This is a genomic window from Intrasporangium sp. Soil_C_50 (assembly GCF_057656595.1).
Map to the genome: position 1 here is coordinate 169533 of NZ_JBDGKB010000002.1, position 56079 is coordinate 225611.

Sequence of the window (56079 nt, forward strand, 5' to 3'; positions counted from 1 at the left end):
CGAGGTCGGGGGCGACCGCCGCATCCACGCCGAGTTCGTCAGCATCGTCACGCAGCACAGCCAGTAGACCGGAACGCGAGGGAACTGCATGAGCGGCCACTCCAAATGGGCCACCACCAAGCACCAGAAGGCTGCCAAGGACGCCAAGCGCGGCAAGCTCTTCGCCAAGCTCATCAAGAACATCGAGGTCGCGGCCCGCCAGGGCGGCGCTGACCCCGCGGGCAACCCGACGCTCTACGACGCCATCCAGAAGGCGAAGAAGACCTCGGTGCCCAACGACAACATCGACCGTGCGGTCAAGCGCGCGTCGGGCGCCGAGGCGGGCGCGGCCGACTGGCAGACGATCATGTACGAGGGCTACGCACCCAACGGCGTCGCCGTGCTCATCGAGTGCCTCACCGACAACCGCAACCGCGCGGCCGCGGAGGTGCGCACCGCCCTGACCCGCAACGGCGGCCAGCTGGCCGACCCGGGCTCGGTGTCGTACGTGTTCAACCGCAAGGGCGTCGTGACGGTCCTCAAGGAGGCCGGCTCCGAGGACGACATCCTCGAGGTCGTGCTCGAGGCGGGCGCCGAGGAGGTCAACGACAACGGCGACACGTGGGAGATCATCTCCGAGGCCACCGACTTCGTCGCGGTCCGCACGGCGCTCCAGGACGCCGGCATCGACTACGAGTCGGCCGAGGCGTCGTTCGTCCCGAACCTCCAGGTCCCCCTCGACCTCGACGGCGCGAAGAAGATGATCCGCGTCATCGAGGCCCTCGAGGACAGCGACGACGTGCAGAACGTCTTCGCCAACGGCGACATCCCCGACGACGTGCTCGCGCAGCTCGACGACGAGGAGTGAGGACGCTCCACCTCGGGTGAGGAGGCACGCCGGCGACCGGCGTGCCTCCTGCTTGTTGCGGGGGCGGGCGGTTAGCGTGTTCCCGAACACCTGTTCGGTTCAAGGCCGGTCCCGGTCCCGTCACGTCCATTCACGAGGAGGTTCGGCGTGCGCGTCCTCGCGGTCGACCCCGGCCTGACGCGCTGCGGCGTCGGCGTCGTCGACGGCCTGCCCGGCCGGCGGCTCTCGCTCGTCGAGGTGGGGGTCATCCGCACGCCGGCCGGCGACCCGACGCCGCGCCGGCTCGTCGCCGTCGAGGACGAGATGCGCCTGTGGTTCGAGCGGCACCGGCCCGAGGCGGTCGCCATCGAGCGGGTCTTCGCCGACGCCAACGTCTCCACCGTCATGGGCACCGCCCAGGTCACCGGCATCGTCATGATGCTCGCCGAGCGGCGCGGCCTGCCCGTCGCGCTCCACACACCCACCGAGGTCAAGGCCGCGGTCAGCGGCAACGGCCGCGCCGACAAGGCGCAGGTCACGACGATGGTCACCCGCCTCCTCGGCCTCGACACCCCGCCCAAGCCCGCCGATGCCGCCGACGCGCTCGCCCTCGCCATCTGCCACGTGTGGCGCGGCGGCACCCAGAACCGCCTCGAGCAGGCCCGCGACGAGCTGCTCGCGCGCACCCCCCGCCGGACGCGTCCGGTCCCCTCCGCCGGCACCACCCCACGGCCGGTGTCAGCCACCCCGTACGCCCGCACCCTCCCAGGAGCCCGCCCCCGATGATCGCGTCCCTGTCCGGCACCGTCCTCAAGGTCGGCCTCGACTCCGTCGTCGTCGGCGTCGGCGGGGTCGGCATGCTCGTGCACACCACCCCCGCCACGGCGGCCTCCGTCCGGCACGGCCAGCAGGCCGACCTCGCCACGACGCTCGTCGTCCGCGAGGACTCCCTGACGCTCTACGGCTTCGCCACCGACGACGAGAAGCTCGTCTTCGAGACCGTCCAGACGGTCTCGGGCGTCGGCCCGCGCCTCGCGCTCGCCCTCCTCGCCGTCCACTCGCCCGACGCCGTGCGCGTCGCCCTCGGCACCGGCGACCTCACCGCCCTGACCAAGGTGCCCGGCATCGGCCGCAAGGGCGCCGAGCGGCTCGTCCTCGAGCTCAAGGACAAGATCGGCGCGCTGCCCGGCTCCGGCACGGCCGCCGAGCCGGTCCCGCTCGACACCGGCGAGGCGTGGCGCGAGCAGGTCCGCGAGGCCCTCGTCGGGCTCGGGTGGACCGTCCGCCAGGCCGAGGACGCCCTCGACAAGGTGGCGCCGAAGGCCGCAGAGGGCGCCGGGGTGTCGGCGCTGCTGCGTGCGGCCCTCCAGGAGCTCGGCCGGTGAGCGGCACCCGGCCGGACGCCGGCGCCGCCCCCGACCTGCCCGACCTGCCCGACCTCGAGGTCTGGGAGGACGGCTCGTTCGACGCAACCTCGCGCATCGTCGACGCCCGCGTCCACGAGGACGGCCCCGGCGACGAGCGCCAGGTCGAGGCCGCGCTGCGGCCCCGACGTCTCGACGACTTCCCCGGGCAGGACCGCGTCCGCGAGCAGCTCGGGCTCGTCCTGACGGCTGCCCGCCGGCGCGGCACGCCGCCCGACCACGTCCTGCTGTCCGGTCCGCCGGGCCTCGGCAAGACGACCCTGGCGATGATCGTCGCCAGCGAGCTCGAGCAGCCGATCCGCATCACGTCCGGTCCGGCCATCCAGCACGCCGGCGACCTCGCCTCGGTCCTGTCCTCGCTCGCCGAGGGCGAGGTGCTCTTCCTCGACGAGATCCACCGGATGTCCAGGTCGGCCGAGGAGATGCTCTACCTCGCGATGGAGGACTTCCGCGTCGACGTCATCATCGGCAAGGGCCCCGGCGCGACGGCCATCCCGCTCGAGCTGCCGCCGTTCACCGTCGTCGGGGCCACCACCCGCGCCGGGCTGCTGCCCGCGCCGCTGCGTGACCGGTTCGGCTTCACCGGCCACCTCGACTTCTACGCCGCCACCGACCTCGTGACGATCCTGCACCGGTCGGCCCGGCTGCTCGGGCTCGAGGCCGACGAGGACGGGATCCGCGAGATCTCGCTGCGCTCCCGCGGCACGCCGCGCATCGCCAACCGGCTGCTGCGCCGCGTCCGCGACTGGGCCCAGGTGCACGGCGAGGACCGGGTCACCCACGCCGCGGCCCGGCGCGCCCTCGAGCTGTTCGACGTCGACGAGCGCGGCCTCGACCGCCTCGACCGCGCCGTCCTCGAGGCCCTGTGCCGACGCTTCGCCGGCGGTCCGGTGGGCCTGTCCACCCTCGCCGTGGCCGTCGGGGAGGAGCCCGACACGGTCGAGACCGTCGCCGAGCCGTTCCTCGTGCGGGAGGGGTTCATGGTGCGCACGCCTCGTGGCCGCGCCGCCTCGCGCCTCGCGTGGGACCACCTCGGGCTGACCCCGCCCGCCGAGGCCCACGGCATCTGGACGGCGACTCTGCCGCTCGACGACGCCGGCGGCGGGCGCTTCGAGGGCTGAGCCGGCCCGGCCGAGCCCTGTGCCGCGCCCGGTGCCGACTCCCGCGGCAACCGGTGCCAAAACGTGACCGGGGGCCCGCGTGTGAGTGGTGTGACCGTTCTGACAAACTGCGGGCGCGCACGTAGACTCCTGCGGGCACCATCGCCGCTGCCGCGGCACCATCGGGTGCCTCCGGTCGTTGACGCCACAGCCGACACCACACGAGTGGGCTCGCTGTGCCCGGCGCCGACATCGGACGTAGACACGAAGGATTGAGCTGACATGAACTCCAACGGGTCCTTCTCGTTGCTGATCTTCCTCCTGCCGCTGCTGCTCATCGGCTGGCTGTTCTGGACCCAGAACAAGCGGATGAAGCAGATGCGGCAGTTCAGCTCCGCCCTGTCGGTCGGCGACGAGGTCGTCACGTCCTCGGGCATCTTCGGCACCGTCCGCCGGCTCGACGACTCGACGGCGTGGCTCGAGATCGCCGAGGGCGTCACCATCCGCGTCGACCGTCGCGCCGTCGCCATGAAGCAGGACGCGACCACCGGTACCGCCGGACAGGACTCGATGCCGGGCGACGACGCCACCGGCAGCACCCCGACGGGTCAGTGAGGCGTCCGTGGCTCGTACGTCCATCCGCAAGTCCGCGACCCGCACCCTCGTCGCGCTCGTCGTCATCATCCTCGGCCTCGGCGCACTGACCGCAGGCCTCGCCCAGTGGGGTGGCGGCTCCTGGGCGCCGCGCCTCGGCCTCGACCTCGAGGGCGGCACCGAGCTCGTCCTCAAGCCCGTCACGGTCGGCAACGCGGCCCCGGTCACCCAGGGCCAGATCGACCAGGCCGTCGACATCATCCGCCAGCGCATCGACGCCAACGGCGTCAGCGAGGCCGAGATCTCCACCCAGGGCGGCGACAACATCGTCGTCTCGATCCCGGGCAGCCCCACCAAGGAGCAGCTCGACGCGATCCGCAAGCCCTCGCAGCTGCGGTTCCGGGCCGTCTTCATCCAGAACGCCGACACCAGCGCCGCGCAGGTGAACCCGGGTGCGACGACGGGCTCGACCGGCTCGACGGGCACCCCGACGCCCACCGGCACCGCCACGACGCCGGCCACCACCCCCTCGACGTCGGCCACGGCCCAGAACGGCGCGGTCCCGCAGGCGCTGCGCGCCGCGACGACGGCCCCGACGCCGTCCGCGACGACGCCCGCCGGCGCGGCGACCACCCCGGCCCCCGCGGCCACGACGCCGGCGGCGCCCACCGCCGAGCAGACCGAGGCCGCCGTCAAGGCCCAGGTGAGCCAGGGTCTCGTCGGTATCGGCTGGGACAAGGCCAAGGCCGACACCGCCGCCGCCAAGACGGCCAAGGACTTCGTCGCCCTCAGCTGCGCCAAGCCGGGCGCCGTCGACGCGATCGTCGATGACGCGACGCTGCCGCTCGCGACGTGCAGCGACGACCGCACGTCGAAGTTCGTCCTCGGCCCGGTCGAGATCGACGGCAGCCAGATCTCGGACGCCTCGAGCGGCTACCAGCCCGGCCCGAACGGCCAGCCCACCTCCATCGTCGAGGTCGTCCTCTCGTTCAACTCGGAAGGCGCGAAGAAGTTCGCCGAGGTCACCAAGCGCCTCTACGGCCTGCAGAGCCAGCCGCCGATGGACCAGTTCGCCGTCGTGCTCGACAAGTCGGTCATCACGGCCCCGCAGGCCCGCGCCGTCATCTCCGACGGGCGCGCCTCGATCACCGGCTCGTTCACCATCGACTCGGCCAAGGCCCTGGCGCAGCAGCTGAAGTTCGGTGCGCTCCCGCTGCAGTTCGCGCTGCAGACGAACGACACGATCACGCCCCAGCTGGGTGAGGAGCAGCTGCGCATCGGCCTGCTCGCCGGTCTCGTCGGCCTGATCCTCGTCGTCATCTACTCGCTCATCCAGTACCGGGCGCTCGGCTTCGTCACCGTGGCCTCGCTGCTCGTCGCGTCGGGCATCACCTACCTCGCGGTGACGATCCTCGGCACGACGCACGGCCTGCGTCTGACCATGGCCGGCGTCACCGGCCTCATCGTCGCCATCGGCGTCACGGCCGACTCGTTCATCGTGTACTTCGAACGCATCCGCGACGAGGTCCGCGACGGCCGCCCGCTCGTGGCCGCCGTCGAGACCGGCTGGAAGCGCGCGCGGCGCACGATCATCGCGGCCGACACCGTCAACTTCATCGCGGCCATCGTGCTCTACGTCCTCGCCTCGGCCAACGTGCGCGGGTTCGCCTTCACGCTCGGCCTGACCACGATCATCGACCTGCTCGTCGTCATGGTCTTCACGCACCCGATGGTCCAGCTCCTCGCCCGCACGAACTTCTTCGGCGGTGGCCACAAGTGGTCCGGCCTCGACCCGAAGCGCCTCGGCGCCAAGGAGTCGCCGCGCTACCGCGGCCGCGGCCAGTTCGGACCGTCGCGCCCGGCCGCCCGCGCCGGCGCTCCGGCGGGATCCGGCGCCGCCACCCGCACCGCCGAGGGGAAGGCCTGACCCATGATCAACTTCGCCCAGGTCGGCAACGACCTCTACACGGGTAAGCGCTCGATCGACTTCATCGGTCGCCAGAAGCTCTGGTACGCCTTCTCCGGCGTCCTCATCGCGCTCGCCCTCCTCGGCATCTTCGCCAAGGGCCTCAACTTCGGCATCGAGTTCAGCGGTGGCTCGGAGTTCCGGGTCCAGAGCGTCACGAACACCGAGGGCTACGAGGAGAAGGCCCAGTCGGCCATCGCCGACGCCAAGATCAGCGGCAACGTCGTCACGACCGTCGTCGGGCAGAACACCGTACGGGTGCAGACCGAGGCCGCCGACGACAAGACCGACGCGGCCCGGTCCGAGCTGGCCCAGCAGTTCGGCGTCCAGCCGAGCAACGTCAGCGCCTCGCTCATCGGACCGAGCTGGGGAGAGACGGTGAGCCAGCAGGCGATCCGCGGCCTCATCGTCTTCCTCGTCCTCGTGACCCTCGTCATGGGGCTCTACTTCCGCACGTGGAAGATGGCCGTCTCGGGTCTCGTCGCGCTGCTGCACGACCTCGTCATCACCGTGGGCATCTACGCCCTCTTCGGTTTCGAGATCACGCCCTCCTCGATGATCGGCTTCCTGACGATCCTCGGCTACTCGCTGTACGACACCGTCGTCGTCTTCGACAAGGTGCGCGAGAACACGGCCGAGGCGTTCCGGACCCGTCGGACCACCTACTCCGCGGCCGCCAACCTGGCCGTCAACCAGACCCTCGTGCGCTCGATCAACACGACCGTCGTCGCGCTCCTGCCGATCGCCGCGATCCTCTTCGTCGGCTTCACGATGCTCGGCCCCGGCACGCTGCTCGACCTCGCGCTCGCGCTCTTCATCGGCATCTCGGTCGGCGCGTACTCCTCGATCTTCATCGCGACGCCACTGCTCGTCGACCTGCGCCGGGGCGAGAAGGGTGTCAAGGACCTCGAGCGCTACGTCGCCAAGCACGGCACGAGGTCGCACGACGAGGTCGTCGGGGCCTTCGCCGACGGAGAGCCGGTCGCGGTCGGTGCCGACTCCTCCGGCGGAGCCCACGCAGACGCCCACGGGGACGCGCACGCGTCGGCGCGTCCGGTCCACAAGTACGCCCAGGCCGGCCCGCGCAACCAGCCCAGGCGCGCCCCGAAGTCGCGTCGCTGACGAGTCGGTCGGGCCGCCCTAGGGGGCCTGACCGCCTTCCGACCACCCCGATCGAGCGCCACAGGAGACGACGTGAGCAAGATCAGTGACCTCGTGGCGGCCCGGGTCCGCGACGTGCCCGACTTCCCGAAGCCGGGCATCGTATTCAAGGACATCGCCCCGCTGCTGGCCGACGGGGCCGCCTTCCGAACCCTCGTCGACGACATCACCGGCCGCTACGCCGGCCAGGTCGACGTCGTCGCCGGCATCGAGGCGCGGGGCTTCATCTTCGGGGCTCCGGTCGCCCTCGCCCTGGGCCTCGGCTTCGTGCCGATCCGCAAGGCGGGCAAGCTCCCCGGCGACACGATCGCCTCGGTGTACTCCCTCGAGTACGGCACCGCCGAGGTCGAGGTGCAGGCCGACGCGTTCGCCCCCGGAGCCCGGGTTCTGCTCATCGACGACGTGCTGGCCACGGGTGGCACGGCGGCCGCGGCCTGCGAGCTCATCGAGCGCGCCGGCGCCGAGGTGACCGGCCTCGAGTTCGTCATCGAGCTCGGCTTTCTCGACGGGCGTGATCGTCTCGCGCACCGGCCCGTCAACGCCGTCCTCACGGTGTGATCCCGACGCGGGGACCTAGACTCTCTCCATGAGCGAGGACGTCCGCAGCGAGCTGTCCACCCCGTCGCGGGTGCGCGCCCGCTTCGCGCGGTTCGGGGCCACCCGACCGGCGGGCAACCCGGTGCTCGAGCCGCTCATGACGGTGGTCCGCCAGAACCACCCGAAGGCCGACCTGTCGGTCATCGAGCGTGCCTACGCGGTCGCCGAGCGCGCCCACGAGGGCCAGATGCGCAAGAGCGGCGACGCGTACATCACCCACCCGCTCGCGGTGACGACGATCCTCGCCGAGCTGGGCATGACCCCGCCGACGCTCGCGGCCGCCTTGCTGCACGACACCGTCGAGGACACCGACTACGGCCTCGACGAGCTCCGGGGCGACTTCGGCGACGAGATCGCGATGCTCGTCGACGGCGTCACCAAGCTCGACAAGGTCACCTACGGCGAGGCCGCGCAGGCCGAGACGGTCCGCAAGATGGTCATCGCGATGGCCCGAGACATCCGGGTCCTCGTCATCAAGCTCGCCGACCGGCTGCACAATGCCCGCACGTGGCGCTACGTCAGCCCGGAGTCGGCCAAGCGCAAGGCCAACGAGACCCTCGAGATCTACGCGCCGCTCGCGCACCGCCTCGGCATGAACACCATCAAGTGGGAGCTCGAGGACCTCTCGTTCGCGACGCTCTACCCGAAGGTCTACGACGAGATCGTGCGCCTCGTCGCCGAGCGCGCCCCGGCCCGCGAGGAGTACCTGACGGGCGTCCGGTCCCAGGTCACCGAGGACCTCGCCGCCGCCAAGATCAAGGCCACCGTCACCGGCCGGCCCAAGCACTACTACTCCGTGTACCAGAAGATGATCGTGCGCGGCCGCGACTTCGAGGAGATCTACGACCTCGTCGCGGTGCGCGTCCTCGTCGACACGGTGCGCGACTGCTACGCGGCGCTCGGCGCGCTGCACTCGCGGTGGAACCCGGTGCCCGGCCGGTTCAAGGACTACATCGCGATGCCGAAGTTCAACATGTACCAGTCGCTGCACACGACGGTCATCGGTCCGCAGGGCAAGCCGGTCGAGATCCAGATCCGCACCCACACGATGCACCGCAGGGCCGAGTACGGCGTCGCGGCGCACTGGAAGTACAAGGACCAGTCGGACAAGGGCGGGGGAGCCCGGCCCGGCGAGATCACGCCGCAGAACGACATGGCCTGGCTGCGCCAGCTGCTCGACTGGCAGCGCGAGACCGAGGACCCCGGCGAGTTCCTCGACTCGCTGCGCTTCGAGATGGGCAGCAGCGAGGTCTACGTCTTCACGCCCAAGGGCGCGGTCGTCGCGCTGCCGATGGGCGGCACGCCGGTCGACTTCGCCTACGCGGTGCACACCGAGGTCGGCCACCACTGCATCGGCGCCCGCGTCAACGGGCGCCTGGTGCCGCTCGAGTCGACCCTCGAGAACGGCGACGTCGTCGAGGTGCTGACCAGCAAGGCCGACGGCGCCGGCCCGTCGCGCGACTGGCTCCAGTTCGTCAAGAGCCCGCGGGCCCGCAACAAGATCAAGGCGTGGTTCAGCAAGGAGCGCCGCGAGGAGGCCATCGAGGCGGGCAAGGACGCCATCGCCAAGGCCCTGCGCAAGCAGAACCTGCCGCTGCAGCGGCTCATGAGCCACGAGTCCATGACGGCCGTCGCGACCGACCTGCGCTACCAGGACATCGAGGCGCTCTACGCGGCCGTCGGCGAGGGCCACGTGTCCGCGCAGCACGTCGTCAGCAAGGTCGTCGCGTCGATGGGTGGGGTCGAGGGCGCCACCGAGGACCTCGCCGAGGCCACCGTCCCGACGCGCCAGGCCAAACGGCGTCGCGGGGGAGACCCCGGCGTCGTCGTCGTCGGCACCGCCGACGTGTGGGTCAAGCTCGCCAAGTGCTGCACGCCGGTGCCGGGCGACCCGATCATCGGCTTCGTGACCCGCGGCAACGGCGTCTCGGTGCACCGCGCCGACTGCACCAACGCCTCCCAGCTGACCGCCAACCCCGAACGCCTCATCGACGTCGAGTGGGCCCCGAGCTCGGCCAGCGTCTTCCTCGTGCAGCTGCAGGTCGAGGCGCTCGACCGCAACCGGCTGCTGTCCGACGTCACGCGGGTGCTGTCCGACCAGCACGTCAACATCCTGTCGGCGTCCGTGCAGACCTCCCGCGACCGCGTCGCCATCTCGCGCTTCACGTTCGAGATGGGCGACCCGGCCCACCTCGACCACGTCATCAAGGCGGTCCGACGGATCGACGGCGTCTTCGACGTGTACCGCGTCAACGGCAGCAAGTCCTCGGACGCCGTGCTGCGGGGCAGCCGCGCCTGACCCGTCGGGTTCCCGCCGGGTCCACGACCTCACGACGACGGGCCCCCGACCGTGCGGTCAGGGGCCCGTCGTCGTCGTGGGTGCCGCTGGTCAGCCGCCGAACTCGGCGACGCCGGCGCGGGCCTGGTCGAGCCACGCCTGACGCGCGTCGAGCGCCTCGCGGGCCTTGCGGACCTTCGACTCGTTGCCGGTGCGTTCGGCCTTCTCCAGCTCGTCGCGCAGGTCGGCGACGGCCCGCTCGAGCTGGTCGACCATGCCCTGGGCGCGCGCGGCGACCTCGGGGTTGCTCGAGCGCCACTTGCGGTCCTCGGCGTCGCGGACGGTCTGCTCGACGCGTCGCATGGCCTTCTCGACGCGGTCCATGTCGGACCGCGGCACCTTGCCTGCCGCGTCCCACTTGTCCTGCACGACGCGCAGCTGGGCCTTGGCCTTCTCGAGGTCGGTGACCGGCAGGATCGCCTCGGCCTCGACGAGCAGGGTCTCCTTGACGGCGAGGTTGCCCCGGTACTGCTCCTCCTCGGCGGCGACGACCTCGTCCTTGGCCGCGAAGAACGCGTCCTGGGCGGCCTTGAACCGCGCCCACAGCTTGTCGTCGTCGGTGCGGCTGGCCCGCCCGGCCCGACGCCAGTCGTCCATGAGGCGCTTGAAGGCCCCGGCCGTGGCGGCCCAGTCGTGGCTCGTGGCGAGGCGCTCGGCCTCGCCGACGAGCTGCTCCTTGCGCGACTTGGCGTCGGCGTGCGAGGCGTCGAGCTGGGCGAAGTGGGCGCGTCGGGCCTTGTCGAAGCCGTTGCGCGCGGCGCTGAAGCGCTGCCAGAGGGCCGACTCGGTCTCGCGGTCGAGGCGGGTGGCCGCGCGCTGGTGCGCCTTCCACTCGTCGAGCAGCTCGCGCATCCGGGCGCCGCTGCTCTTCCACTGGATCCGGTTCTCGGGCTGGCCGGCGATCTCCTCGGCCTCGGCGACGATCTTCTCCCGCTCGGTGGTGGCGAGCGCGCGGGCCTCGGCGCGGTGCTGCTGCTCGACGGTGCGCTTGCTCGCGATCCCGGACTGGATCTCGTCGAGCTTGGCGGCCAGGGCGTCGAGGTCGCCGACGACGGTGGCGTCCTTGACCTGGGCGCTCAGCGTCTTGAGGCCCTCGGCGACGTCCTTGGACGGCACCTCCGGCTGGCCGAGCCGCTGCTCGAGCAGGACGGCCGACGCGAAGAGCTCGTCGTACTTGCGGGCGAAGTAGGTCAGGGCCTCCTCGGGCGTGGCGCCCGGGTAGGACCCGACCTCCTGCTCGCCCTCCCGGGTGCGCACGAAGACCGTGCCGTCCTCGGCGACGCGCCCGAAGGCGGCGGACGCCGAGTGGTCGGTCGTGATCGGCGCCGGGGCGGCGGGGGCCGGCGCGTGGGCCGCGACCTTGGCGACCGCGGCCGGCGAGGGGATCACCGACGGCTTCGGCACGGCGCTCGGCTTCGGCGTCGCAGGGACGGGCGCCACCGACGCCTCGGCCTCGGGCTGGGCATCGGCCTCGGTGGCAGCGGGGGCCTCGCCGGTCTCGCCGGTCTCGACGGTCTCGCCGGTCTCGACGGTCTCGCTGGCCTCGGCAGGCGCGGCAGCCTCGACGGCGGCGACCTGCTCGGGCTGCTCCTGCGGGGCGGTGCCGGCCGGCTCGACCGACTCGGGTGCCGTCACCTCGGCAGCCGTGACCGCCTCGGGCTCGACGACGGCAGGCTCCTGGGCCACCGGCTCGGCGGGCGCCTCCTCAGCCGCCTCGGTGGCCTCGGTGGCCTCGGTGACCTTGGTGGCTTCAGCGGCGTCCGTCGGCTCGGTGGTGTCCGTGGCCGCGGCGGCGTCGCTGCCCTCGGTGCTGCGGACGGACTCGAGGGTGTCGGCCATCTCGGCGGCGGGCGTCACGGGTACCTGCTCCTCGGCGGGCGCGTCGGCACCGGCGTCCGCGCCGGTGTCGGTGGACGCGTCGGACCGGACGTCGTTCTGGACCTCCGTGGGGGAATCCGTCCGGGCCGCTGTGGTCTCGGGGGCCTCTGGGGTCTCGGTGGCCTCTGGGGTCTCGGTGGCCTCGGGGGCCTCGTCGGGGCGGGGCTCGTGCACGTCGCTCATGCCTTCTTCTCCGTCACGCTCACACTCAGGATGCTGATCGGGGACACCGGGGTGCCGTCGGCAGGGCTCGGCGGCAGGGCCTTGTTCGCCGCGATCTTCTCGACGATGTCAAGGCCCTTGGTGACCTTCCCGAAGATCGTGTAGCCGCCGCCGTCGGTCGGCAACTTTGTTTCCTTGTACGTGATGAAGAACTGGCCGCCGTTGCTGTTCGGGTCCGAGGTGCGGGCCATCGCGAGGCTGCCGGTCGGGTAGGTGCCGTCCTTCGGGGCGTTCTCGATGCCGAAGGTGTAGCCGGGGCCGCCGGAGCCGGTGCCGGTGGGGTCGCCGCACTGGAGCACGAAGATGCCCTCGGTGGTGACACGGTGGCAGGGGCTCGGGGCCCAGTACCCGGTCTTGGCCAGGTTGAGGAACGAGGCGACCGTCTGGGGTGCCTTCGTTCCGTCGAGCTCGACGACCACGTCGCCGCACGACGTCTTGATGGTGCCGACGAACGTCTTGCCGGCGGCCGTCTTCTTGTCGGGCACCTGGGTCAGCTTCTTCGGGGTCTTCTGCAGCGCGGGTGGCTTGGTGCACCCGGCCGCGAGCTTCTGGCCGGCCAGCAGGCCGTTCGCACCGGTGGTCGGGCTGGACTCGGACGCGCTCGGCGTCGCGGTCGTCGTCGGGGCGGCCGCCGGAGCCGGGGTGTCGGAGCTGCCCACGATCTTGGGCACGACGATGACCGCCGCGATGACGAGGATGACCGCGAGGATCACGCCGAACACCTGCTTGTCCCGCGTCGAGTCGCTGACCGGCGGCTTAGCCTTGCTCAGCTGCTCCTCGTGGCGGCGGCGCGCACGTGCGCGTTCCTGCTCTTTGGTCACGAACCTCTCCTCGGACGGGCCGCTGGGGGTGGTCCCCGGGCGTTCGGTCATTTTATGGAAGTCCATGGGCGCTCACGCAGCGGGACCGGTCACGAGTCCATGACAACTGGCTCCGTTCCGGAGATGTTGCGGTGGAAGAAGCCCGTGACAGACCCCTCGCTAGGCTCGGCGGGTGCTCACCATCGCCTTCCCGGCCCAGGCCTTCGACACGAACTGCTACGTCATCGCGTCGGGCGCGGGGGAGGAGTGCCTCGTGGTCGACCCGGGAGTCGGCGTCGTCGACACGCTGCGCGAGGTCCTGTCCGAGCACCGGCTCCGACCGGCGGCCGTGCTGCTGACCCACGGGCACGTCGACCACGTCTACTCGGTGACGCCGGTGTGCGGCGCCGACACGGCCGCCTACATCCACGCCGACGACCGGTACCGGCTCACCGACCTGCTCGCCCGGAGCAACCCCGGCCTCGTCGCGATGCTCGAGCAGCAGTTCGGCACGGCCGCGACGTGGACCGAGCCGAGCACCGTCGTCGAGATCGGCGACGGCACGCGCCTGACGCTGGCCGGGATCGACGTCGACGTCGTGCACGCGCCGGGGCACACCGAGGGGTCGGTGATGTTCGGCATCGACCGCGTGCCCGACGGCATCCGCGACCAGGTCGACGTCGACCGGACCATGGTGACGGGCGACGTCCTCTTCGCCGGCTCGATCGGGCGCACCGACCTGCCGGGCGGCGACCCGGCGGCGATGCAGCGCAGCCTGCGCGAGAAGGTGCTGCCCCTGCCCGACACGACGCTCGTGCTCCCGGGCCACTACCAGGCGACGACGATGGCCCACGAGCGGGCCACGAACCCGTACCTGAGAGACTTGGGCGCGTGAGCAGCACCCCGAGCACCAAGGTCATGCCGATCAGCGGCTTCCCCGAGTACCTGCCCGCCGAACGCATCGTCGAGCAGCGCTTCCTCGACGTCATCCGCACGACCTTCGAGCTGCACGGCTTCTCCTCGGTCGAGACCCGCTCCATCGAGCCGGTCGACCGCCTCCTCGGCAAGGGCGGCGACGCCGACAAGGAGATCTACGCCGTCTCGCGCCTGGCCGGCGACGACGAGGACGCCCGCTGGGGCCTGCACTTCGACATGACCGTGCCGTTCGCCCGCTACGTCCTGGAGAACGCCGGCAAGCTCGCCTTCCCGTTCCGGCGCTACCAGATCCAGAAGGCGTGGCGTGGGGAGCGACCCCAGGAGGGCCGGTACCGGGAGTTCACCCAGGCCGACATCGACGTCGTCGACACCGGCGAGCTGAGCCCGCACTTCGAGGCCGAGATGCCGCTCGTCATCGCCGACGTCTTCAGCCGGTTCCCGGTGGGCGACTTCGTCATCCAGGTCAACAACCGCAAGATCCCGAACGGCTTCTACCAAGGCATCGGCCTGAAAGACGTCGTCGGCACGCTGCGCATCGTCGACAAGCTCGACAAGGTCGGCCCCGAGAAGGTCCGCGTCATGCTGCTCGAGGCCGGCGCCACCGACGAGCAGGCCGACCAGTGCCTGGCCCTCGCCGACATCCGCACCGACGACCTCTCCTTCGTCGAGCGCGTCCGCGCCCTCGGCGTCGAGCACCCGCTCCTCGACGAGGGCCTCGAGTCGCTCGCCAACGTCATCCGCACCGGCATGGCGCACGCGCCCGGACGCGTCGTCGCCGACCTGCGCGTCGCCCGCGGCCTCGACTACTACACCGGCACCGTCTACGAGACGCAGTTCGTCGGTCACGAGTCGTGGGGTTCCTTCTGCTCCGGCGGCCGGTACGACGCCCTCGCCAGCGACGGCCGGAACACCTATCCGGGTGTCGGCATCTCGATCGGCGTCACCCGCATCCTGGGCCTGCTCGTCGGGCGCGGGCTCGTCACGGCCTCGCGGTCCACGCCGGCGGCGGTCCTCGTCGCCCTCAACGACGACGCCTCGCGTGAGGGTGCGGTCGCGATCGCGACAGCGCTGCGGCGTCGGGGCATCGCCTGCGAGGTCGCACCGAAGGCGGCGAAGTTCGGCAAGCAGATCCGCTACGCCGAGCGCCGGGGCATCCCGTTCGTCTGGTTCCCCTCGGCCGGCGAGGCCGGCGACGAGGTCAAGGACATCCGCTCGGGCGAGCAGGTGCCGGCCGACGCCGCGTCATGGTCACCCCCCGCCGAGGACCTGCACCCGGCGGTGACGCGCGTCGCCGACTGACGCGTCCGGCGACCGAGGCGCTCAGACGCGGGGCGGCCGCAGTCCCTGGTCGCGCAGCTCGAGGGTGGCCAGCTCGCGGATGACGGCGGAGTCCTGACGGCGCCACGCGCCGGCCGGGTCGTCGCTGATCCGGGCCAGGACGCTCATCGGCTGCGTCGCCATGGCCCGCAGCGCGAAGAGGTCGAGGTCGGCACTGGCGTCGATGAACCGCTGGGCGGCCGAGGCGCGACGCACGAAGCCGACCCGCACGTAGAGCCAGAGCGCCACGACGATCGCGATCGGCACGAGGGCGACGACGAGCCCGAGCACGAGGGCGACCCGCTCGACCGTCGTCGCCATCGTCGTGCCGGCCTGGCTCAACGTCGTGCCCGACGACGCGGCCTGCCCGAGCCACTGCTTGAGCTGGTCGCCGACGAGCGGGATCTGCCCGGCCTGGTCGCCCGCACCGGTCAGCGAGCTGTGCACCGAGGTGCCGGCGGAGGTGATCGAGTCGGCGGGCGCCTTGAGGCCCATGACGACGTCGTGGGTCTGCCGACCCAGCCAGACCCACACCCCGACCCACAGGAGGACGAGCACGTCGGACAGCAGCTGACGCGTCCGGCGGACGGGCGTGTCGGCGTAGAGCTTCATCGGGTGGCCTCCATCGTCGGTGCGGGCCAACCTACGCGCCGGACGGGACGCCGTGCGCGCTCAGCCGGCCACCTGCCGAACCGCGAACCACACGGCGACACCGAAGAGGACCCCCAGGTAGAGCAGGACCAGCCGGGTGTCGCCGAGGAGGCACCGGGAACGGAGCAGGCCCGCACGTCGGGCGCGTGCGTAGCCGACGACGCCGAGCCCCGCGAAGAACGCCAGGGCCCAGGGCCCGGCGAGCCACGAGACCAGGGCGACGGTCGCGAAGATGCACAGCCGCAGCGGGTCGGGCAGGGCCACCGCCGCCGGGGCACTCTCGGAGCCGTCGCGCGCTCCGCGCGTGGGCGTCAGGTCGACCGCGCGATCGACTGCGCCACCCGCCCGCCCGCTCGCGTCGGCCACCGGGTCCTCGGCGTTGCCGCCCACGTCAGTGGCCTCCCATGACGACGGCGATGAGCCCGATGCAGGCACCTCCGAGAACGATGGGCATGACGCCGGAAGCGATGAGGAACCCAGCGGCGTACGACTGCAGTCGCTCCGAGGCCAGCGCGACGGTCGCGCCGACGATGGAGGCGACGAGCGTCACGAGGAGCCCGGCGACTGCGTGGTCGCCGCCGAGGGTGAACCAGCCGACGGCGGCCAGCACCCAGAAGGCGATCCCGAGCAGGGCACCGACCAGGCGACCCGGCCGTCGCGGCGGTGGCGGGGGAGACGGCGGAGGGCCGGCCGGGACTCCGGGGCCGCTGGGCGGGGGAGGGAAGACCGGCGGCGGCACGCTCACGCGAGACCCACCGGGCCCGCCAGCGGCAGGAGCGGGCGGCCCGCCGTGGTGGAGAGCCGCTGCCGCGCGAGCGCAGGCCAGGCTTGGACGGCGCAGAACGGCGCGCACTGGTCGGCACCGTCGGCGCCGCGGGTGCCGACGTGCACGCAGCACTGGGTGAGGCGCTCCTCGATCATCGTCGAGACGTCCATGAACGGCTTGACCGTGATGCGCACGACCCGCTCGGCCAGCAGGCGTCGCAACCGCTTGCGCTGCCCGGGCAGGCCGGATGCCGCGAGCGTCGCGAGGCTCCCGACGCCGAGGTCGCACGCATCGCAGATGCCACGCCAGAGGTCTGCGACGTTCGGGTGCGAGAGCGAGGACTGCTCAGAGAGCAGTCCGAGCAACGACTCCTTGACCGCGGCCCGCAGCTCGGCGGGCACGGCCTGGTCGGCGATCCGGTTGGCGAGGACGTCGGGGGCCAGGTCGAGCCACTCGAGCAGCCGGTCGTGGCCGACCGCGCGGGTCAGCGAGGTCCACGAGCCCGAGTCGCCCCGCAGCAGGTAGCCGACGGACGCGCAGTGCGGGTGCGAGCACGGCAGCGCCGTCAGGTCGCGCCACGTGACGACGCCACCGGTCTGCTCCTCGAGGCGGGCGAGGACCCCGGTGTGGGTGAGCCGGTCGAGCGGGTCGATGGCGCCGCTGCGGCCGCTGCCGAACTGCGGCTGGATCGAGACGCCCCCGACGTAGGGCGTCTCGAGAGCGCGCATCACGACGTGACCGATCTCGTCGTCGTTGACCCCGAGCGCTGCGGTCATCGTCAGCGTCGTGAACACCCCGGCGTCGGACAGCCGCTCGAGCGCGAGGTCCTTGTGCCGGCGCAGGTCGGCGCCGCGATGGTGGCGTGACGCGTCGGGAGAGCCGCCGTCGTACTGCAGGTACACCTCGACGCGCTCCCTGTGGCGGCGCAGCAGGTCGAGCAGGGCGTCGTCGCGGGCCAGCGTCAGACCGTTCGTGTTGACGAGGATCCGCACGACCGGTCGGGCCACGAGCTCGTCGAGCAGCTCGGCCAGCTGCGGGTGCAGGGTCGGCTCACCACCGGAGAGCATGAGCACGTCGAGGCGGCCGTCCTCGCGTGCGAGCCGGGCATCGACGTTGGCCAGCACGTCGGCGACCGGCACGACCCCGCCGAGCGCCGGAGCGGAGTCGGTGAAGCACGTCGGGCAGCGCAGGTTGCAGTGCTCGATGACGTCCTCGAGGAGGATGCACGTGTGCTGGGTCTGCATCGCGGGGAGGCCGTACTCGTACGCCTCGGGCACGGGGAGGAAGTTGGCGACCCTGTCGGGCCCGTGCGACTTGGTCGGGGCGGTCCACTGCTCGAGGTAGCGCAGGATCTCGGGCGACTCGTCGTACAGCGTGCGCACGAGCCCGTGCTCGCGGCACCCTCGTTCGAGCCACACCCGGTCGTCGCGCTCGGCGAGCCACCCGCTCAGGCGCGCGACGTCGGCGAGGTCGCGCTCCGGCCGCTCGTCGTGGCACCTCGGGCAGAAGGCGTTGACATAGCGGTGGATGCGGTCACCACGGAGCCCTCGGCCGGGACCGGCGTCGACGGCGGGTGTGGGCGTCACAGGGCCTCCTGGGGGACGCGTACAGGTCGGGGGGCGCGGAGCACGAGGGCCGCCCGCCACAGCGCGAGCGGTGCGAGGGCGAGCAGGACCAGCTGCGGACGGGTCAGGCCGAGCCAGGCGACCTCGTTGGCGCGGACGAACTCGACCGCGAAACGGAACACGGCGTAGGCGGCGACATAGACCGTGAAGAGGCCCGCGGGTTCGGCGAGGCGGTCGCGGTGACGCACGAGCAGGACGAACGCCACTGCGTGGAAGGCGATCTCGTAGAGGTAGGTCGGGTGCAGCGGGACCCCGGCCACCGAGCCGGTGTACCGAGCGGCCTGCGCGTCGAGCACGACGCCCCACCCGTGCCCGGTGGGGCGCCCCGGTGCCTCCGTGAGCAGGCAGCCCACGCGTCCGACGGCCATCCCGGCTGCCACCGCAGGGGCGAAGAGCGCACCGGTGCGGGCACGGTAGCGGGTGACGCGCTTGCCGACGAGCGCACCGGCATAGGCGCCGAGCAGGCCTCCGATGATGCTCCGGTTGCCGTAGAGGACCTGCTCGACGAAGCCGGGGTTGCGGGAGAGGTCGAGGTGCTGCAGCCACGTCCCGAGGTACATGAACACCGCGCCCCACGCCAGGGCGACGGCCACCACGGTCCACAGGCGCGGGTCGGTCGCGCCGCGACGTCGCGCCTCGAGGCGGAAGACGAGCACCGCGACGAGCAGACCGAGGGCCACGAACGTCTCGTGCGTGCCCACGGACAGGCCCCGCACGTCGACGAGCACCGGATGCATGGGCTCACCCTGCCATGACGACGGGTGCCGGCACGGCACTCGTCCCCAGGCCTCTCCGGGTGTCGCACTGGAGGTCGTACTGGAGGCCGAACGGGATGTCGCCAACCCGTCAAGGGGCGTCTCGGCCCGTGGCTAGAGTGATCCTCGCCGGTCAACGTCGACCGGTCCTGCCCCCGGGCACGCTCTCATCGAGAAGGAAGTGCAGCACGATGAAGGTCGGCATCCCTCGCGAGGTCAAGAACCACGAGTACCGCGTGGCCATCACCCCATCCGGGGTCCACGAGCTCACCGACCAGGGGCACGAGGTGCTCGTCGAGAAGGACGCCGGGGTCGGCTCCCTGATCACCGACGACGACTACGTCGCGGCCGGGGCCCGCATCATCGGCTCGGCCGACGACGTCTGGGGCGAGGCCGACATGGTGCTCAAGGTCAAGGAGCCCGTGGCCGAGGAGTACCACCGGATGCGCGAGGGCCTGACCCTCTTCACCTACCTGCACCTCGCCGCCGACAAGCCCCTCACCGAGGAGCTCCTCAAGCGCAAGGTCACCGGCATCGCCTACGAGACGGTCCAGCTGCCCTCCGGAGCCCTGCCCCTGCTCTACCCGATGTCCGAGGTCGCGGGCTGCCTCGCGCCGCAGGTCGGGGCGCACGCGCTGATGCGCGCCCAGGGCGGGCGCGGCGTGCTCCTCGGTGGTGTCGGCGGCGTCGCCAACGCCAAGGTCGTCATCCTCGGCGCGGGCGTGTCCGGCCAGAACGCGGCGAACATCGCGCTCGGCATGGGCGCCGACGTCACGCTGCTCGACACCGACCTCGACAAGCTGCGGATGTCGTTCTGGCGCTACGACAACCAGGTGCACGGCCTCGCCTCCTCGAAGCTGACCGTGCAGGAGCAGGTGATGCAGGCCGACATGGTCATCGGCGCCGTGCTCATCCCGGGCGCGGCCGCCCCGAAGCTCGTCTCGAACGAGCTCGTGTCGCAGATGAAGCCGGGCTCGGTCCTCGTCGACATCGCGATCGACCAGGGCGGGTGCTTCGAGGACAGCCACCCCACGACGCACGCCGACCCCACCTACCGCGTGCACAACTCGGTCTTCTACTGCGTCGCGAACATGCCCGGTGCCGTGCCGAACACCTCGACGTACGCGCTGACCAACTCGACGCTGCCCTACGCCGTCAAGCTGGCCAACCAGGGCTGGCGCGACGCCCTGAGCTCGGACCACGCCCTCGGCCTCGGCCTCAACACCCACGACGGCCACGTCACCTACGGGGGCGTCGCCGAGGCGCACGGCATGACCTCGGTCTCGCTCGACGAGGCACTGTCCTGACCCAGCAGCCCGTCGAACCCGTCGCCGCGCCGGCCGCGGTCGTCACGCGCATCGAGCGTGACGTCCGCGGCTGGCTCGACCACGTCCGCGTCGAGAGGGGTGCGTCGGACAACACGCTCGCCTCCTACCGACGCGACCTGCGGGCCTACACGGCCCACCTCGCCGCGCGCGGGGTCACCGACGCCGGCCGCGTCACCGAGGCCGACGTCACCGACTTCCTCGCCGCGCTGCGAGAGCGGGGCCTGGCCGCGTCGTCGGCCGCACGGACGCTCGTCGCGGTGCGCGGCTTCCACCGCTTCCTCGCGCTCGAGGGGGAGGTGCCCACCGACCCGGCCGCCAACGTCGCGCCGCCGAAGCCGCCGGCGCGGCTGCCCAAGGCGATCTCCGTCGACGCCGTCGAGCGGCTGCTCGCCGCCGCGTCGGTCGGCGACACTCCCGAGTCGCTGCGCGACCGCGCCCTCCTCGAGCTGCTCTACGGCGTCGGCGCCCGGATCAGCGAGGCGGTCGGGCTCGACGTCGACGACCTCGAGCTGCCGACCGGACCGGGGGCACCCGGCGTCTCGGCGGTGCGCCTGCACGGAAAGGGTGGCAAGGAGCGGATCGTGCCCGTCGGGCGCTACGCCGTCGACGCCGTCAGCGCCTACATGGTGCGAGGCCGTCCCGCCCTCGCCGTCAAGGGCAGGGGAGGGCCCGCCCTCTTCCTCAACCAGCGCGGCAACCGGCTCTCCCGGCAGTCGGCCTGGGCGGTCATCCGGCGGGCCGCGGAGCGCGCCGACCTCACCGAGCACGTCTCTCCGCACACCCTGCGCCACTCCTTCGCGACCCACCTGCTCGACGGCGGCGCGGACGTCCGCGTCGTGCAGGAGCTGCTCGGACACGCGTCGGTCACGACGACGCAGATCTACACGATGGTCTCGACACACCGGCTCCGAGAGGTGTATGCGACGGCCCATCCGCGTGCGCGCTGATAGGGTCGCTCGTGATCGGCGAGAGGCCGACCACTGACCTGAGACGAGGTCGACCGAGTGGAACACCAGGTGAACGAGGAGTCACGCGAGACCATGCAGTCCGTGCCGTCCGAGCACCTCGACACGCGACCCGGCGACGCCGGGGCCCGCCCGGGCCCCCCGCCTGAGCGCATCGTCCCGGCCGCCCAGCTGCAGGCCGACAAGCGCAACGGGCTCGGCCCCACCGGTCGCCCGCTGCCCGACTTCCCGGTCCCGCCACCGCTGTCGAGCCACGGCCCGGCCCGCGTCATCGCGATGTGCAACCAGAAGGGCGGCGTCGGCAAGACGACGACGACGATCAACCTCGGCGCGGCCCTGGCCGAGCTGGGCCGCAAGGTGCTCGTCATCGACTTCGACCCACAGGGTGCGCTGTCGGTCGGCCTCGGCGTCAACGCCCTCGAGCTCGACCTGACGATCTACAACCTCCTCGTGGAGCGTGGCCACGAGATCCACGAGGTCATCCAGCACACCCGCACCCCGGGTCTCGACGTCGTGCCCGCCAACATCGACCTGTCCGCCGCCGAGGTCCAGCTCGTCGGCGAGGTCGCCCGCGAGCAGATCCTGGCCCGCGTGCTGCGGCCCGTCGTCGACGAGTACGACGTGATCCTCATCGACTGCCAGCCCTCGCTCGGCCTGCTCACCGTCAACGCCCTGACGGCCGCGCACGGGGTCGTCATCCCGCTCGAGTGCGAGTTCTTCGCCATGCGCGGCGTCGCCCTGCTCGTCGACACGATCGAGAAGATCACCGACCGGCTCAACCCGCGCCTGCAGGTCGACGGCATCCTCGCCACGATGTACGACGCCCGCACGCTGCACAGCCGCGAGGTCGTCAAGTCGGTCGTCGACCACTTCGGTGACCAGGTGTTCCACACGGTGATCAGCCGCACGGTGAAGTTCCCCGACGCGACGCTCGCCGCCGAGCCGATCACGACGTACTCCTCCGAGCACTCCGGGGCCAACGCCTACCGGCAGCTCGCGCGCGAGCTCATCTCGCGCGGCGACGCCGCCTGATCCCGGCTGACGCGATGACCGAGCAGGACATCGTCGACCGCGAGCCGGTCGACGCGCAGAGCCCCGCGCCCGACGCGGGTGGGTTCGGCGACCTCGAGGACCTCGGCGGCCCGACCGCCACGGCAGGTCCGGAGGCAGCCGGTACCGCCGCCGCGCCGGCGATCACCCCCGGCGGCATCCTCACGCGGCGGACCGTGAGCGCGCCGTTCCAGGTGCACCTCGACGTCTTCTCCGGGCCGTTCGAGCTGCTCCTCGGCCTCATCAGCAAGCACAAGCTCGACATCACCGAGGTAGCCCTGGCCCAGGTCACCGACGAGTTCATCGCGCACATCCGCACCGCCCAGGCGGCCGACGACGACTGGGACCTCGGGCAGGCCAGCGAGTTCCTCCTCATCGCCGCGACCCTCCTCGACCTCAAGGCCGCCCGGCTCCTGCCGCAGTCCGGTCCGGAGGACGACGAGGACCTCGCCCTCATCGAGGCCCGCGACCTGCTCTTCGCCCGGCTGCTGCAGTACCGCGCGTACAAGGAGATCGCCGGCGCGTTCCGCGAGCGGATGGCCACCGCCGGGCGCATCACGCCCCGCCAGGCGGGCCTGGAGCCGGAGTTCGCGAGCCTGCTGCCCGAGCTCGTCATCGCCCTGACGCCCGAGCAGTTCGCGATGATCGCGGCGCGGGCCATGACCCCCAAGATTCCCCCGACCGTGGGCCTGGACCACCTGCACGCGCCGCAGGTCAGCGTGCGCGAGCAGGCGGCGATCGTCGTCGCGCGGCTGCGCACCCGTGGCCAGGTGTCCTTCCGCAGCCTCGTCTCCGACGCCGACAGCACCCTCGTCATCGTGGCCCGGTTCCTCGCCCTGCTCGAGCTGTTCAAGGAGGCGGCCATCGCCTTCGAGCAGGCCGAGGCCCTCGGCGAGCTCGACATCCGCTGGACCGGCGCCGACGACGGCGACGTGGAGATCACCGACGAGTTCGACGAGGCCGACGGGGCGGACGAGCCGGACAAGACCGCCGACACGCCCGCCGCGGCACCCCAGACCGATGCAGGAGCAGACGATGAGTGACGACGACGCCGAGACCGTCCCGGCGGACGCCGTGGACGAGGTACCGGACACAGAGTCGACGCCCGAGCCGGAGTCCGATCCGGTGGTCGAGGCGGTGGAGGCCGACGAGCAGATCGCCTTCGACATCAACGACTTCCCGGGCGGCGCCCGCTCCGCGCTCGAGGCCGTCCTCATGGTCATCGACGAACCGGTGACCGAGCTCGCCCTCGCCTCGGCGCTCGAGCTGCCGGTGGAGGACGTCCGCGAGCACCTGCACGCCCTCGAGGCCGAGTACACCGAGCAGCTGCGCGGCTTCACCCTGCGTCCCGTCGCGGGCGGCTGGCGCATGTACAGCCGCACCGACTACGCCCCCGTCGTCGAGAAGTTCGTCCTCGACGGCCAGCAGGCCAAGCTGACCCAGGCCTCGCTCGAGACCCTCGCCGTCATCGCCTACCGCCAGCCCGTGTCACGGGCCCGGGTCAGCGCGGTCCGCGGCGTCAACGTCGACGGCGTCGTGCGCACGCTCGTCTCGCGCGGTCTCATCGAGGAGGTCGAGGGCACGGGGGAGAGCGGTGCGGTGCTCTACCGCACGACGCCGTTCTTCCTGCAGCGCATGGGCCTCGGGTCGATCGACGACCTGCCCCCGTTGGCGCCGTACCTGCCGGACGCCGACGTCATCGACGAGCTCATCGAGGAAGGACACGCATGAGCGAGTACTCACGGTCCCCGCGCCAGCCGCGGAAGAAGGGCTCCGGCTCCGGACGCACCGGAGGCACCGGAGGCACCGGGAGCACCGGCGCGGGAGGTGCCGGGCGGGGACGCTCCGGCCAGCCCACGCGTGGCGGCAAGGCCACGGGTTCGGGCGGGCGAGGCCAGCGCTCGGCCCCCCGGTTCGCCGGATCGACCAAGCCGAGCCAGCCCACGCGCCTCCCGGACCGTCGCCAGCAGCCGCAGGTCGACGTGCACGACCCCGACGGCACGCGCCTGCAGAAGCTCATGGCGGCCGCGGGCGTCGGCTCACGCCGCGTCTGCGAGAACCTCATCGCGGAGGGCCGCGTGCAGGTCGACGGCCAGGTCGTCACCGAGCTCGGCGTCCGCGTCGACGCGCGCACCGCGGTGGTCCACGTCGACGGCGTCCGGGTCAACCTCGACGAGGACCGCGTCTACCTCGCCTTCAACAAGCCGAAGGGCGTCGTCACGACGATGAGCGACGACCTCGGCCGCGTCTCGCTCGCCGACTACGTCGGCAACCGCGAGGAGCGGCTCTTCCACGTGGGCCGCCTCGACGCCGACACCGAGGGCCTGCTCCTGCTGACGAACGACGGCGACCTCGCGCACCGGCTCCAGCACCCGGCCTACGGCGTCCTCAAGACCTACCTCGCGACGGTCCGCGGCCCGGTCGCCCGCGACGTCGGCAAGCGGCTGCGCGAGGGCGTCGAGCTCGAGGACGGCCCGGTCACCGTCGACTCCTTCAAGATCGTCGACAGCCAGCCCGGCCGGGCGCTCATCGAGGTCGTCCTGCACGAGGGCCGCAAGCACGTCGTGCGCCGGATGCTCGAGGCGGTCGGTCACCCCGTCCTCGAGCTCGTCCGCACCGAGGTCGGCCCGATCCGTCTCGCCGACCTCAAGTCCGGGCGTCTGCGCCGTCTCAACAAGGCCGAGATCGGGGCCCTCTACAAGGCCGCTGGTCTGTGACACGGGCGACCCCGGCGGCCCACGTCCACGTCGTCGGCACCGGTCTCATCGGCACGAGCCTCGGGATCGCACTGACCAACCAGGGCCACCGCGTCACGCTCGAGGACCCGTCGCCGACGGCAGTGCACCTGGCCCGCGACCTGCGCGCGGGCGAGGCTCTCGATGCCGTGCAGGAGGGGCCCGACCCGGAGGTCGTGGTCGTCGCGGCACCTCCCGACGTCGCTGCCGACGCCGTCGTTGCCGCGCTGACGCGCTGGCCGCACGCCGTCGTCACCGACGTCGCGTCCGTCAAGGAGGCGGTCCTCGAGCGCGTCCTCGCCTCGGGCGCCGACGCGTCCCGCTACGTCGGGTCACACCCCATGGCGGGTCGCGAGCGCTCCGGCGCCGCCGCGGCCCGCGCCGACCTCTTCGACGGGCGCGCCTGGGTCGTCGTGCCGCACGCCGGCTCGAGCGAGGACGCGGTCCGCGCCGTGCGTGCCCTGGCGCTCGACGTCGGCGCTGCGGTGCGCGTCATGCCCGCCCACGAGCACGACGCCGCGGTCGCCGCGGTCTCCCATGTGCCGCAGCTCGCGGCGAGCATCGTCGCCGGGTGCCTGCGCGAGCTGCCCGAGCCCGCGGTCGGCCTCGCCGGCCAGGGGCTGCGCGACGTCACCCGGATCGCGGCGAGCGACCCCCGCCTGTGGACCCAGATCCTCGCCGGCAACGCCTCGGCCGTCCGGGACGTCCTGCGCCAGGTGCGCACCCAGGTCGACGACGTGCTCGTCGCGCTCGACCACCTCGTGGACTCCGACGGCGCGGGCTCGCTCGCGACGCTGAGCCACGTCCTCGAGTCGGGCAACCTCGGCCACGCCCGCATCCCCGGCAAGCACGGCGCTGCACCGGCCGCGTACGAGGTCGTCTCGGTCGTCATTCCCGACGAGCCCGGCGCCCTCGCCCGGCTGCTCACCGACATCGGCGCCGCCGGGATCAACCTCGAGGACCTCCACCTCGAGCACGGCCTCGGCCAGGCTGTGGGCGTCGCCGAGGTGTCGGTGGTCCCGGCGTCCGTCGAGCCGCTGCAGGCCGAGCTGACGCGCCTGGGCTGGCGCGTCCACGACTGAGCGCGCCCGCATCGGCACCCCGCACAGGCACTATCCTCTGGCGCATGTCGCAGACCGCCGATCAGCACGAGCAGCACGACCAGGCCCTCTCTGGGTTCGTCATCGCCATCGACGGCCCCTCGGGCTCGGGCAAGTCGAGCGTCTCCAAGCAGGTCGCGCGCACACTCGGCTACGGCTACCTCGACACCGGCGCCATGTACCGCGCGCTGACCTGGTGGTGCCTGCACGAGGGCGTCGACCTCACCGACGCCGACGCCATCACCCGGGCCGCTGCCGACTTCCCGCTCGCCATCGGCACCGACCCCGACCACCCGACGGTGAGCGTCGACGGCACCGACGTCGGCGCTGCGATCCGCGAGACCCGCATCTCGACGAGCGTCTCGGCCGTCGCCACCGTGATCCCGGTGCGGGAGATCCTGCGCGACCTGCAGCGCCGGCTCGTCTCCGAGGCCGGCGCCGCCTCCGGCGGGGTCGTGGCCGAGGGGCGCGACATCACGACCGTGGTGGCCCCCGACGCCCCGGTCCGGATCCTGCTCACGGCCTCGGAGGAGGCACGCCTGGCCCGCCGCAGCAAGGAGCTGCACGGTGACGCCGAGGAGCACTCGGTCGCCGCCACCCGCTCGCAGATCGTCGACCGCGACAAGGCCGACTCCACGGTGTCACAGTTCACGGTGGCCGCCGACGGGGTCACCACCGTCGACACCTCCCACCTGGACTTCGAGGGGTCGGTCGCGGCCGTCCTCGCCGTCGTCGAGGCGGCCCGGGCATGACGGCGGCCACCGCGCCGCACCCGAACCGGGCCCGCGTCGGCCGGCCCATTGGACGCCTCATCTTCAGCACGCTCTACCGGGGCGTGGCTCGCCACGCCGAGCGGGTGCCACGCACCGGCCCGGTCATCCTCGTGGCCAACCACGCGGCCTTCCTCGACGGCCCGCTCGTCTTCTCGTTGGCGCCGCGCCCGGTCAGCTTCCTCGTCAAGCAGGAGGCCTTCTCCGGCTTCTTCGGCTGGACCATCCGCAACGTCGGACAGATCCCCATCGACCGCACCGTCGGCGATCGGGCGGCCCTCGCAGCCGCCACCGCCGTGCTCGAGGAGGGCGGAGCGGTCGGCATCTTCCCGGAGGGCAACCGGGCCGACGGCGACGTCCAGCAGGTCAACCAGGGCGCGGCGTGGATCGCCCTGCGCACCGATGCCGCCATCGTGCCGGTGGCCGTGGTGGGCACCCGCGTCGAGGGCGGCACGAAGGACTCCTGGCCGGCGCCGCGCTCGCGCCTCCTCGTCGACTTCGGCGAGCCGTTCCACCTCGAGATCGACGCGTCCGCACCCGGCCGCGAACGCCTCCGCCTCGCCAGCGAACAGCTGCGCGACCGCCTCGCGTCACACGTGCGTCTCGCGCGGGTGGAGAATGGTGCCTCCAGAGACGTTCACTGATTCGAGGACACCGTGACTGACGAGACCGCCCGCCCCACCGACGAGGGCGCTCCGATCTCGACCACCACCGCCGACGACGCCAGCGTCGAGCGCGCCCTGCGCGCCGGGCTCACCGACTTCGAGCTGAGCCCGGAGGACGAGGCGCTGCTGTCGGCCGAGGGCCCGCTGGCCGGCGACCAGGCCGAGCAGGGCCCGCTGCCGGTCGTCGCCGTCGTCGGCCGGCCCAACGTCGGCAAGTCGAGCCTCGTCAACCGCATCCTGCGCCGCCGCGAGGCCGTCGTCGAGGACGTCCCGGGCGTCACCCGCGACCGCGTCTCGTACGAGGCCGAGTGGGGCGGGCGACGGTTCACCATCGTCGACACCGGCGGCTGGGAGGCCGACGCGTCGGGCATCCACCTGCGCGTGGCCGAGCAGGCGGAGATCGCCATCGAGCTGGCCGACGTCGTCATGTTCGTCGTCGACGCCACCGTGGGCTCCACCGACGACGACGAGAAGGTCGTGCGCCTGCTGCGCCGCTCGGGCAAGCCCGTCGTGCTCGTGGCCAACAAGGTCGACGACCAGCGCGGCGAGGCCGACGCGGCCGCGCTGTGGAACCTCGGCCTGGGCCAGCCCTGGCCGGTCTCGGCCGTGCACGGGCGGGGCAGCGGCGACGCGCTCGACGCCGTCCTCGACGTGCTGCCCGACGTCTCCGCCCACGGCGCCTACGCCCAGGGCGGTCCTCGACGCGTCGCGCTCATCGGGCGCCCGAACGTCGGCAAGTCGAGCCTGCTCAACAAGCTCGCCGGCTCCGAGCGCGTCGTCGTCGACAACGTCGCCGGCACCACGCGCGACCCGGTCGACGAGCTGATCACGCTCGGCGGCAAGACCTGGCGCTTCGTCGACACCGCCGGCATCCGCCGCCGCGTGCACCAGTCCCGGGGTGCCGACTTCTACGCCTCGCTGCGCACCCAGACCGCGCTCGAGAAGGCCGAGGTGGCCGTGGTGCTCATCGACGCCGAGCAGCCGATCGCCGAGCAGGACATCCGTGTCGTGCAGCAGGTCATCGACAGCGGCCGCGCCCTCGTCATCGCCTACAACAAGTGGGACAACCTCGACGAGGAGCGGCGGTACTACCTCGAGCGCGAGATCGAGAAGGAGCTCGTCCAGGTGCCGTGGGCCCCGCGGGCCAACATCTCGGCGCGCACCGGCCGCCACATGGACCGTCTCGTGCCGGCGATCGAGACCGCCCTCGAGTCGTGGGACACCCGCATCCCCACGGCGCGCCTCAACGCCTTCCTCGGCGAGATCGTGGCCGCGCACCCGCACCCGCTGCGCGGTGGCAAGCAGCCGCGGATCCTCTTCGCGACCCAGGCCTCGACGCGTCCGCCGCGGTTCGTCATCTTCGCCTCGGGCTTCATCGAGGCCGGCTACCGCCGCTTCATCGAGCGCCGCCTGCGTGAGCAGTTCGGCTTCGAGGGCACGCCGATCGAGGTGTCGGTGCGGGTCCGGGAGAAGCGCCGCCGCTGACGGCGCCAGGCCGCGCCAGCAGGGCGCATCCCGGCCCGGCACCCCGATTCGGTTGTGGGGCAGGGGGTGCGCTATGGTTTCGATCGCCCCGAGGGGCAACGGGCTGTGGCGCAGCTTGGTAGCGCACTTGACTGGGGGTCAAGGGGTCGCAGGTTCAAATCCTGTCAGCCCGACCGTGTGAAAGGGCCCGCCGGAACGACGAAGTCGTCCGGCGGGCCCTTTCACGTGTCGGGCGGCCAAGTTGCCGGGAGCCGGAGCGGACCGGCGCGAGGAACGAGCGCCGGGACGCGACGGCGGCTCCTGTCAGCCCGACCCTCCGCGGCCTCGCCGAAGCAGACTCCTGCCCGTGGCCGGTTGCAGCCCGGCGCGACCGCGAGCTCTCTCAGCCGCCGCCCCGTGCGCGTGCCTCAGCCCGGGTCCGGGGTGGGGGAGGGCCGGAGGCCACGAGCTCGAGGTCCGCGGCGGTCGGCGTCGCCCGGCCGCCGGCGTCGTCGTCGCCTCGGGGACCGTCGGCGTCCGGACTGGCCGCACGCACGTCGGCGGCACCGACCGTCAAGGCCGCGATCGCCGTCGTGACCGGCACGGCGAGGACGAGGCCGATGGCCGACGCGAGCGTGCGCACGATCTCCTCGGACAGCGACTCGGTCTGGAGCAGGTCGAGCACGGGCCGTTCGTAGAGGAACAGGAGCATGAGGACGGGCAGAGCGGCACCGGCGTAGGCGAAGACGATGGTGTAGATCGTCGAGGCGATGTGATCGCGGCCGATGCGCATACCGGAGCGGAACAGCTCACGCCGCCCCATCGCGGGTGCAGCCGCGCGCAGCTCCCAGATGGCTGAGGACTGCGTGATCGTCACGTCGTTGAGCACGCCGAGGCCGGCGACGATGATGGCGCACGTCAGCAGCTCCTGCGGGTGCAGCGTCGTGACGAACGAGGACAGCGTCGCACCCTCGTCGTCGGCCACGCCGCTGAGCCGCGCGAGATCGACGGCGAGCAGGCCGAGCCCGGCCGTGATCCCGACGCCGAAGAGGGTGCCGGCGAGGGCCGTGCTCGTGCGGATCGAGAGGCCGTGCGCGAGGTAGAGGACGACGAACATGATCGCCGAGCTGCCGACGACGGCCACGAGCAGCCCCGACTGCCCCTCGAGCAGCGCCGGCAGCATGAAGCGCGCGACGACGAGCCCGCCGAGGCCGAGCCCGACGAGCGCCAGGATCCCGCGCCATCGGGCGACGACCGCGACGACGAGGACGAAGAGCCCGAGCATGAGCGACAGGGGCGCGCCGCGCTGCACCTGCAGGAAGGAGAAGCCCTCGGGCTGTCCCTGGGCCGGTGGCGTGCGCATGAGCTGGACGGTGTCGCCGGCGCGCAGACCGGACTCGGACACGGGGGGCGGTACGGCGACGGTCACCGTGGGGTGCACGTCACCGGAGGACGCGGTCGGCTGCTCGAGCTGCACCCGGATGGCGCCGCACGTCGCACCGGCCTCGGCCACGTCACCGCCCTGTCCCGGTGCGGTCGGGGCCCCGGTCGAGGCGTCCTGTCCCGCGCAGGCCGGCAGCACGTCGAGCACCTCGGCGAGCGGGAAGGTGACACCCGGCGCGGCGAAGTCGGTGGTTCCCACACGCGCGGCCGCTCCGGCGTCCGACGGCCAGAAGCGCACCACGCCGAAGAGCGTCGCCGCTGCGGCGAGGACGACGAAGGCGGTCAGGGCGACGCGGGCGAGCGCACTCACGGACACGGACGCCGCGGCCTCGTGGTCGCCGGGTCGGTGGCTGTGGCTGTGTCCGCCGGACATGGTGCGGAGTGTGTCACAGCGTGTCCGGATCGATGCCGAGCAGCGTGCGCGGGCCCGCAGGGTGCCCGTTAGGCTGACCGCCGTGGGTGAGCAGAAGGACGCGGCGGACCGCGAGCACGTGGTGTCGAACCAGCTCCTGACGATCCCCAACGCCCTGTCGGTGCTGCGGCTGCTCGGCGTGCCCGTCTTCCTCTGGGCGATCCTCGCCGAGCGCGACGGCCTGGCCCTGCTGATCCTCATGCTCTCCGGGGTCACCGACTACCTCGACGGCAAGATCGCACGGGCGTTCGGCATGGAGTCGCGCCTCGGGCAGTTCCTCGACCCGATCGCCGACCGCCTCTACATCCTGACGACGCTGCTCGGCCTCGCCTGGCGCGAGGTCATCCCGTGGTGGGTCGTCGTCGTGCTCCTCGCGCGTGAGGTCGTCATGGGCGTCATGCTGGCCTACCTGCGCCTGCGCGGGCAGCTCGGCCTGCCCGTGCACTACGTCGGCAAGGCAGCAACCTTCAACCTCCTCTACGCCTTCCCGCTCCTGCTGCTGGCCCAGCGCGACGACTGGCTGGGAGACCTCGCCCAACCCATCGGTTGGGGCTTCGCCTGGTGGGGGATCACGCTCTACTGGCTCGCCGCCGTCCTCTACGGCATCCACGCGCGCATCGTCCTGCGGGACCGCGCGGCCCGGGCGGTGGCGTCATGACGAACGACCCGAGCGGGACGGGCGGGACGGGCGGCACAGGCGGGCGCCGGCGCCCCGACGCGTCGATGACGCTCATCACCTCGATGCTCGAGCGCCCGCTCGACCCGGGCTACCAGCAGGCCGCCGACCGGCGCGCGGCGCAGGGCCTGCCGCGCGCGACCTCGTACAGCACGCCTCTGGTCATCGTCCTCGCCGTGCTCACAGGCTTCCTCTTCGCCCTGGCCGCCCTCTCGCTGCGGCCCAAGCCGACGGCCGCCGCGCAGGTCAAGGCCCAGCTCGTCGCCCGCATCGAGGGCTTCCAGAAGCAGGCGAGCGCGCAGGACGCCAAGGTCGGCGCGCTGACCCGGCAGGTCCGCGACTACGAGGCCCTGGCCCTCAAGCAGAGCGGGTCGACCGACCTCAGTGGCCAGATCGCCGGACTCGAGGTCCAGGCCGGCACCGTGGGGCTCACCGGTCCGGGCCTGACCCTCACCATCGACGACGCGGCCTCCACCGAGGCCGGCGGGGGTGCGGGGTCGCGGCCGAGCAGCGGCTTCGAGCCGGGACGGGTCACTTCCGCCGACCTGCAGATCATCGTCAACGGGCTGTGGGGCGCGGGGGCCGAGGCCATCTCGATCAACGGCCACCGCCTCAGCTCCACGGCGGCGATCCGTTTCGCGGGGCAGGCGATCATCGTCGACTTCCGGCCCCTGGCCCGGCCCTACGTCATCACCGCCCTCGGCGACGGCGCCGGCATGCAGCAGCTCTTCGAGCAGGCCTTCGCCGGTGTCTACCTCTCGCAGCTGACCCAGGAGTTCAAGATCCGTTCGGTGCTCAAGACCGCAGACGCCCTCAGCGTGCCGGCCGACTCGGCGTCGCGCCTCGACGTGGCCCGGCCCATCACGCCCGCGGGTTCGGCCCCCTCGACGAGCCCGGGCGCGACCACCCAGCGCAAGGCGGCCCCCGGTACCGCGCCCCCGGGCGGGGCCCCCTCGGGAACCGGTACCGCCGTGGACACCGCCACCGACAGCCCGACCACCGCACCATCGACGACCAGCGCAGGCAACAGTCAGGAGAACCCGTGATCCCCGTCTTCGGACTGCTGGCAGGCCTGGCGATCGGCCTGTTCATGCACCCGTCGGTCCCGGTGTGGCTCCAGCCCTACCTGCCCATCGCCGTCATCGCGGCGCTCGATGCCGTGTTCGGTGCCATCCGCGCCATCCTCGACGGGATCTTCGACGACAAGGTCTTCGTCGTGTCGTTCCTGTCGAACGTCGTCGTCGCCGCCTTCATCGTCTTCCTCGGCGACCAGCTCGGCGTCGGCGCCCAGCTGTCGACGGGCGTCGTCGTCGTCCTCGGCGTGCGGATCTTCTCCAACGTGGCCTCGATCCGGCGGCACCTGTTCAAGGCGTGACGATGACCCGCAAGCAGACACCGCCCGACGAGACGCCCGAACCGGACGTCACCGACGCCGGCACGCCCGAGCCCGGCACGCCCGAGCCCGGCACGCCCGAGCCCGGCACGCCCGAGCCCGGCACGCCCGAGCCCGGCACTCCCCACGCCGACGACGCGCCGGCCACGGACGCGCAGCCACCCGAGCCCGCAGCCCCGATCGAGGACCGATACGGCGTCGAGGACGACTTCACCGAGGCCGAGGCGGCCGCCGAACCCGGGCGACGTCCCGTCGAGGGCGTGGCGGCCTGGCGACGACTCTTCGCGATGTCGCGCCCCCGGGCCACCCGCGCGAACCTCCTCGGCGCGCTGCTGGCCGTCCTGCTCGGGGCCGGCATTGCCGCCCAGGTGCAGCTGACGAACGAGCGCGGCCTGGACCAGCTGAGCCAGACCGACCTCGTCCGGGTCCTCGACGACATCTCGGTCAAGTCCTCGCGCCTCGACGAGCAGGTCCGTGAGCTCGAGGCCACCCGGGACCGGCTCAAGAGCGGCACCGGCACGGCCGCGGAGGCCCTCGCGCAGGCCCAGAAGCGCTTCGACACCCTCGGCATCCTCGCCGGCACGATCGGCGCCAAGGGCCCGGGCATCGTCCTGACGATCTCCGACCCCGACAAGCAGGTGACCGGGCCGGTCGTCCTCGACATCATCCAGGAGCTGCGCGACGCCGGCGCCGAGTCGATCGACGTCGGTGGCGTGCGCGTCGTCGCGTCCTCCTTCGTCGGCGACGCCGGTGGCGACCTCCTCGTCGACGGCAAGGCGATCACCCGTCCCATCGAGATCAAGGCCATCGGCGACGCCAAGACGCTGTCCTCGGCGATGACGATCCCCGGCGGGATCGTCGAGACGGTGCGGCAGAAGGGCGCCAACGCGACGGTCACCGAGTCGCCGTCGATCCAGATCACCTCGGTGCACGAGTCGCGCCCCATGACCCACGCGAAGCCGGCCCAGTGACGGCCCGGCGGAGGACGGACCGACCCCGACATGGCATCCTCTCCCTTGCCGGTGGAGTGACGCCGCCGACCCCGACCACCTCAGCGACGAGCTAGGAGCGACATGAGCGACCTCGAGTACCCCGCCGACCTGCGCTACACCAGCGACCACGAGTGGGTCCGGGTGGGTGACGACGGCGTCGTCCGCGTCGGCATCACCTCCTTCGCGCAGGACGCCCTCGGTGACGTCGTGTACGTGTCCCTCCCGGCGGTCGGCGACACCGTGTCGCCCGGCGACTCCTGCGGCGAGGTCGAGTCCACCAAGTCGGTCAGCGACGTCTTCGCGCCGCTCGACGGCGAGGTCACCGCCGTCAACGACGCTCTCGACGCCTCGCCCGAGCTCATCAACTCCGACCCGTACGGTGAGGGCTGGATGTTCGAGATGCGTCCGGCCGACGCCGCTGCCGTCGACGGACTCATGGACGCCTCGACCTACACCGCATCGCTGTCCTGACCCGGTCGGAGCACCCCTGCAGCACCCGCAGCACCCTGCACTTCCCGCGTCACCCGCACGGTCCCTCACGTGCGGTCCGTCGCGCCCGACCGCACGTGCCACGGCGACCATCGAATGGTCGATCCCGCGGCCGCGTCGGCGGGCGCGACGGGGACGGGCGTCAACTAGAGTGGTGACGCCCGCTTCGCCCCACCGACGGCAGGAGGACGGCATGTCGAACGATCACGACGATCACGACGAGCACGACGCTCCCGACCGGGACGAGCCGAACTCCGACCACCAGAACGAGGAGGACCGCATGTCGAGCGACCAGTTCGACTCCGACGACATGAACGTCGAGCCGCGCACCATGCGGTTCCAGGGCGTCCCGGCCCAGGACACCGAGCACCTGGACCCGCGAGGCCTGACGGCCGAGGACCAGGCCACGATCGAGGCGCTTCGCCCGGGCACGGCGCTGCTCGTCGTGCTGCGGGGACCCAACACCGGCGCCCGGTTCCTGCTCGACGACCAGGAGGTCGCGGCCGGGCGTCACCCCGACTCCGACATCTTCCTCGACGACGTCACCGTCTCGCGCAAGCACGCCCTGTTCGTCAAGCACGGCGACACCGGCTACCTCGTGCGCGACGCCGGCTCGCTGAACGGCACGTACGTCAACCGCGAGCGCATCGACGAGGCGCCGCTGCACACGGGCGACGAGGTCCAGATCGGCAAGTTCCGCCTCGTCTACTACGCCGCCTGACCGACGGATGCCCACGGGGACGACGGGCGAGGGCGTGCTGCCCTCGGGACCACGCCTGACCATCGGCAAGGTCATCGCCGCCCTCACGGAGGACTTCCCCGACGTCACGGCGTCCAAGATCCGTTTCCTCGAGGCCGAGGGGCTCGTGACGCCGCACCGCACGGCGTCGGGCTACCGCACCTACGCGGAGTCCGACGTCGAGCGGCTGCGCTACGTCCTGGCGGCACAGCGGGACCGGTTCTGGCCGCTCAAGGTCATCCGCGAGGCGCTCGACGCCCTCGACCGGGGCCTCACCGACCCCGGCAGCGGGGGAGGGCGCCCCGTGCCGCCCGAGCCGGCCCCCGACCCCGACGTGCCGGATGCCGCCGACCTCGCGCAGCGCACCGGGGTGATGCTGACCGGCCCCGAGCTTCGTCAGGCCACGGGCATCGACCGGCCGACGATGCACGCCCTCGAGACGTTCGGGCTGCTGACCGCCGACGCGTCGGGCCACTACGGCCAGGACCAGGTGGCCGTCGCGGCAGCCGCGCACGCCCTCGCCGCCCACGGACTCGAGCCGCGTCACCTGCGCCCGTTCCGCACGGCCGCCGACCGCGAGATCGGGCTCGTCGACCAGGTGCTGTCGACCCACCGCGACGACGACACCAGGGGCGATCGCGCGGCGCAGATCGCGGCGTCGTGCATTGCGCTGCACGTCGCCCTCGTCAAGGCCGGTCTCGCCCGCTGAGCCCTGCAGGACCCTCCCGACACGCGGCGGGCCCCGGGGTACGGTGGAGTCGTGAGAGAGGTCGATGTCCTGGGTGTCCGGGTCGAGATGCCGACGAACAACCCCATCGTGCTGCTGCGCGAGCGCGACGGTGGTCGGTACCTGCCGATCTGGATCGGTGCCGCCGAGGCGGCCGCCATCACCTACGCCCAGCAGGGCGTCGTACCCCCGCGCCCGCTGACCCACGACCTGCTGCGCGACGTCCTCGCGGTCCTGGGCCACGAGCTGACGGAGGTGCGCATCGTCGCCCTCAAGGACTCCGTCTTCCACGCCGCGCTCGTCGTCGACGGCTCGGTCGAGATCAGCTCGCGCGCGAGCGACGCGATAGCCCTGGCCCTGCGCACCGGGTCCCCGGTGCTCGTCGATCCCGCGATCCTCGACGAGGCGGCGATCGTCGTCAGCTCGGAGGAGGACGACGAGGTGGAGCGCTTCAAGGAGTTCCTCGACCACGTGTCGGCCGAGGACTTCGAGGGTCCCTCCGGCGGTGAGCCCGGGGAACAGGGCGACCCCGGCCGTCCCGGGCAGCCCGGCTCGGGGGAGTGACCGACCCTCACGTTCAGGTCGAAGGTGAAGGTGGGTCGGCACACCGCGACACGCCGACGCCGGGAGCGCCCGGTGATTGACGCCCACCTACCCGCGTCCTACCGTCGGATAACGACGTGTGTGTAGTTATCCCGATGTCGTCTGCGCGTGTCGCGCAGGCCCGCCCTGAGGAGGACGGCATGGCCGCCATGGAGAACGCGCCCGAACCGGGCCGCACGGTGCCCAGCAGCGCCCAGGGTCTGCTCTTCACCGACGACCTGCCCGACCTCGCCGACGACATCGGCTACCGGGGCCCCACCGCGTGCCGCGCTGCCGGCATCACCTACCGCCAGCTCGACTACTGGGCCCGCACCGGGCTCGTCGAGCCGTCAGTCCGCAGCGCCACGGGCTCGGGCACCCAGCGGCTCTACGGCTTCCGCGACATCCTCGTGCTCAAGGTCGTCAAACGGCTGCTCGACACCGGCGTCTCGCTCCAGCAGATCCGCGTCGCCATCAGCCACCTGCGTGAGCGCGGCGTCGAGGACCTCGCCCAGATCACCCTGATGAGTGACGGCGCCTCGGTGTACGAGTGCACGTCGGCCGACGAGGTCATCGACCTCGTCCAGGGCGGGCAGGGCGTCTTCGGCATCGCCGTCGGACGCGTGTGGCGCGAGGTCGAGGGCGAGCTCGCGCAGCTGCCGAGCGAGCGTCCCGACGACGAGGCCCCGGCCGACCACCCCGGCGACGAGCTCACGGCGCGCCGCCAGGCCCGCAAGATGGCCTGAGCCGGCCAGCGACACCCACCAGCGACACCACGAGGGCCCGCCCGGTACGTCCGGGCGGGCCCTGCTGCGTCGACTGGTAGATTTGACGGTGCCGATCACCCCGCGTGGGAGAGTCCTCGAGGTGTCACCACCTGCGAGGCGCCGAAGGGGCAACATCCCCGGAACCTCTCAGGCGCCAGGACCACGCGGGCGAGGCACCTCTGGAGCCGGTGGGTGACAGACGGGGAGCGTGTGTGTCATCCGCTCATCCCGCCAGGAGCCCCGCATGTCGACCGACCAGCTCGCCGCCGAGACCGCGGCGTCCACCACCTCCACCGAGGGCTTCGCCGACTTCGTCGGCCGCCACGTCGGTCCTCGTGAGGACGACGTCGCCCGGATGCTCGAGGTGGTCGGCCAGCCGAGCCTCGACGTCCTCTGCGACCGGGCCATCCCGGGCGCCATCCGCTCCGACGCGCCGCTGGCCCTCGAGGCCGCCGCGAGCGAGAGCGCCGTCATCGACGAGCTGCGTGGGTTCGCCTCTCGCAACACGGTACTCACCTCGCTCATCGGCCTCGGCTACTACGGCACGGTCACGCCGCCCGTCGTCAAGCGCAACGTGCTCGAGAACCCCGCCTGGTACACCGCGTACACGCCGTACCAGCCCGAGATCTCCCAGGGGCGCCTCGAGGCGCTGCTCAACTTCCAGACCGTCGTCACCGACCTCACCGGCCTCGACGTCGCCGGCTCGTCGCTGCTCGACGAGGGCACCGCGGCGGCCGAGGCGATGTCGCTCATGCACCGCGCCACCCGCGCCAAGGCCGAGGCCGTCGTCCTCGTCGACGAGCGCGTGTTCCCGCAGACCATCGCCGTCATGCGCACCCGCGCCGAGGCGATCGGCCTGCCGCTGGTCGTCGCCGACCTGCGCCCGGTCACCGACGCCGACGCCCTGGCCTCGGTCGCCGAGGGTGCGCCGGTCGCCGGTGTCGTGCTCCAGTACCCTGACGCGTCGGGCCAGCTGCACGACTGGGCGACGCTCACCGAGACCGTCCACGCCGCCGGCGGGCTCGTCACGGCGTGCGCCGACCTGCTCGCCCTGACCCTCGTCACGGCGCCGGGGGAGTGGGGCGCCGACATCGCCGTGGGCAGCGCCCAGCGCTTCGGCGTGCCGATGGGCTTCGGTGGCCCGCACGCCGGCTACATGGCCGTGCACCGCGGCCTCGAGCGCCAGCTGCCCGGCCGCCTCGTCGGCGTCTCCGTCGATGCCGACGGCCACCAGGCCTACCGGCTCGCCCTGCAGACCCGCGAGCAGCACATCCGCCGTGAGAAGGCGACCTCGAACATCTGCACCGCCCAGGTGCTCCTCGCCGTCATGGCGAGCATGTACGCCGTGTGGCACGGTCCGGACGGGCTCGTCGGCATCGCCCGGCGCGTCACGGGCCTCACCACGGCCCTGCGCGAGCGGCTGGTCGACGGCGGTGTGGACGTCGAGACGACCGCGTTCTTCGACACGCTGACCGTGGTGGTGCCCGGCCGCGCGGACGACGTCGTCACGACCTTCGCCGACCGCGGCATGAACCTCCGCCGGGTCGACGCCGACCGCGTGTCCCTCAGCCTCGACGAGACCTCCACGGCCGCAACCGTGTCCGCGATCCTCGCGGCCTTCGGCGTCGACGCGTCGGGCACCGACGCGTCCGGGGACGCCGATGCGTCGGGCGTGCCTGCGACGCTCGCGCGCACGTCGGACTTCCTCACCCACCCGGTCTTCCACGCGCACCACTCGGAGACCGCGATGCTGCGCTACCTGCGCCGGCTCGCCGACCGCGACTTCGCCCTCGACCGCGGCATGATCCCGCTCGGCTCGTGCACGATGAAGCTCAACGCGACGACCGAGATGGAGGCCATCACCTGGCCCGAGTTCGCGAACCTGCACCCGTTCGCGCCGGCCGAGCAGTCCGAGGGCTACCGCGCCCTCATCGACGACCTCGCCGCCTGGCTGTGCGAGATCACCGGCTACGACGCCGTGTCCCTGCAGCCGAACGCCGGCTCCCAGGGCGAGTTCGCGGGCCTGCTCGCGATCCACGCCTACCACCAGGCCAACGGTGAGGGGCACCGCCGCGTCTGCCTCATCCCGGCGAGCGCCCACGGCACCAACGCCGCCTCGGCCGTCATGGCGGGACTCAAGGTGGTCGTCGTCAAGACCGCCCCCGACGGCACCGTCGACATGGACGACCTGCGCGCCAAGATCGAGGCCCACCGCGACGACCTCGCCGCGATCATGGTCACCTACCCCTCGACCCACGGCGTCTACGAGGACACCATCACCGAGCTGTGCGAGCTCGTCCACGACGCCGGTGGTCAGGTCTACGTCGACGGCGCCAACCTCAACGCGCTTGTCGGCCTGGCCCAGCCTGGCAAGTTCGGCGCCGACGTCAGCCACCTCAACCTGCACAAGACGTTCTGCATCCCGCACGGTGGCGGCGGCCCCGGCGTCGGTCCGGTGGCCGTGCGCTCCCACCTCGCGCCGCACCTGCCCAACCACCCGCTCGCGCCGGAGGCCGGTCCCGAGACCGGCGTCGGCCCGATCTCCGCGGCGCCGTACGGCTCGGCGAGCATCCTGCCGATCTCGTGGGCGTACGTGCGGCTCATGGGCGGCGACGGCCTGCGCCACGCCACCCAGACCGCCGTCCTCAACGCCAACTACGTGGCCGCCCGGCTGCGCGAGCACTACCCGGTGCTCTACTCCGGCACCGACGACCTCGTCGCGCACGAGTGCATCCTCGACCTGCGCGCCCTGACCGCCCGCACCGGCGTCACGGTCGACGACGTCGCCAAGCGACTCATCGACTACGGCTTCCACGCGCCCACGATGAGCTTCCCGGTCGCCGGCACGCTCATGGTCGAGCCCACCGAGTCGGAGAACCTCTACGAGCTCGACCGGTTCTGCGACGCGATGATCGCGATCCGCGAGGAGATCGAGCAGGTCGGCCGCGGCGAGGTCCCCGTGGCCGACAGCGTGCTGCGGCACGCACCCCACACCTCGATGCGCCTGGCCGGCGAGTGGGACCACCCGTACGACCGCGCCACGGCCGCCTTCCCGGTCGGCGTGTCGGCCCCGGACAAGTACTGGCCCCCGGTGAGCCGCATCGACGGCGCCTACGGCGACCGCAACCTCGTCTGCTCGTGCCCGCCGCCGGAGGCGTTCGAGGGCTGAACACCCCGGCCCGATTGCTCGCGTCGGGCTCCCACATGTGGTTGTCTCGCTTCGTGGGAGCCGACGTCGAGCAGGCCAGGTACACCCGGGAACAGCGACAGCAGTACCGGGAGAAGGTCCGGCGTGACCTCGACGTGTTCGAACGCATGCTCGGCAAGAGCGAGTTCGAGTTCGACCGACCCATGACGGGCCTCGAGATCGAGCTCAACCTCGTGTCGGAGGACCTCGGCCCGAAGCTCGACAACAAGACGGTCCTCGAGCAGATCGCCGACGAGAACTTCCAGACCGAGCTCGCCCGCTACAACATCGAGCTCAACGTCCACCCGCGCCCGCTGCCCGGCGACTCGGCGCTCGAGCTCGAGAAGGACCTGCGCGAGTCGCTCAACCAGGCCTCGGCCCGGGCCGCCGACCTCGGCGTCGGCATCGTGGCCATCGGCATCCTGCCGACGATCATGTCTGAGCACTTCGAGGGCGACTGGATCAGCGAGAACATCCGCTACGCCGCGCTCAACAACGCCGTCCTCGACGCGCGGGGCGAGGACGTGTGGCTCGAGCTCGAGGGGCCGACCGGCGAGCGGATCGCGCGGTACTCCGACAGCCTCGCGCCCGAGTCGGCGTGCACGTCGATCCAGCTGCACGTGCAGGTGCAGCCCGAACGGTTCGCCGACCACTGGAACGCCGCCCAGGTGCTCGCCGGCCCGCAGCTGGCGGTCGGTGCCAACTCCCCGTTCTTCCTCGGGCAGCGCCTCTGGGCCGAGACCCGCATCCCGCTGTTCACCCAGTCGACCGACACGCGCTCGGTCGAGCTGAAGAACCAGGGCGTCCGGCCCCGGGTCTGGTTCGGGGAGCGGTGGATCACCTCGATCTTCGACCTGTTCGAGGAGAACGTGCGCTACTTCCCGGCGCTGCTGCCGGAGATCTCCGAGGAGCAGCCCGAGGACGTCTTCGAGCGCGGCGAGGTGCCCGAGCTCAAGGAGCTGCGGCTGCACAACGGAACCGTGTACCGGTGGAACCGGCCGATCTACGACATCGTCGGCGGCCGCCCGCACCTGCGCGTCGAGAACCGGGTGCTGCCGGCCGGCCCGAGCATCGCCGACGTCCTCGCCAACGCCGCGTTCTACTACGGCACCCTCCGCGTCCTCGCCGAGGAGGACCGCCCGGTCTGGACGCGGATGAGCTTCTCCGCGGCGGAGGCGAACTTCGAGGAGGGCGCGCGGCTCGGCATCGACGCCCGCTCGTACTGGCCCGGCTTCGGTGAGGTGCCGACGACCGAGCTGGTGCTGCGCCGCCTGCTGCCGATGGCGCACGAGGGCCTCGAGCGGTGGGGCGTGTCCTCGGCGGTGCGGGACCGCTACCTGACGATGATCGAGCAACGCTGCCTCACCGGCGTCAACGGCGCCTCGTGGCAGACCGAGTGCGTCGCGCGGCTCGAGGCCCGCGGCCTGACGCGCGACAAGGCGCTGCGCGAGATGCTCGGGCACTACATCGAGGGGATGATGGCCAACGAGCCCGTCCACACGTGGGAGCTGCCGTCGGCGCCATGAGGCGTCCTAAGGGGTACTGACGCGTCGGGACCCTTCGGGTCAGGCGTCCTTGAGCAGGCGCCAGGGCGAGAGGTTGAACGAGCCGATGCACCGTGTGGAGCGGTGGTGCGTCAGCACGCTCATCGACCCGGCGTCGAGGACCAGCTGCTGGCCGAAGCGCGGGTCGACGCCGAGGTAGGTGGCCGTGAGGACGCGCAGCGCGTGCCCGTGCCCGAAGAGGGCGACGTTGCCGTCCTGCAGGGCGGGCCACACCTTCTCGATGACCTGCTGGGCGCGTTCGGCCACCTGCTCGATCGTCTCGCCGGGGGTGACGCCGGGCTTGACGCCGTCGACGAAGACCTCCCACGGGTGGCCGATGTCAGCACTGATCTGCTTCGTCGTGACTCCCTCGTAGGCGCCGTAGTCCCACTCGCGCAGCAGCGGTTCGACCTCGAAGTCGCCGAGGCCGGCGAGCTCGGCCGTGCGCCTGGCCCGCTGGAGCGGCGAGACGAGCACCCGTGCGAAGGTGCGGGGCCGCAGGATGTCGGCCAGCTCGCGCGCCGCCGCCTCGCCCTCGGGCAGGAGCGGGAGGTCGGTGGTGCCGGTGTGCTGGCCGGTGAGCGACCACTCGGTCTCGCCGTGCCGGAACAGGTAGATGTCGCCGGGGACGACGCCGTCGCGCTGGGCCATGGCGCCATCCTCGCACCCGCTCGGGCAGACTCGCCCCATGGACCTGTCCTTCGAGCTGCTCAACGTCTTCGCCGTCGAGGGCGACCCGTTCTCCGGCAACCCGCTGTGCGTGCTCACCGGCGCCGCCGACCTGCCCGATGCGTCCATGCAGCGGTGGGCACGACAGTTCAACCTCAGCGAGACGACATTCGTCACCGGGCACGACGGCGCGGGTGAGGCGTCGGTGCGGATCTTCACGCCCGGGCACGAGATGCCGTTCGCGGGGCACCCGACGCTCGGCACCGCCGAGGTCGTCGCCGGGCTCGTCTCATCCGCGGGTGCCGCGGCTCCTGAGCAGGTCCACCTGACGATGCCCGCGGGACGCATCCCGGTGCACCGTGTGGCGGGTGGCTGGCGCCTCGACGCCCCTTCCGCCCGCGCGCGCCCGGTCGCCGCGAGCGCCGCCGACCTCGCCCGCACCCTGGGGCTGGCCGAGGACGCCGTGGCCGACGCGTCGTGGGTCGATGCGGGCGTCGAGCAGCTCGTCGTGCGCCTGCGCGGACCCGAGGACGTCCGGGCCTGCGTCGCCGACCCTCGCCTCATGGCGCAGCACATGACCTCACCCGGCCGGCCGCCGCACGTCTACGTGTGGGCCTGGACCGGTCCGGCGTCCATCGAGGCCCGCCTCTTCTTCACCCAGGACGCCTCGGTCGTCGAGGACCCGGCCACCGGGTCGGCCTGCGCCAACCTCGGCGGCTGGCTGGCCGAGCAGGGCCATCGCGAGGCCGTCATCGAGGTGCGCCAAGGGGCCGCCGTCGGCCGGCCGTCACGCCTGGTGCTCGAGCTCGACGCCGAGGGCCGGGTGCACGTGGGCGGACGCGTCGAGCGGGTAGGGTCGGGCGTGCTGGCGGGGGAGCGGGGCTGACATGGGCGTCTACATCGGCTTCCTCCGCGCCGTCAACGTCGGCAAGCGGCAGGTGCGCATGGAGCGGCTGCGGAACGTGCTGTCCGACAACGGGTTCCGCGACGTCGAGACCCACATCCAGAGCGGCAACGTCAAGGTCACCTCTTCGATGCGCAGCGCCGCCAAGGTCGAGGTCGAGCTGCGCCGCCTGATCAGCGAGGCCTTCGGCTTCGACGTGCCGGTGGTCGTGCGCACCCCCGCCCAGCTGCGCCGGCTCGCCGACGACGCGGAGGCGCTCACCTCACCCATCGCCTCGGACGCGCGACGCTACGTCACCTTCATGACCGGCGACCTGGCACCCGACGGCGTCGAGGCGCTGCACGCCTGGGACGTGCCCACCGAGGCCGCGCGGGTCGTCGGCGGCGACATCGTGCTGTTCCTGTCCGACGGCGTGCAGGGCTCGAAGCTGACGAACGCCCGCATCGAGAAGCTGACGGGCGCGGTCGGCACGGCGCGCAACATCACCGTCGTGCGCGCCCTCGCCGACAAGTGGTGCGGCTGACGGGTGCCCGCTGTCGGGCGACGGTCAGAGACGCGAGCGCCGGACGAGCTCGAAGCAGACCACGGCGGCCGCCGCCGACACGTTGAGCGACTCGACGCCCGAGGCCATCGGGATCGACACCCACGTGTCGACGAGGCGCGCGACCTCGGGCGAGAGCCCGGCCGTCTCGCTGCCGAGGACGAACGCCACCGGCTCGCGAAGGTGCGCGGCGAACAGGTCGTCGTCGCCCGATGCGTCGAGGCCGACGACGTGGAAGCCGCGCGCCTTGAGGGCGCTGACGGCCTCCTCGGCGGTCGCCGTCTTGAGGATGGGCGCCTTGAACGCGACCCCCGCCGACGCCTTGACGACGAGCGGGTCGAGCGAGGCGACGCCACGCCGCGGGACGACCACGCCGCCGACTCCGGCGGCCGTGGCCGAGCGCAGGATCATGCCGACGTTGGCCGGGGTCGTGATGCCGTCGAGGACGAGAACCGAGCCGAGCGCCGAGTCGTCGGCGTCGTCGGCGTCGAACGCGTCGAGGGCCGCGTCGAGCGGGCGCATCCGGGGCGCCACGACGTCGGCGAGGACGCCCTGGTCCTGTCGGCCGTTGCCGGCGAGCTTCTTGACGCGGTCGGCGCTGGCCCGCTGGACCGGGACGCCGCGGCGCCTGGCGGCCTGCTCGATCTCCCGGATGCCGGCACCCCGGACGCCTTCGGCGACGACGACCTTGTCGACGTGCAGGGTGTCGTCGAGGAGCACCTCGTGCACGGGGTTGCGCCCGTAGACGGTGATGAAGCGGTCCTTCGGCGAGACGGGCTCGGACCCGTGGCCGGGAGTGCTCGGACGATCGGTGCGCGGGCGGGTGATGCGGCGGTCCTGCGGGGTCACCGCGTCAGGATGTCACAGCGAGGTCGAGGAGCCGGACGTGCTCGGGGCGCAGCCGCAGACGAGCATCGTCGAGCGTCAGCAGCTCGGCCCGCAGCACCTCGCTGCCGTCGGGCACCGGTACGGCGTCGTCGGGCAGCACGCCCGCGAGCACGACCTCGATGCGCGGTCCGCGCCGGGCGCCGGGCACGGGGCGCACCCGCAGGACCCGAACCTCCTCGAGGCGCAGTCCGGTCTCCTCCCGGACCTCGCGGGCCAGACCCTGCTCCCACGTCTCGCCGACCTCGGCCCAGCCGGACGGCAGCCCCCACGGGTTGCCCATCCAGTACCGGTGCTCCTGCACGAGGACCCGGCCGTCGCGTGTCGTCACGGCGCCGGTGAGCCCGACGAGGAAGGTGTCGTGGCGCCAGCGCAGCAGCCGCCACTGCCACCGGCCCCCGATCCGGCGCCACACCGTGCGGGCAAGGGCGTGGACCGGCGACATGGCCCCAGCCTTTCACGCCGGGAATGGGTCAAGGGGTCCCTGCGTTAGAGTGGTTGAATTCTCAACAATCAAGGAGTGGGAGCCATGCAGTTCGGGATCTTCACCGTCGGCGACGTCACGACCGACCCGACGACGGGTCGCACGCCGACCGAGCACGAGCGGATCAAGGCCACCGTCGCCATCGCGAAGAAGGCCGAGGAGGTCGGTCTCGACGTCTTCGCCACCGGACAGCACCACAACCCGCCGTTCGTGGCGCCGGGCAACCCGCCGGTGCTGCTCGCGAGCATCGCGGCGCAGACCGAGCGGATCATCCTGTCGACCTCGACGACCCTCATCACGACGACCGACCCGGTGCGCATCGCCGAGGACTACGCGATGCTCCAGCACCTGTCCGACGGCCGGGTGGACCTCATGATGGGCCGGGGCAACACCGGCCCGGTGTACCCGTGGTTCGGCAAGGACATCCGCGAGGGCATCGAGCTCGCCATCGAGAGCTACGCCCTGCTGCACCGGCTGTGGCGCGAGGACGTCGTCGACTGGCAGGGCAAGCACCGGACGCCGCTGCAGGGCTTCACCTCGACGCCCCGCCCGCTCGACGGCGTCGCACCGTTCGTGTGGCACGGCTCGATCCGCAGCCCCGAGATCGCCGAGCAGGCCGCGTACTACGGCGACGGCTTCTTCTCCAACCACATCTTCTGGCCGGCCAGCCACACGGCCCAGATGGTGCAGCTGTACCGCCGCCGCTTCGAGCACTACGGCCACGGCAGCGCCGACCAGGCCATCGTCGGCCTCGGCGGCCAGGTGTTCATGCGCAAGAACAGCCAGGACGCGGTCCGCGAGTTCCGCCCGTACTTCGACAACGCGCCGGTGTACGGCCACGGCCCCTCGCTCGAGGACTTCACGACCCAGACGCCGCTGACCGTCGGCAGCCCGCAGGAGGTCATCGAGCGCACCCTCGGGTTCCGTGACTACGTCGGCGACTACCAGCGCCAGCTGTGGCTCATGGACCACGCCGGCCTGCCGCTCAAGACGGTCCTCGAGCAGCTCGACATCCTCGGCGAGGAGGTCGTGCCCGTGCTGCGCAAGGAGTTTGCCGCCCTCAAGCCGGCGCACGTGCCCGACGCCCCGACGCACCCCAGCCTCGTCGCCGCCGCCGGGGGCGCCCACGACGCGACGGTGTACGCGGCCGCCGACGACGTCACCGGGGCCTCGCCCGAGGCCGGCACCCGCACCACCCGGACCGCCCAGGACACCGCGGAGGTGACCCGATGACCGCGAACCTGCACCAGCCGCTCCACCTCGCCGTCGTCACGGCCGGCCTGACCCAGCCGTCCTCGACGCGCCTGCTCGCCGACCGCCTCACCGACGCCCTCGTGGCGGCCCTCGCGCCCCGCGACGTCGTCGTCGAGGTCGTCGAGGTCCGTGACGTCGCGCACGAGCTGACCGACAACGTCCTCACCGGCTTCGCCGCCCCCGAGCTGCAGTCCCGGCTCGACGCGATCGCCGGGGCCGACGCCGTCATCGTGGCGACACCGGTCTACGCGGCCTCGTACAGCGGCCTGTTCAAGATGCTCGTCGACGTGCTGCCCAAGGACGCCCTGCGCGACACCCCGGTGCTGCTCGGCGCCACGGGTGGCACGGCCCGGCACTCGCTGGCCATCGACCACGCGCTGCGACCGCTCTTCGCCCACCTCGGCGCGCTCGTCGCCCCGGTCGCCGTCTTCGCGGCGTCCGAGGACTGGGGCAGCGTCGAGGCCGGGCGGCTCGGTGAGCGCATCACGCGCGCGGGGTCGGCGTTCGCCGGCCTCCTCACCGGAGCGCCGCGCCGCGAGCGCGTCGACCCGTTCGAGGACGTGACGCCGTTCGCCGCGCTCCTCGACGGCCTCAGCGCCTGAGACACCCAACGCCCACCCGCAAGCCCGATCAGGTGCTGCGGGTGGGCGAACGGGCAGACTCGGGCCCGTGACCACCACCCCCACCGGTTCGGACGCCCCCGCCCTCGCCCGGCGCCTCACCACCTCCGACGCGACGCTCATCGGCGTCGGCTCGATGGTCGGCGCGGGCCTGTTCACGGCGTTCTCGCCGGCCGCCGCGTCGGCCGGCTCGTGGCTGCTGCTCGCCCTCCTGGTCGCCGCCGTCGTCGCGTTCTGCAACGCGGCGTCCTCGGCGCAGCTCGCCGCCCAGTACCCGAGATCGGGCGGCACCTACGTCTACGGCCGCGAGCGTCTCGGTCCGTGGTGGGGTTTCGTCGCGGGCTGGGGCTTCGTCATCGGCAAGACGGCCAGCTGCGCTGCCATGGCGCTCGCGGTGGCCGTCCACCTGGTCCCCGAACCCTGGCAGCGGCCGGTGGCAGCGGGCGTCGTGGCGGCGATCGTGGCCGTCAACTGCCGGGGCATCACGCGGACTGCCGCTCTGACGCGTGCTCTGGTCACGCTCGTCCTGACGTTGCTCGCCGTCGTCCTGGTCGCCTGCACCGTGCTGCTGTGGGGGAAGGCGCCCCTCGACGGCGGGGTCGTGACACCGGGCTCGGGAGGTGTCGGGGGAGTCCTGCAAGGTGCGGCCCTGCTCTTCTTCGCCTTCGCGGGCTACGCACGAGTGGCGACGATGGGGGAGGAGGTGGTGGACCCGGGCCGGACGATCCCGCGTGCGATCATGCTCAGCTTCGCCATCGTGGTGCCGCTCTACGCGGTCACCGGCGCCCTCCTGCTGCACGGCCTGGGCCCCTCCGGCACGACCGCGTCCCAGGCACCGTTGCGGGCGCTCGCCCGTGTGGCGCAGGGCCAGGGACCAGACGGCTGGCTGCAGTGGGTCGTGTCGGCGGCAGCGGTCGTCGCGGCACTCGGGGCACTGCTCGCGCTCGTCGCCGGCGTCGGGCGCACGACCCTGGCGATGGCGCGTGAGGGCGACCTGCCGCGGGCGCTCGCGGCCATCCACCCCCGCTACGCCGTCCCGCACGTCGCCGAGGTCGCTCTCGGCGTCGTCGTCGTGGCGCTCGTGCTGCTCACCGACCTGCGCGGCGTCATCGGGTTCTCCTCCTTCGGCGTCCTGACCTACTACGCCGTGGCCAACGCCTCGGCCCTGACCCAGGCACCCGAGCGCCGGCGGTACCCGCGGACGATCGCCGTGGTGGGGCTCGTCGGGTGCCTCGTGCTCGCTTGGGCCGTACCGCTCGCGTCGCTCGTCGGCGGGGCCGCCGTGCTCGCGGTCGGCCTGCTCGGCCGGCTCGTCGTCGTCCGAGTCCGGCGCTCGCGACACGCCTGACGCCGTGCACCGGGGACCTCTCCCCATGGACTGCGGGCCCGGCGCGCCCTAGCGTGGCCGCACCGTCGTCAGGAGGTGTGCCGTGCTCTACCGCAAGGGTGCCGACCCCGTCGTGCTCGACCGCGTCGCCGGCGAGCTCGCCCGCTGTGCGCGCGATGTCGACACCGTGCGGGCCGACGCCTCCCGGGCCGTCACCGCGATCGGGCAGGCGTGGGGCGGCCCCGACGCCGACCGTGCCGCCGACGACTGGCGCCGGGCGTCCGCGCACCTCACGGTCCTCGGGACGCGCCTCGACGACCTTGCCTCCCGCCTCCGTGAGAACGCGCGAGCCCAACGCGGTGCGAGCGACGCCGCCGGTGCCGGAAGGGCGCCCGTGCTGTCATGGCCCTTGGGTGGCGGTGGCGTCCCGAGCTTCCCCTTCGCGCCCAGCCCGGGCGGGAGCGAACCCTACAAGCCACTGGCCGACCAGACCCGTGGCACCGAGCCGCAGCCGATCGACCTCGAGCTGGCACACCTCGCGCAGGGCGTCTACGACGGCGAGGGGACCGACCGCTTCACGCCCGTCGCCGGCGACGACCTGCGGGCGCTGGGCGTCGACCCGTCGCGGCTCACCGGCCCGGGCGGCTTCCAGGCCCAGGTGTACCGCGACGCCGACGGCGGCTACGTCCTCGCCTTCGCCGGCACCGACCCGACGAGCGTCAGCGACTGGGCCACCAACGTCCAGCAGGGCACCGGGCAGCTGAGCGCGCAGCACCTGCAGGCGATCCGCCTCGCCCAGGACCTCGGGACGGCGGTCGGCCCCGACCACCTCGTCCTCACCGGACACTCGCTCGGCGGCGGACTGGCCAGCACCGCGGCTGCCGCCACCGGTGACCCTGCCGTCACCTTCAACGCGGCCGGCGTCCACCCCAACACCCTGCTCACGGCAGCAGCGCTCGGCGGCAACCACCTCGGCGTCGCCGACGACCAGGTCCGCAACTACCACGTGCGCGGCGAGCTGCTGACGACGCTCCAGAACCCGCTCGGGTCCTTCGTCGACCACGTCCCCTTCGGCATCGGCGACAACGCCCTCGCGCCCGATGCCCTCGGCACCCAGATCGCCCTGAACCCCGCCGAGGGGCCGCACGTGTCGGTGTCGGGCTGGGCGGCGCTCAGCCCCGTGGTCGGTGCCATCGACGTCGCGACCGACCTCGGCGGCTGGTCGGTGCACGAGCACCAGGCACCCTCGGTCATCGACGCCATGGAGGCGAGCACGTACTTCGGCAAGCAGTGACGCGTCGGCGACCACGGGGTGCGCTGCGGCTCAGGCGAGCTCGAGCCGCTCGACCACGAGGTCGGCGATGGCCAGCGATGCCGTGGCCGCGGGGGAGGGCGCGTTGCGGATGCAGAACACGGCGCCGACGCGGCTGAAGCGGAAGTCCTCGACGAGCGAGCCGTCGCCGTCCATCGCCTGGGCCCGGACACCGGCCGGCGCAGGGAGCACATCGGTCCGGCGCAGCTCGGGCACATAGCGACGGACGCGGCCCACGTACGTGCGCCGGCTCAACGAGCCGGCCACCTCGTGCAGCCCGGTGCGCACGTTGGCCCGGGCGAAGCGGCGGAACCCGGCCGAGGCCACCAGCTCCCGCAGCTGCGACGCGTCGACGTCTCCGCGCCGGTAGCCCTCGCGGGCCGTGGCCAGCACCGCGTTGGGCCCGAGCAGCACCTCGCCGTCGGTTCGTCGGGTCAGGTGCACGCCGAGGAACGGGTAACGCGGGTCGGGCACCGGGTAGACGAGCCCCCGCACCAGGTGGCGCGCCTCGGGCCGCAGCCGCAGGTACTCGCCACGGAACGGCACGATGCGCGGCTCCGGTCCGTCGCCGGCGCGCGCGGCGAGCCGGTCGGCCCCGAGCCCGGCGGCGAGGACGACGACGTCGGCGGTGACCCCGCGTCCGTCGGCCGCGGTGAGCCGCACCGGTCCGGCGTCCCGGCGCCGCACGTCGACGACCTCGAAGCCGGTGAGCACCTGCGCGCCCGCGTCCGACGCGTCGGAGAGGAACGACCGCGCGACGGCGCCGAAGTCGGTGACGGCGGTCGTCGGTGACAGGAGCGCAGCCCGGCCGGTGACGTGCGGCTCGACATCTCGAAGTCCGTCCGGACCGAGTCGCTGCAGGCCGGGCACGCCGTTGGCGCTGGCCCGGCGCTCGAGCTCGCGCAGGCGCGTCTCCTCCTCCGCATCGAGCGCCACCACGACCTTGCCCAGCTCGTCGTAGGGCAGGCCGCGCTCGCGGCAGTACGCCGAGAGCCGCCGCACGCCCTCCCGCGACAGGCGCGCCTTGTCCGAGCCGGGCGCGTAGTAGACGCCGGCGTGGACGACGCCGCTGTTGTGGCCGGTCTGGTGCGTGCCGGGCTCGGCCTCCTTCTCGAGCACCGTCACCTCGGGCACCGTCCCACCCGGGCCGGGCCGGGTGAGGCGACGCGCCACCGCGGCACCGACGATGCCGGCGCCCACGACGACCACGCGGGTGCGTGCCGCCCCGGCGGTCACGCGCCCTGCTCGACGGCGTCGACATCCGCCTGCGTGGCCGGCACGACGTGCTCCGAGTACGGCTCCGCGTGGCGAGCCACCCAGACGCGGATGTACGGGCACAGCGCGACGACGACGCGCCCGGACGCGATCGTCGCGTCGAGGGCGGTGCGGGCCAGGCGGCTCGCCAGCCCGTGGCCCTCGGCCTCCGGGCGCACCTCGGTGTGGAAGAAGACGACCCGGTCGGGGTGGCCGTCGGTGCCGGGCACGACGACGTACTGGGCGATGCCGACGACGCGGTCGGCCTCGCGCACCTCCCAGCGACCGGCGTCCGGTGCGTCGACGACGGTGAACGGGTCGGTGTTCGGGTCCGACTTCGGGTCGGTGGCGCCGTCCTCGGGCCGGCTCGCAGGCTCGCTCATCGCCCCAGCATGGCAGGGTGGCCCCATGGCGAAGTACTTCGACGTCCACCCGGTGGACCCCCAGCCGCGCGCGATCCGCCAGGCCGTGCAGGTGCTGCGCGACGGTGGCCTCGTCGCGTACCCGACCGACTCGTGCTTCGCCCTCGGCTGCACGCTCGACAACCCCGAGGGCAAGGAGCGGATCCTGCGCATCCGTCACCTCGACGACAAGCACCACTTCACGCTCGTGTGCGCCGACTTCGCCCAGCTGGGCCAGTTCGTGCACCTCGACAACGCCGTCTTCAGGGCCGTCAAGGCCGCCACCCCGGGCCCCTACACGTTCATCCTCCCCGCCACCAGGGAGGTGCCGCGCCGCCTCCTGCACCCCAAGAAGAAGACCGTCGGCGTGCGCATCCCGGAGCACCCCGTCGTCCGCGAGCTGCTCCGCGAGCTCGGCGAGCCGATCCTGTCCAGCACCCTGCTGCTGCCCGAGGACGAGGAGCCGATGACCGAGGGCTGGGCCATCAAGGACCGCCTCGACCACGTCGTCGACGCCGTCATCGACTCGGGGGAGTGCGGCCTCGAGCCGACAACGGTCGTCGACTGGTCCGAGGGCTACCCCGAGGTGACGCGCGTCGGCGCCGGGGACCCGTCGCCGTTCGAGTGAGCCGACGCGTGCCGGACGCGCGCCGGACGCGCCGGCGAGTGACCCACTGTCGCAACGCCCTCCGTTGGGGTTCAATCGCCCCATGAGCCACGCGCCGACGAAGGAGTCGATGACGGCACTGCTCGCGGGGCTCGACCCCGCCGAGCGGGAGACGATCCGGCTGCGCCTCGACCGTTTCACCGACGACCTCGTCACGGCGCTCGCGACCCTCTACCCGGAGCACGACGTGTCGGCGCTCGCGCTGCGCCTCATCGACCGCGCTGTCACGGGCTTCCGTGAGCGCGACCCCGAGCTGCGCCGCCTCGACCAGAGGCGCCTCCTGCGCCCCGACTGGCTCCAGCAGCCCGACATGTTCGGGTACGCCTGCTACACCGAGCGGTTCGCCGAGGACCTGCAGGGCGTGACGGGGCACCTGGACTACCTGCGCGACCTCGGCGTCACCTACCTGCACCTCATGCCGCTGCTGCTGCCGCGCGACGGCGACAACGACGGCGGCTACGCCGTGGCCGACTACCGACGCGTCCGGCCCGACCTCGGCGACGTCGAGGACCTGCGGGCCCTGACCCGTGCCCTGCGCACCGAGGGCATCTCGCTCGTGCTCGACCTGGTGCTCAACCACGTGGCCCGCGAGCACAAGTGGGCCCGACGGGCCCGGGCGGGGGAGTCGCGCTACCGCGACTACTTCCACGTCTACCCCGACCGCGTCATGCCCGACGCCTACGAGCGGTCCCTGCCCGAGGTCTTCCCCGACTTTGCGCCCGGCAACTTCACCTGGGACGACGAGCTCGGTGGCTGGGTGTGGACGACGTTCAACGAGTGGCAGTGGGACGTCGACTGGTCCAACCCCGACGTCCTCGTGGAGTACGCCGAGATCGTCCTCCACCTGGCCAACCTCGGCGTCGAGGTGCTGCGGCTCGACGCCATCGCCTTCACGTGGAAGCGGCTCGGCACCAACTGCCAGAACCAGCCCGAGGTGCACGCCGTGGCCCAGGCCCTGCGCGCCGTCGCGCGCATCGCGTGCCCCGCCCTCGCCTTCAAGGCCGAGGCCATCGTCGGCCCGCGCGACCTCGTCCAGTACCTCGGCCTCGGTGCCCACGCCGGACGCGTCAGCGACCTCGCGTACCACAACAGCCTCATGGTGCAGGTGTGGTCGATGCTCGCGACCGGGAGCACGCACCTGGCCCGGGTGGCGCTCTCGTCGCTGCCGCCGACCCCGCCGAGCGGAACGTGGATCTGCTACGTGCGCTGCCACGACGACATCGGCTGGGCCATCGACGACGAGGACGCCGCGCGCGCGGGCCTCGACGGCTTCGCCCACCGCCGCTTCCTGTCCGACTGGTACGCCGGCGAGTTCCCGGGCTCGTGGGCGCGCGGCCTTGTCTTCCAGGCCAATCCCACCACCGGCGACAAGCGGATCTCGGGCACGGCCGCGGCCCTGACGGGGCTGCAGGCCGGTGAGGAGGCCGGCGACCGCGACGGGCGCGACCTCGGCCTCGCACGGCTGTTCCTGGCGCACGCCCTCGTCGCGGGCTGGGGCGGGATCCCGGTCGTGTGGAGCGGTGACGAGCTCGGCCTGCCCAACGACCCGCTGTGGGACCTCGAGCCGGGTCACGAGGACGACAACCGGTGGGCTCACCGTGAGCGCCTCGACTGGGACCTCGCCGCCCGTCGGGCCGACCTGGCCACCGACCCGGGCAAGGCGTTCCAGGGCCTGCGCCACCTCGCGCGCGTGCGCGCCTCCCTGCCCCAGCTGCACGCGTCGGCCCCCGTGCGCGTCGTCGCCGACAGCGACGACGGCGTCCTCGTCGTCGTGCGCTCGCACCCGAGCGGGCCGATGGTCGGCGTCTACAACGTGACCCCGACGTGGCGCACCGTGGCCGTCCGGCACCTGCACGAGGCGGGGATCGCCCAGCCCGTCGATGCTCTCGGCGGTCACCCGGTCTCCGGCGGACCCGATGGCGTGGCGGCCCTCAGCCCGTACGCCGCATGGTGGGTCGTCGACGGCTCGGCCTGAGTCGTCTGCCGGGACCGGGCTGCGGCCCTTGGTAAAGGTTGTGGGATAACCTTTACCAAGGAGGTGGTGCGCATGGCGGTCAGCTGGCCCGCACTCGGTCGCCGCACGGTCCCCTGGCAGCCCGTCGAAGGTCTGCTCGACCTCTCACGTCGGGCCCTGCGTTCGACACCGCGCACCTACGACGCCGCCCTCGTGCCGGCCGTCGTCGACGCGTCGCTCGTGCTGCCCGGCGACCTCGCCGCCGACCTCGACGAGGCCACCCGGCTGCTTGCGGCGTTCGATGCCGGGGGAGCGGGGGAGATCGCGCCGTTCGCGTCTGTCCTGCTGCGTTCGGAGAGCGCGGCCAGCTCGCAGATCGAGAACCTCACGTCGTCGGCCCGGGCGCTCGCCGAGGCCGAGATCGGCGAGGGCAGCCGCGCCAACGCCTCGCTCATCCTCGGCAACGTCCGCACGATGCAGGCGGCCCTCGACCTCGCGGGTCGGCTCGACGAGTCGGCCATCCTCGCGATGCACCGGGCCCTCATGGCCCAGCAGGTGCGGCACGCGGCGGGGGAGTGGCGCACCGAGCAGGTGTGGGTCGGCGGCTCGCCCCTGCACCCGGGTCAGGCCGCGTACGTCCCTCCGGTGGCGGCCGACGTGCCGGGCCTCGTCGCCGACCTCGTCGCCTTCATGGACCGCGACGACCTCCCACCACTGGCCCAGGCGGCGCTCGCGCACGCGCAGTTCGAGACGATCCACCCGTTCACCGACGGCAACGGCCGCACCGGGCGGGCGCTGCTGCACTCGGTGCTCCTGCACACCGGGGCTGTCCACCGGGTCACGGTGCCGATCTCGGCGGGCCTGCTCGCAGTGCGCGACGACTACTTCGCGGCCCTGACCGCCTACCGCGCCGGCGACGCCGAGCCGATCCTGCGTTGCGTGGCGGGCGCCGCCCGCAGCGGGGCGCACATCGGTCAGCGGCTCGTCGGCACCCTCCGAGGCATCCGCGCCGAGTGGGACGAGCGACTCACGGCCCGTGGCGGATCCGCCGCTCGCGCAGCGCTCGACCTGCTCCTCCGACAGCCCGTCGTCACCGCGCGTGTCGTGGCTCGCGAGCTCGGTGTCACCGCCCCCACCGCCCAGACGGCGATCCAGCGACTCGTGGCCGACGGCGTCGTCGTCGAGTCCACCGGCCACCGTCGCAACCGGGTCTACCGGGCGCCCGACGTCCTGCGAGCGCTCGACGAGTACGCCGCCGGCTTGGGGCGTAGAGTTGGCTGATCGAATCCCATTGTAGCGCAATGTGATTCGCCCATAATCGACATTATGCAATGGGTCGCTCCGACGTCGCCGGACCGTGCGCGGCCGATCGTACGGTCCGGTGCCGTCGCGACACTTCCGTCACTGCGTCTTGTCCAGCAGCCGGATCTGGATCGCCTCGAGCCGTAGCGCGCGCCCGGTGGTGCCTGCCGTGGCACCGTTCCTGACCCATGGCATCCACCCGATGCTCTGCACGTGCACCCGGTAGGCGAGGTCGAAGTTCGAGGCCAAGGCACCGGTCAGCCTCAGCTGGACCGCCTCGAGGCGCAGCGACCGACCCGTCGTCCCCACGACGGCGTTGGTGCGGCCGTAGCCCGTCCACCCGATTCTCTGGACGTGGGCGTTGCCCCGGATCCCGCCGGTCAGGGTGGTGTTCGACAGCTGGAAGCGCAACGCCTCCATCCGTCGGGCCTGCCCGACGGTACCGGCGATCATGCCTCCCGACACCGCCGGCTGCCAACCGGTCGTCGCCAGGTGGCCGGCGAACCGCAACGTCGGCAGGC

The 56079-nt window shown here is 72.6% G+C and carries 56 protein-coding genes, 1 tRNA gene and 1 riboswitch (2 of these 58 running past the window's edge); of the genes, 43 read left to right on the forward strand and 14 right to left on the reverse strand.

Translation table 11 applies throughout. The features are described 5' to 3' along the window. The 10 genes from pdxT to AC3A5R_RS08315 form a co-directional block, all read left to right on the forward strand. A protein-coding gene (pdxT, locus tag AC3A5R_RS08270) for a pyridoxal 5'-phosphate synthase glutaminase subunit PdxT (RefSeq protein WP_487620273.1) crosses the window boundary here: on the forward strand, positions 1 to 67 show its 3' portion. The gene continues 539 nt to the left of window position 1, outside the view; the window shows 67 of its 606 coding nt (coding positions 540-606); the start codon falls outside the window, past its left edge; it ends in the stop codon at positions 65 to 67. Positions 68 to 88: 21 nt separating this feature from the next. Then, positions 89 to 847 carry a YebC/PmpR family DNA-binding transcriptional regulator gene (locus AC3A5R_RS08275; protein ID WP_487620274.1) on the forward strand — a complete coding sequence of 253 codons (759 nt, stop codon included), beginning with the start codon at positions 89 to 91 and terminating at the stop codon, positions 845 to 847. Positions 848 to 994: 147 nt separating this feature from the next. After that, complete coding sequence (gene ruvC / locus AC3A5R_RS08280; protein WP_487620275.1) at positions 995 to 1612, forward strand: crossover junction endodeoxyribonuclease RuvC; 618 nt, start codon at positions 995 to 997, stop codon at positions 1610 to 1612. Beyond that, positions 1609 to 2211, forward strand: coding sequence for a Holliday junction branch migration protein RuvA (ruvA, locus tag AC3A5R_RS08285; RefSeq protein ID WP_487620276.1), 603 nt, complete (start codon positions 1609 to 1611; stop codon positions 2209 to 2211). Before ruvC ends, ruvA begins: the two co-directional genes overlap by 4 nt. A 35-nt stretch (positions 2212 to 2246) precedes the next feature. After that, complete coding sequence (gene ruvB, locus AC3A5R_RS08290) at positions 2247 to 3371, forward strand: Holliday junction branch migration DNA helicase RuvB (protein WP_487620539.1); 1125 nt, start codon at positions 2247 to 2249, stop codon at positions 3369 to 3371. Between the two features lie 261 nt (positions 3372 to 3632). Next, positions 3633 to 3965 carry a preprotein translocase subunit YajC gene (gene yajC, locus AC3A5R_RS08295; protein ID WP_487620277.1) on the forward strand — a complete coding sequence of 111 codons (333 nt, stop codon included), beginning with the start codon at positions 3633 to 3635 and terminating at the stop codon, positions 3963 to 3965. Positions 3966 to 3972: 7 nt separating this feature from the next. Next, positions 3973 to 5871, forward strand: a complete 1899-nt coding sequence (gene secD, locus AC3A5R_RS08300; protein ID WP_487620278.1) for a protein translocase subunit SecD — start codon at positions 3973 to 3975, stop codon at positions 5869 to 5871. A gap of 3 nt (positions 5872 to 5874) precedes the next feature. Next, positions 5875 to 7032, forward strand: coding sequence for a protein translocase subunit SecF (secF, locus tag AC3A5R_RS08305; protein WP_487620279.1), 1158 nt, complete (start codon positions 5875 to 5877; stop codon positions 7030 to 7032). Between the two features lie 72 nt (positions 7033 to 7104). Continuing rightward, entirely contained in the window at positions 7105 to 7629 is a 525-nt protein-coding gene (locus AC3A5R_RS08310; protein WP_487620280.1) for an adenine phosphoribosyltransferase, read from the forward strand. A 28-nt stretch (positions 7630 to 7657) separates the two neighbouring features. After that, positions 7658 to 9967 (forward strand): RelA/SpoT family protein, encoded by a 2310-nt coding sequence (locus tag AC3A5R_RS08315; RefSeq protein ID WP_487620281.1) that lies wholly within the window; start codon positions 7658 to 7660, stop codon positions 9965 to 9967. A 90-nt stretch (positions 9968 to 10057) separates the two neighbouring features. Here the strand turns inward: AC3A5R_RS08315 and AC3A5R_RS08320 are convergent, their stop codons facing one another. Together AC3A5R_RS08320 and AC3A5R_RS08325 are read right to left on the reverse strand one after the other, a co-directional pair. Further along, entirely contained in the window at positions 10058 to 12067 is a 2010-nt protein-coding gene (locus tag AC3A5R_RS08320) for a DUF349 domain-containing protein (RefSeq protein WP_487620282.1), read from the reverse strand. Continuing rightward, positions 12064 to 12927 (reverse strand): peptidylprolyl isomerase, encoded by an 864-nt coding sequence (locus AC3A5R_RS08325; RefSeq protein WP_487620283.1) that lies wholly within the window; start codon positions 12925 to 12927, stop codon positions 12064 to 12066. The genes AC3A5R_RS08320 and AC3A5R_RS08325 overlap by 4 nt, the downstream gene beginning before the upstream one ends. 172 nt (positions 12928 to 13099) lie before the next feature. On the opposite strand from AC3A5R_RS08325, the gene AC3A5R_RS08330 reads away from it, so the two are divergent. Further along, complete coding sequence (locus AC3A5R_RS08330; protein WP_487620284.1) at positions 13100 to 13801, forward strand: MBL fold metallo-hydrolase; 702 nt, start codon at positions 13100 to 13102, stop codon at positions 13799 to 13801. Positions 13802 to 13824: 23 nt separating this feature from the next. Beyond that, on the forward strand, positions 13825 to 15141 hold the full coding sequence (gene hisS / locus AC3A5R_RS08335) for a histidine--tRNA ligase (protein WP_487620540.1): 1317 nt from the start codon (positions 13825 to 13827) through the stop codon (positions 15139 to 15141). Positions 15142 to 15162: 21 nt separating this feature from the next. Here the strand turns inward: hisS and AC3A5R_RS08340 are convergent, their stop codons facing one another. Genes AC3A5R_RS08340 through AC3A5R_RS08360 form a run of 5 tightly spaced genes read right to left on the reverse strand, consistent with a single transcriptional unit; the run spans position 15163 to position 18938 of the window. Further along, positions 15163 to 15771, reverse strand: coding sequence for a hypothetical protein (locus tag AC3A5R_RS08340; protein WP_487620285.1), 609 nt, complete (start codon positions 15769 to 15771; stop codon positions 15163 to 15165). A gap of 60 nt (positions 15772 to 15831) precedes the next feature. Beyond that, positions 15832 to 16200 carry a hypothetical protein gene (locus tag AC3A5R_RS08345; RefSeq protein WP_487620286.1) on the reverse strand — a complete coding sequence of 123 codons (369 nt, stop codon included), beginning with the start codon at positions 16198 to 16200 and terminating at the stop codon, positions 15832 to 15834. A 1-nt stretch (position 16201) separates the two neighbouring features. Continuing rightward, the gene (locus AC3A5R_RS08350; protein ID WP_487620287.1) at positions 16202 to 16555 is read right to left on the reverse strand and encodes a hypothetical protein; all 354 of its coding nucleotides are present in this window, start codon (positions 16553 to 16555) and stop codon (positions 16202 to 16204) included. Beyond that, entirely contained in the window at positions 16552 to 18162 is a 1611-nt protein-coding gene (locus AC3A5R_RS08355) for a radical SAM protein (protein WP_487620288.1), read from the reverse strand. Before AC3A5R_RS08355 ends, AC3A5R_RS08350 begins: the two co-directional genes overlap by 4 nt. Then, a complete protein-coding gene (locus tag AC3A5R_RS08360; RefSeq protein WP_487620289.1) occupies positions 18159 to 18938 on the reverse strand; it encodes a prolipoprotein diacylglyceryl transferase in 780 nt (259 codons plus the stop codon). The genes AC3A5R_RS08355 and AC3A5R_RS08360 overlap by 4 nt, the downstream gene beginning before the upstream one ends. 209 nt (positions 18939 to 19147) lie before the next feature. Between AC3A5R_RS08360 and ald the strand changes: the two genes are divergently transcribed. From ald to AC3A5R_RS08415, 11 genes are all read left to right on the forward strand, one after another. Next, the gene (gene ald / locus AC3A5R_RS08365) at positions 19148 to 20263 is read left to right on the forward strand and encodes an alanine dehydrogenase (protein WP_487620290.1); all 1116 of its coding nucleotides are present in this window, start codon (positions 19148 to 19150) and stop codon (positions 20261 to 20263) included. A gap of 50 nt (positions 20264 to 20313) precedes the next feature. After that, positions 20314 to 21231, forward strand: a complete 918-nt coding sequence (xerD, locus tag AC3A5R_RS08370) for a site-specific tyrosine recombinase XerD (RefSeq protein ID WP_487620541.1) — start codon at positions 20314 to 20316, stop codon at positions 21229 to 21231. 93 nt (positions 21232 to 21324) lie between these two features. Further along, positions 21325 to 22281 carry a ParA family protein gene (locus AC3A5R_RS08375; RefSeq protein WP_487620291.1) on the forward strand — a complete coding sequence of 319 codons (957 nt, stop codon included), beginning with the start codon at positions 21325 to 21327 and terminating at the stop codon, positions 22279 to 22281. 14 nt (positions 22282 to 22295) lie between these two features. Next, positions 22296 to 23342 carry a segregation and condensation protein A gene (locus AC3A5R_RS08380; protein WP_487620292.1) on the forward strand — a complete coding sequence of 349 codons (1047 nt, stop codon included), beginning with the start codon at positions 22296 to 22298 and terminating at the stop codon, positions 23340 to 23342. After that, positions 23335 to 24030 (forward strand): SMC-Scp complex subunit ScpB, encoded by a 696-nt coding sequence (gene scpB / locus AC3A5R_RS08385; RefSeq protein WP_487620293.1) that lies wholly within the window; start codon positions 23335 to 23337, stop codon positions 24028 to 24030. Before AC3A5R_RS08380 ends, scpB begins: the two co-directional genes overlap by 8 nt. Then, entirely contained in the window at positions 24027 to 25016 is a 990-nt protein-coding gene (locus tag AC3A5R_RS08390) for a pseudouridine synthase (protein WP_487620294.1), read from the forward strand. The genes scpB and AC3A5R_RS08390 overlap by 4 nt, the downstream gene beginning before the upstream one ends. Beyond that, the gene (locus AC3A5R_RS08395; RefSeq protein ID WP_487620295.1) at positions 25013 to 26116 is read left to right on the forward strand and encodes a prephenate dehydrogenase; all 1104 of its coding nucleotides are present in this window, start codon (positions 25013 to 25015) and stop codon (positions 26114 to 26116) included. The genes AC3A5R_RS08390 and AC3A5R_RS08395 overlap by 4 nt, the downstream gene beginning before the upstream one ends. A gap of 44 nt (positions 26117 to 26160) precedes the next feature. Next, positions 26161 to 26886, forward strand: coding sequence for a (d)CMP kinase (cmk, locus tag AC3A5R_RS08400; RefSeq protein ID WP_487620296.1), 726 nt, complete (start codon positions 26161 to 26163; stop codon positions 26884 to 26886). Beyond that, entirely contained in the window at positions 26883 to 27548 is a 666-nt protein-coding gene (locus tag AC3A5R_RS08405) for a lysophospholipid acyltransferase family protein (protein WP_487620297.1), read from the forward strand. The genes cmk and AC3A5R_RS08405 overlap by 4 nt, the downstream gene beginning before the upstream one ends. Positions 27549 to 27560: 12 nt before the next feature. After that, complete coding sequence (gene der / locus AC3A5R_RS08410) at positions 27561 to 29054, forward strand: ribosome biogenesis GTPase Der (RefSeq protein WP_487620298.1); 1494 nt, start codon at positions 27561 to 27563, stop codon at positions 29052 to 29054. A gap of 99 nt (positions 29055 to 29153) precedes the next feature. Then, positions 29154 to 29227, forward strand: a tRNA-Pro gene (locus tag AC3A5R_RS08415). A 209-nt stretch (positions 29228 to 29436) separates the two neighbouring features. Here AC3A5R_RS08415 and AC3A5R_RS08420 read toward each other — a convergent pair. Next, positions 29437 to 30849 carry a YibE/F family protein gene (locus AC3A5R_RS08420; RefSeq protein ID WP_487620299.1) on the reverse strand — a complete coding sequence of 471 codons (1413 nt, stop codon included), beginning with the start codon at positions 30847 to 30849 and terminating at the stop codon, positions 29437 to 29439. Between the two features lie 82 nt (positions 30850 to 30931). Between AC3A5R_RS08420 and clsA the strand changes: the two genes are divergently transcribed. The 11 genes from clsA to AC3A5R_RS08475 all read left to right on the forward strand — a co-directional run bounded on the left by clsA (position 30932) and on the right by AC3A5R_RS08475 (position 41966). Then, the gene (gene clsA / locus AC3A5R_RS08425) at positions 30932 to 31546 is read left to right on the forward strand and encodes a cardiolipin synthase ClsA (RefSeq protein WP_487620300.1); all 615 of its coding nucleotides are present in this window, start codon (positions 30932 to 30934) and stop codon (positions 31544 to 31546) included. Then, on the forward strand, positions 31543 to 32610 hold the full coding sequence (locus tag AC3A5R_RS08430; RefSeq protein ID WP_487620301.1) for a DUF881 domain-containing protein: 1068 nt from the start codon (positions 31543 to 31545) through the stop codon (positions 32608 to 32610). Before clsA ends, AC3A5R_RS08430 begins: the two co-directional genes overlap by 4 nt. After that, on the forward strand, positions 32607 to 32939 hold the full coding sequence (locus AC3A5R_RS08435) for a small basic family protein (protein ID WP_323098405.1): 333 nt from the start codon (positions 32607 to 32609) through the stop codon (positions 32937 to 32939). Before AC3A5R_RS08430 ends, AC3A5R_RS08435 begins: the two co-directional genes overlap by 4 nt. A 2-nt stretch (positions 32940 to 32941) precedes the next feature. Continuing rightward, a complete protein-coding gene (locus AC3A5R_RS08440; protein ID WP_487620302.1) occupies positions 32942 to 33928 on the forward strand; it encodes a DUF881 domain-containing protein in 987 nt (328 codons plus the stop codon). Between the two features lie 102 nt (positions 33929 to 34030). Then, a complete protein-coding gene (gene gcvH, locus AC3A5R_RS08445; protein WP_487620303.1) occupies positions 34031 to 34420 on the forward strand; it encodes a glycine cleavage system protein GcvH in 390 nt (129 codons plus the stop codon). 298 nt (positions 34421 to 34718) lie between these two features. After that, positions 34719 to 35159, forward strand: a complete 441-nt coding sequence (locus AC3A5R_RS08450) for an FHA domain-containing protein (RefSeq protein ID WP_487620542.1) — start codon at positions 34719 to 34721, stop codon at positions 35157 to 35159. Positions 35160 to 35166: 7 nt separating this feature from the next. Then, positions 35167 to 35886: a transcriptional regulator FtsR gene (gene ftsR, locus AC3A5R_RS08455; RefSeq protein WP_487620304.1), complete on the forward strand. Its 720-nt coding sequence runs from the start codon at positions 35167 to 35169 to the stop codon at positions 35884 to 35886. 51 nt (positions 35887 to 35937) lie between these two features. Then, positions 35938 to 36468, forward strand: coding sequence for a bifunctional nuclease family protein (locus AC3A5R_RS08460; RefSeq protein ID WP_487620305.1), 531 nt, complete (start codon positions 35938 to 35940; stop codon positions 36466 to 36468). A gap of 179 nt (positions 36469 to 36647) precedes the next feature. Then, complete coding sequence (locus tag AC3A5R_RS08465; protein WP_323098384.1) at positions 36648 to 37232, forward strand: MerR family transcriptional regulator; 585 nt, start codon at positions 36648 to 36650, stop codon at positions 37230 to 37232. Positions 37233 to 37327: 95 nt separating this feature from the next. Continuing rightward, positions 37328 to 37426, forward strand: a riboswitch (glycine riboswitch). 71 nt (positions 37427 to 37497) lie between these two features. After that, entirely contained in the window at positions 37498 to 40422 is a 2925-nt protein-coding gene (gene gcvP, locus AC3A5R_RS08470) for an aminomethyl-transferring glycine dehydrogenase (protein WP_487620306.1), read from the forward strand. A 35-nt stretch (positions 40423 to 40457) separates the two neighbouring features. Continuing rightward, the gene (locus AC3A5R_RS08475) at positions 40458 to 41966 is read left to right on the forward strand and encodes a glutamate-cysteine ligase family protein (protein WP_487620307.1); all 1509 of its coding nucleotides are present in this window, start codon (positions 40458 to 40460) and stop codon (positions 41964 to 41966) included. A 39-nt stretch (positions 41967 to 42005) separates the two neighbouring features. Here the strand turns inward: AC3A5R_RS08475 and AC3A5R_RS08480 are convergent, their stop codons facing one another. Beyond that, positions 42006 to 42635: a histidine phosphatase family protein gene (locus AC3A5R_RS08480; protein WP_487620308.1), complete on the reverse strand. Its 630-nt coding sequence runs from the start codon at positions 42633 to 42635 to the stop codon at positions 42006 to 42008. A gap of 37 nt (positions 42636 to 42672) precedes the next feature. On the opposite strand from AC3A5R_RS08480, the gene AC3A5R_RS08485 reads away from it, so the two are divergent. Both AC3A5R_RS08485 and AC3A5R_RS08490 read left to right on the forward strand, forming a co-directional pair. Further along, positions 42673 to 43539: a PhzF family phenazine biosynthesis protein gene (locus AC3A5R_RS08485; RefSeq protein ID WP_487620309.1), complete on the forward strand. Its 867-nt coding sequence runs from the start codon at positions 42673 to 42675 to the stop codon at positions 43537 to 43539. Between the two features lies 1 nt (position 43540). Next, the gene (locus AC3A5R_RS08490) at positions 43541 to 44080 is read left to right on the forward strand and encodes a DUF1697 domain-containing protein (protein ID WP_487620310.1); all 540 of its coding nucleotides are present in this window, start codon (positions 43541 to 43543) and stop codon (positions 44078 to 44080) included. A gap of 24 nt (positions 44081 to 44104) precedes the next feature. On the opposite strand, the gene AC3A5R_RS08495 is transcribed toward AC3A5R_RS08490, so the two are convergent. Together AC3A5R_RS08495 and AC3A5R_RS08500 are read right to left on the reverse strand one after the other, a co-directional pair. Then, positions 44105 to 44947 carry a TrmH family RNA methyltransferase gene (locus AC3A5R_RS08495; protein ID WP_487620311.1) on the reverse strand — a complete coding sequence of 281 codons (843 nt, stop codon included), beginning with the start codon at positions 44945 to 44947 and terminating at the stop codon, positions 44105 to 44107. A gap of 4 nt (positions 44948 to 44951) precedes the next feature. Next, on the reverse strand, positions 44952 to 45428 hold the full coding sequence (locus tag AC3A5R_RS08500; RefSeq protein WP_487620312.1) for an NUDIX hydrolase: 477 nt from the start codon (positions 45426 to 45428) through the stop codon (positions 44952 to 44954). Between the two features lie 84 nt (positions 45429 to 45512). On the opposite strand from AC3A5R_RS08500, the gene AC3A5R_RS08505 reads away from it, so the two are divergent. From AC3A5R_RS08505 to AC3A5R_RS08520, 4 genes are all read left to right on the forward strand, one after another. Continuing rightward, positions 45513 to 46700: an LLM class flavin-dependent oxidoreductase gene (locus AC3A5R_RS08505; RefSeq protein WP_487620313.1), complete on the forward strand. Its 1188-nt coding sequence runs from the start codon at positions 45513 to 45515 to the stop codon at positions 46698 to 46700. Beyond that, on the forward strand, positions 46697 to 47323 hold the full coding sequence (locus tag AC3A5R_RS08510) for a CE1759 family FMN reductase (protein WP_487620314.1): 627 nt from the start codon (positions 46697 to 46699) through the stop codon (positions 47321 to 47323). The genes AC3A5R_RS08505 and AC3A5R_RS08510 overlap by 4 nt, the downstream gene beginning before the upstream one ends. Positions 47324 to 47390: 67 nt before the next feature. Next, the gene (locus tag AC3A5R_RS08515; protein WP_487620315.1) at positions 47391 to 48689 is read left to right on the forward strand and encodes an APC family permease; all 1299 of its coding nucleotides are present in this window, start codon (positions 47391 to 47393) and stop codon (positions 48687 to 48689) included. 82 nt (positions 48690 to 48771) lie between these two features. Next, positions 48772 to 49962 (forward strand): WXG100 family type VII secretion target, encoded by a 1191-nt coding sequence (locus AC3A5R_RS08520; protein ID WP_487620316.1) that lies wholly within the window; start codon positions 48772 to 48774, stop codon positions 49960 to 49962. 30 nt (positions 49963 to 49992) lie between these two features. Here AC3A5R_RS08520 and lhgO read toward each other — a convergent pair whose 3' ends face one another. Together lhgO and AC3A5R_RS08530 are read right to left on the reverse strand one after the other, a co-directional pair. Next, entirely contained in the window at positions 49993 to 51216 is a 1224-nt protein-coding gene (gene lhgO, locus AC3A5R_RS08525; protein WP_487620317.1) for an L-2-hydroxyglutarate oxidase, read from the reverse strand. Beyond that, positions 51213 to 51617 (reverse strand): GNAT family N-acetyltransferase, encoded by a 405-nt coding sequence (locus tag AC3A5R_RS08530; protein ID WP_487620318.1) that lies wholly within the window; start codon positions 51615 to 51617, stop codon positions 51213 to 51215. The genes lhgO and AC3A5R_RS08530 overlap by 4 nt, the downstream gene beginning before the upstream one ends. A 25-nt stretch (positions 51618 to 51642) precedes the next feature. On the opposite strand from AC3A5R_RS08530, the gene AC3A5R_RS08535 reads away from it, so the two are divergent. From AC3A5R_RS08535 to AC3A5R_RS08545, 3 genes are all read left to right on the forward strand, one after another. Continuing rightward, on the forward strand, positions 51643 to 52263 hold the full coding sequence (locus AC3A5R_RS08535; RefSeq protein WP_487620319.1) for an L-threonylcarbamoyladenylate synthase: 621 nt from the start codon (positions 51643 to 51645) through the stop codon (positions 52261 to 52263). Positions 52264 to 52345: 82 nt separating this feature from the next. Continuing rightward, positions 52346 to 54277 carry an alpha-amylase family protein gene (locus tag AC3A5R_RS08540; protein WP_487620320.1) on the forward strand — a complete coding sequence of 644 codons (1932 nt, stop codon included), beginning with the start codon at positions 52346 to 52348 and terminating at the stop codon, positions 54275 to 54277. 72 nt (positions 54278 to 54349) lie between these two features. Further along, positions 54350 to 55537, forward strand: a complete 1188-nt coding sequence (locus AC3A5R_RS08545) for a Fic family protein (RefSeq protein WP_487620321.1) — start codon at positions 54350 to 54352, stop codon at positions 55535 to 55537. A 120-nt stretch (positions 55538 to 55657) separates the two neighbouring features. On the opposite strand, the gene AC3A5R_RS08550 is transcribed toward AC3A5R_RS08545, so the two are convergent. Continuing rightward, on the reverse strand, positions 55658 to 56079 hold the 3' portion of the coding sequence (locus AC3A5R_RS08550; RefSeq protein ID WP_487620322.1) for a hypothetical protein. The gene runs 247 nt beyond the window's last position; 422 of the gene's 669 nt are visible here — the last part of the coding sequence; its start codon lies off the right edge, out of view — the gene reads right to left on this strand; it ends in the stop codon at positions 55658 to 55660.

Excerpts from the sequence above, each read along its gene's own strand:
- AC3A5R_RS08275 (WP_487620274.1), top strand. The coding sequence starts at position 89 with ATGAGCGGCCACTCCAAATGGGCCACCACCAAGCACCAGAAGGCTGCC.
- ruvA (WP_487620276.1), top strand. The coding sequence starts at position 1,609 with ATGATCGCGTCCCTGTCCGGCACCGTCCTCAAGGTCGGCCTCGACTCC.
- yajC (WP_487620277.1), top strand. The coding sequence starts at position 3,633 with ATGAACTCCAACGGGTCCTTCTCGTTGCTGATCTTCCTCCTGCCGCTG.
- secF (WP_487620279.1), top strand. The coding sequence starts at position 5,875 with ATGATCAACTTCGCCCAGGTCGGCAACGACCTCTACACGGGTAAGCGC.
- AC3A5R_RS08315 (WP_487620281.1), top strand. The coding sequence starts at position 7,658 with ATGAGCGAGGACGTCCGCAGCGAGCTGTCCACCCCGTCGCGGGTGCGC.
- AC3A5R_RS08320 (WP_487620282.1), bottom strand. The coding sequence starts at position 12,067 with ATGAGCGACGTGCACGAGCCCCGCCCCGACGAGGCCCCCGAGGCCACC.
- hisS (WP_487620540.1), top strand. The coding sequence starts at position 13,825 with ATGCCGATCAGCGGCTTCCCCGAGTACCTGCCCGCCGAACGCATCGTC.
- AC3A5R_RS08340 (WP_487620285.1), bottom strand. The coding sequence starts at position 15,771 with ATGAAGCTCTACGCCGACACGCCCGTCCGCCGGACGCGTCAGCTGCTG.
- AC3A5R_RS08360 (WP_487620289.1), bottom strand. The coding sequence starts at position 18,938 with ATGCATCCGGTGCTCGTCGACGTGCGGGGCCTGTCCGTGGGCACGCAC.
- ald (WP_487620290.1), top strand. The coding sequence starts at position 19,148 with ATGAAGGTCGGCATCCCTCGCGAGGTCAAGAACCACGAGTACCGCGTG.
- AC3A5R_RS08375 (WP_487620291.1), top strand. The coding sequence starts at position 21,325 with ATGCAGTCCGTGCCGTCCGAGCACCTCGACACGCGACCCGGCGACGCC.
- AC3A5R_RS08380 (WP_487620292.1), top strand. The coding sequence starts at position 22,296 with ATGACCGAGCAGGACATCGTCGACCGCGAGCCGGTCGACGCGCAGAGC.
- scpB (WP_487620293.1), top strand. The coding sequence starts at position 23,335 with ATGAGTGACGACGACGCCGAGACCGTCCCGGCGGACGCCGTGGACGAG.
- AC3A5R_RS08390 (WP_487620294.1), top strand. The coding sequence starts at position 24,027 with ATGAGCGAGTACTCACGGTCCCCGCGCCAGCCGCGGAAGAAGGGCTCC.
- cmk (WP_487620296.1), top strand. The coding sequence starts at position 26,161 with ATGTCGCAGACCGCCGATCAGCACGAGCAGCACGACCAGGCCCTCTCT.
- AC3A5R_RS08405 (WP_487620297.1), top strand. The coding sequence starts at position 26,883 with ATGACGGCGGCCACCGCGCCGCACCCGAACCGGGCCCGCGTCGGCCGG.
- AC3A5R_RS08420 (WP_487620299.1), bottom strand. The coding sequence starts at position 30,849 with ATGTCCGGCGGACACAGCCACAGCCACCGACCCGGCGACCACGAGGCC.
- AC3A5R_RS08430 (WP_487620301.1), top strand. The coding sequence starts at position 31,543 with ATGACGAACGACCCGAGCGGGACGGGCGGGACGGGCGGCACAGGCGGG.
- AC3A5R_RS08440 (WP_487620302.1), top strand. The coding sequence starts at position 32,942 with ATGACCCGCAAGCAGACACCGCCCGACGAGACGCCCGAACCGGACGTC.
- gcvH (WP_487620303.1), top strand. The coding sequence starts at position 34,031 with ATGAGCGACCTCGAGTACCCCGCCGACCTGCGCTACACCAGCGACCAC.
- AC3A5R_RS08450 (WP_487620542.1), top strand. The coding sequence starts at position 34,719 with ATGTCGAGCGACCAGTTCGACTCCGACGACATGAACGTCGAGCCGCGC.
- ftsR (WP_487620304.1), top strand. The coding sequence starts at position 35,167 with ATGCCCACGGGGACGACGGGCGAGGGCGTGCTGCCCTCGGGACCACGC.
- AC3A5R_RS08465 (WP_323098384.1), top strand. The coding sequence starts at position 36,648 with ATGGCCGCCATGGAGAACGCGCCCGAACCGGGCCGCACGGTGCCCAGC.
- gcvP (WP_487620306.1), top strand. The coding sequence starts at position 37,498 with ATGTCGACCGACCAGCTCGCCGCCGAGACCGCGGCGTCCACCACCTCC.
- AC3A5R_RS08475 (WP_487620307.1), top strand. The coding sequence starts at position 40,458 with ATGTGGTTGTCTCGCTTCGTGGGAGCCGACGTCGAGCAGGCCAGGTAC.
- AC3A5R_RS08480 (WP_487620308.1), bottom strand. The coding sequence starts at position 42,635 with ATGGCCCAGCGCGACGGCGTCGTCCCCGGCGACATCTACCTGTTCCGG.
- AC3A5R_RS08485 (WP_487620309.1), top strand. The coding sequence starts at position 42,673 with ATGGACCTGTCCTTCGAGCTGCTCAACGTCTTCGCCGTCGAGGGCGAC.
- AC3A5R_RS08490 (WP_487620310.1), top strand. The coding sequence starts at position 43,541 with ATGGGCGTCTACATCGGCTTCCTCCGCGCCGTCAACGTCGGCAAGCGG.
- AC3A5R_RS08500 (WP_487620312.1), bottom strand. The coding sequence starts at position 45,428 with ATGTCGCCGGTCCACGCCCTTGCCCGCACGGTGTGGCGCCGGATCGGG.
- AC3A5R_RS08505 (WP_487620313.1), top strand. The coding sequence starts at position 45,513 with ATGCAGTTCGGGATCTTCACCGTCGGCGACGTCACGACCGACCCGACG.
- AC3A5R_RS08510 (WP_487620314.1), top strand. The coding sequence starts at position 46,697 with ATGACCGCGAACCTGCACCAGCCGCTCCACCTCGCCGTCGTCACGGCC.
- AC3A5R_RS08530 (WP_487620318.1), bottom strand. The coding sequence starts at position 51,617 with ATGAGCGAGCCTGCGAGCCGGCCCGAGGACGGCGCCACCGACCCGAAG.
- AC3A5R_RS08535 (WP_487620319.1), top strand. The coding sequence starts at position 51,643 with ATGGCGAAGTACTTCGACGTCCACCCGGTGGACCCCCAGCCGCGCGCG.
- AC3A5R_RS08540 (WP_487620320.1), top strand. The coding sequence starts at position 52,346 with ATGAGCCACGCGCCGACGAAGGAGTCGATGACGGCACTGCTCGCGGGG.
- AC3A5R_RS08545 (WP_487620321.1), top strand. The coding sequence starts at position 54,350 with ATGGCGGTCAGCTGGCCCGCACTCGGTCGCCGCACGGTCCCCTGGCAG.